The organism is Bradyrhizobium sp. CCBAU 45321, assembly GCF_028128975.1.
GTDB classification, from domain to species: domain Bacteria; phylum Pseudomonadota; class Alphaproteobacteria; order Rhizobiales; family Xanthobacteraceae; genus Bradyrhizobium; species Bradyrhizobium yuanmingense.
The window spans coordinates 56,776-113,068 of the sequence record NZ_LFKZ01000125.1; the positions used below are offsets into that span (position 1 = coordinate 56,776).

The 56,293-nt window shown below is 64.2% G+C and carries 57 protein-coding genes (2 of these 57 running past the window's edge); 31 read left to right on the top strand and 26 right to left on the bottom strand.

Annotated elements, in window-relative coordinates:
* Positions 1-86, bottom strand: partial view of a methylenetetrahydrofolate reductase [NAD(P)H] gene (gene metF / locus ACM43_RS21955; protein ID WP_271542826.1) — the beginning only. The gene continues 835 nt to the left of window position 1, outside the view; the window shows 86 of its 921 coding nt (coding positions 1-86); the start codon lies at positions 84-86; its stop codon lies off the left edge, out of view.
* Positions 87-460: 374 nt separating this feature from the next.
* Between metF and ACM43_RS21960 the strand changes: the two genes are divergently transcribed.
* Positions 461-1,480: an LLM class flavin-dependent oxidoreductase gene (locus ACM43_RS21960; protein ID WP_271542827.1), complete on the top strand. Its 1,020-nt coding sequence runs from the start codon at positions 461-463 to the stop codon at positions 1,478-1,480.
* A gap of 156 nt (positions 1,481-1,636) precedes the next feature.
* Here the strand turns inward: ACM43_RS21960 and ACM43_RS21965 are convergent, their stop codons facing one another.
* The gene (locus ACM43_RS21965; protein WP_157283696.1) at positions 1,637-2,494 is read right to left on the bottom strand and encodes a prephenate dehydratase; all 858 of its coding nucleotides are present in this window, start codon (positions 2,492-2,494) and stop codon (positions 1,637-1,639) included.
* Between the two features lie 21 nt (positions 2,495-2,515).
* Positions 2,516-3,256 carry a 3-deoxy-manno-octulosonate cytidylyltransferase gene (locus tag ACM43_RS21970; protein WP_271542828.1) on the bottom strand — a complete coding sequence of 247 codons (741 nt, stop codon included), beginning with the start codon at positions 3,254-3,256 and terminating at the stop codon, positions 2,516-2,518.
* A 231-nt stretch (positions 3,257-3,487) separates the two neighbouring features.
* On the opposite strand from ACM43_RS21970, the gene ACM43_RS21975 reads away from it, so the two are divergent.
* The 6 genes from ACM43_RS21975 (at position 3,488) to ACM43_RS22000 (ending at position 11,998) form a co-directional block, all read left to right on the top strand.
* On the top strand, positions 3,488-4,042 hold the full coding sequence (locus ACM43_RS21975; RefSeq protein ID WP_109142421.1) for a c-type cytochrome: 555 nt from the start codon (positions 3,488-3,490) through the stop codon (positions 4,040-4,042).
* A gap of 209 nt (positions 4,043-4,251) precedes the next feature.
* Positions 4,252-6,165 carry an extracellular solute-binding protein gene (locus tag ACM43_RS21980; RefSeq protein ID WP_271542829.1) on the top strand — a complete coding sequence of 638 codons (1,914 nt, stop codon included), beginning with the start codon at positions 4,252-4,254 and terminating at the stop codon, positions 6,163-6,165.
* Between the two features lie 14 nt (positions 6,166-6,179).
* Positions 6,180-8,066: an extracellular solute-binding protein gene (locus tag ACM43_RS21985; protein WP_271542830.1), complete on the top strand. Its 1,887-nt coding sequence runs from the start codon at positions 6,180-6,182 to the stop codon at positions 8,064-8,066.
* Between the two features lie 2 nt (positions 8,067-8,068).
* Positions 8,069-9,178: a microcin C ABC transporter permease YejB gene (locus ACM43_RS21990; protein ID WP_035998032.1), complete on the top strand. Its 1,110-nt coding sequence runs from the start codon at positions 8,069-8,071 to the stop codon at positions 9,176-9,178.
* A complete protein-coding gene (locus tag ACM43_RS21995; RefSeq protein WP_271542831.1) occupies positions 9,178-10,356 on the top strand; it encodes an ABC transporter permease in 1,179 nt (392 codons plus the stop codon). The genes ACM43_RS21990 and ACM43_RS21995 overlap by 1 nt, the downstream gene beginning before the upstream one ends.
* 4 nt (positions 10,357-10,360) lie before the next feature.
* The gene (locus ACM43_RS22000; RefSeq protein WP_157283702.1) at positions 10,361-11,998 is read left to right on the top strand and encodes an ABC transporter ATP-binding protein; all 1,638 of its coding nucleotides are present in this window, start codon (positions 10,361-10,363) and stop codon (positions 11,996-11,998) included.
* Positions 11,999-12,005: 7 nt separating this feature from the next.
* Here ACM43_RS22000 and ACM43_RS22005 read toward each other — a convergent pair whose 3' ends face one another.
* Complete coding sequence (locus ACM43_RS22005) at positions 12,006-12,860, bottom strand: C40 family peptidase (protein WP_271542832.1); 855 nt, start codon at positions 12,858-12,860, stop codon at positions 12,006-12,008.
* Entirely contained in the window at positions 12,853-14,226 is a 1,374-nt protein-coding gene (locus ACM43_RS22010) for a leucyl aminopeptidase family protein (protein ID WP_271542833.1), read from the bottom strand. The genes ACM43_RS22005 and ACM43_RS22010 overlap by 8 nt, the downstream gene beginning before the upstream one ends.
* Positions 14,227-14,676: 450 nt before the next feature.
* Between ACM43_RS22010 and ACM43_RS22015 the strand changes: the two genes are divergently transcribed.
* Complete coding sequence (locus ACM43_RS22015) at positions 14,677-16,182, top strand: metallophosphoesterase family protein (RefSeq protein WP_271542834.1); 1,506 nt, start codon at positions 14,677-14,679, stop codon at positions 16,180-16,182.
* A 96-nt stretch (positions 16,183-16,278) separates the two neighbouring features.
* Positions 16,279-17,106: a tetratricopeptide repeat protein gene (locus ACM43_RS22020; protein WP_271542835.1), complete on the top strand. Its 828-nt coding sequence runs from the start codon at positions 16,279-16,281 to the stop codon at positions 17,104-17,106.
* Between the two features lie 48 nt (positions 17,107-17,154).
* On the opposite strand, the gene ACM43_RS22025 is transcribed toward ACM43_RS22020, so the two are convergent.
* The 10 genes from ACM43_RS22025 to ACM43_RS22070 form a co-directional block, all read right to left on the bottom strand.
* Positions 17,155-18,129, bottom strand: a complete 975-nt coding sequence (locus ACM43_RS22025) for a type II secretion system F family protein (protein WP_271542836.1) — start codon at positions 18,127-18,129, stop codon at positions 17,155-17,157.
* 9 nt (positions 18,130-18,138) lie between these two features.
* Positions 18,139-19,116, bottom strand: coding sequence for a type II secretion system F family protein (locus ACM43_RS22030; RefSeq protein ID WP_057028159.1), 978 nt, complete (start codon positions 19,114-19,116; stop codon positions 18,139-18,141).
* Positions 19,117-19,132: 16 nt separating this feature from the next.
* Complete coding sequence (locus ACM43_RS22035) at positions 19,133-20,602, bottom strand: CpaF family protein (protein ID WP_128264290.1); 1,470 nt, start codon at positions 20,600-20,602, stop codon at positions 19,133-19,135.
* Positions 20,603-20,623: 21 nt separating this feature from the next.
* Entirely contained in the window at positions 20,624-21,892 is a 1,269-nt protein-coding gene (locus ACM43_RS22040; RefSeq protein ID WP_036036832.1) for an AAA family ATPase, read from the bottom strand.
* The gene (locus ACM43_RS22045) at positions 21,889-22,623 is read right to left on the bottom strand and encodes a CpaD family pilus assembly protein (RefSeq protein ID WP_035998073.1); all 735 of its coding nucleotides are present in this window, start codon (positions 22,621-22,623) and stop codon (positions 21,889-21,891) included. Before ACM43_RS22045 ends, ACM43_RS22040 begins: the two co-directional genes overlap by 4 nt.
* A gap of 20 nt (positions 22,624-22,643) precedes the next feature.
* On the bottom strand, positions 22,644-24,134 hold the full coding sequence (locus ACM43_RS22050) for a type II and III secretion system protein family protein (RefSeq protein WP_271542837.1): 1,491 nt from the start codon (positions 24,132-24,134) through the stop codon (positions 22,644-22,646).
* Positions 24,131-24,928 carry a Flp pilus assembly protein CpaB gene (gene cpaB, locus ACM43_RS22055; RefSeq protein ID WP_193760478.1) on the bottom strand — a complete coding sequence of 266 codons (798 nt, stop codon included), beginning with the start codon at positions 24,926-24,928 and terminating at the stop codon, positions 24,131-24,133. The genes ACM43_RS22050 and cpaB overlap by 4 nt, the downstream gene beginning before the upstream one ends.
* 129 nt (positions 24,929-25,057) lie before the next feature.
* Positions 25,058-25,582 (bottom strand): A24 family peptidase, encoded by a 525-nt coding sequence (locus ACM43_RS22060; RefSeq protein ID WP_271542838.1) that lies wholly within the window; start codon positions 25,580-25,582, stop codon positions 25,058-25,060.
* Between the two features lie 122 nt (positions 25,583-25,704).
* Positions 25,705-25,845 carry a hypothetical protein gene (locus tag ACM43_RS22065; RefSeq protein ID WP_193760509.1) on the bottom strand — a complete coding sequence of 47 codons (141 nt, stop codon included), beginning with the start codon at positions 25,843-25,845 and terminating at the stop codon, positions 25,705-25,707.
* 77 nt (positions 25,846-25,922) lie between these two features.
* Complete coding sequence (locus ACM43_RS22070) at positions 25,923-26,087, bottom strand: Flp family type IVb pilin (RefSeq protein ID WP_025033956.1); 165 nt, start codon at positions 26,085-26,087, stop codon at positions 25,923-25,925.
* A 272-nt stretch (positions 26,088-26,359) separates the two neighbouring features.
* Here ACM43_RS22070 and ACM43_RS22075 point away from each other — a divergent pair, with 272 nt between their 5' ends.
* The 4 genes from ACM43_RS22075 (at position 26,360) to ACM43_RS22090 (ending at position 29,368) form a co-directional block, all read left to right on the top strand.
* Positions 26,360-27,187 carry a sterol desaturase family protein gene (locus tag ACM43_RS22075; protein ID WP_271542839.1) on the top strand — a complete coding sequence of 276 codons (828 nt, stop codon included), beginning with the start codon at positions 26,360-26,362 and terminating at the stop codon, positions 27,185-27,187.
* A 249-nt stretch (positions 27,188-27,436) separates the two neighbouring features.
* Positions 27,437-27,940, top strand: coding sequence for a pilus assembly protein N-terminal domain-containing protein (locus tag ACM43_RS22080; RefSeq protein WP_036036842.1), 504 nt, complete (start codon positions 27,437-27,439; stop codon positions 27,938-27,940).
* Positions 27,941-28,148: 208 nt separating this feature from the next.
* Positions 28,149-28,730, top strand: coding sequence for a TadE/TadG family type IV pilus assembly protein (locus tag ACM43_RS22085; RefSeq protein ID WP_035998094.1), 582 nt, complete (start codon positions 28,149-28,151; stop codon positions 28,728-28,730).
* Positions 28,731-28,753: 23 nt separating this feature from the next.
* Entirely contained in the window at positions 28,754-29,368 is a 615-nt protein-coding gene (locus ACM43_RS22090) for a TadE/TadG family type IV pilus assembly protein (RefSeq protein ID WP_036036873.1), read from the top strand.
* Between the two features lie 93 nt (positions 29,369-29,461).
* Here the strand turns inward: ACM43_RS22090 and ACM43_RS22095 are convergent, their stop codons facing one another.
* From ACM43_RS22095 to ACM43_RS22105, 3 genes are all read right to left on the bottom strand, one after another.
* Complete coding sequence (locus ACM43_RS22095) at positions 29,462-29,674, bottom strand: cold-shock protein (protein ID WP_027573722.1); 213 nt, start codon at positions 29,672-29,674, stop codon at positions 29,462-29,464.
* 259 nt (positions 29,675-29,933) lie between these two features.
* On the bottom strand, positions 29,934-30,221 hold the full coding sequence (infA, locus tag ACM43_RS22100; RefSeq protein WP_035998101.1) for a translation initiation factor IF-1: 288 nt from the start codon (positions 30,219-30,221) through the stop codon (positions 29,934-29,936).
* Positions 30,222-30,244: 23 nt separating this feature from the next.
* On the bottom strand, positions 30,245-31,828 hold the full coding sequence (locus ACM43_RS22105; RefSeq protein WP_271542840.1) for a DEAD/DEAH box helicase: 1,584 nt from the start codon (positions 31,826-31,828) through the stop codon (positions 30,245-30,247).
* 480 nt (positions 31,829-32,308) lie between these two features.
* On the opposite strand from ACM43_RS22105, the gene urtA reads away from it, so the two are divergent.
* The 15 genes from urtA to ACM43_RS22180 all read left to right on the top strand — a co-directional run bounded on the left by urtA (position 32,309) and on the right by ACM43_RS22180 (position 46,410).
* The gene (urtA, locus tag ACM43_RS22110; protein ID WP_035998103.1) at positions 32,309-33,631 is read left to right on the top strand and encodes an urea ABC transporter substrate-binding protein; all 1,323 of its coding nucleotides are present in this window, start codon (positions 32,309-32,311) and stop codon (positions 33,629-33,631) included.
* Between the two features lie 84 nt (positions 33,632-33,715).
* Positions 33,716-35,323, top strand: coding sequence for an urea ABC transporter permease subunit UrtB (gene urtB, locus ACM43_RS22115; RefSeq protein ID WP_271542841.1), 1,608 nt, complete (start codon positions 33,716-33,718; stop codon positions 35,321-35,323).
* Positions 35,320-36,489, top strand: a complete 1,170-nt coding sequence (gene urtC / locus ACM43_RS22120; protein WP_271542842.1) for an urea ABC transporter permease subunit UrtC — start codon at positions 35,320-35,322, stop codon at positions 36,487-36,489. Before urtB ends, urtC begins: the two co-directional genes overlap by 4 nt.
* A gap of 6 nt (positions 36,490-36,495) precedes the next feature.
* A complete protein-coding gene (gene urtD / locus ACM43_RS22125) occupies positions 36,496-37,257 on the top strand; it encodes an urea ABC transporter ATP-binding protein UrtD (RefSeq protein ID WP_018646608.1) in 762 nt (253 codons plus the stop codon).
* Positions 37,258-37,345: 88 nt separating this feature from the next.
* Positions 37,346-38,041: an urea ABC transporter ATP-binding subunit UrtE gene (urtE, locus tag ACM43_RS22130; protein WP_271542843.1), complete on the top strand. Its 696-nt coding sequence runs from the start codon at positions 37,346-37,348 to the stop codon at positions 38,039-38,041.
* Positions 38,042-38,073: 32 nt separating this feature from the next.
* The gene (locus ACM43_RS22135) at positions 38,074-38,904 is read left to right on the top strand and encodes an urease accessory protein UreD (protein ID WP_271542844.1); all 831 of its coding nucleotides are present in this window, start codon (positions 38,074-38,076) and stop codon (positions 38,902-38,904) included.
* A 38-nt stretch (positions 38,905-38,942) separates the two neighbouring features.
* Positions 38,943-39,245, top strand: a complete 303-nt coding sequence (locus ACM43_RS22140; protein ID WP_007605424.1) for an urease subunit gamma — start codon at positions 38,943-38,945, stop codon at positions 39,243-39,245.
* A gap of 131 nt (positions 39,246-39,376) precedes the next feature.
* Positions 39,377-39,682, top strand: a complete 306-nt coding sequence (locus ACM43_RS22145) for an urease subunit beta (protein ID WP_026202067.1) — start codon at positions 39,377-39,379, stop codon at positions 39,680-39,682.
* A 56-nt stretch (positions 39,683-39,738) separates the two neighbouring features.
* Entirely contained in the window at positions 39,739-40,278 is a 540-nt protein-coding gene (locus tag ACM43_RS22150; protein WP_157283712.1) for an HD domain-containing protein, read from the top strand.
* Positions 40,279-40,312: 34 nt separating this feature from the next.
* Positions 40,313-42,028, top strand: coding sequence for an urease subunit alpha (gene ureC / locus ACM43_RS22155; protein ID WP_271542845.1), 1,716 nt, complete (start codon positions 40,313-40,315; stop codon positions 42,026-42,028).
* Positions 42,029-42,156: 128 nt separating this feature from the next.
* Positions 42,157-42,456, top strand: coding sequence for a putative quinol monooxygenase (locus ACM43_RS22160; protein ID WP_035998129.1), 300 nt, complete (start codon positions 42,157-42,159; stop codon positions 42,454-42,456).
* A gap of 13 nt (positions 42,457-42,469) precedes the next feature.
* Positions 42,470-43,081 carry an urease accessory protein UreE gene (locus tag ACM43_RS22165; protein WP_271542846.1) on the top strand — a complete coding sequence of 204 codons (612 nt, stop codon included), beginning with the start codon at positions 42,470-42,472 and terminating at the stop codon, positions 43,079-43,081.
* Positions 43,062-43,790, top strand: coding sequence for an urease accessory protein UreF (locus ACM43_RS22170; protein ID WP_109142435.1), 729 nt, complete (start codon positions 43,062-43,064; stop codon positions 43,788-43,790). The genes ACM43_RS22165 and ACM43_RS22170 overlap by 20 nt, the downstream gene beginning before the upstream one ends.
* A gap of 39 nt (positions 43,791-43,829) precedes the next feature.
* The gene (ureG, locus tag ACM43_RS22175) at positions 43,830-44,453 is read left to right on the top strand and encodes an urease accessory protein UreG (RefSeq protein ID WP_271542847.1); all 624 of its coding nucleotides are present in this window, start codon (positions 43,830-43,832) and stop codon (positions 44,451-44,453) included.
* Between the two features lie 298 nt (positions 44,454-44,751).
* On the top strand, positions 44,752-46,410 hold the full coding sequence (locus ACM43_RS22180; protein WP_057028151.1) for a CHASE domain-containing protein: 1,659 nt from the start codon (positions 44,752-44,754) through the stop codon (positions 46,408-46,410).
* On the opposite strand, the gene ACM43_RS22185 is transcribed toward ACM43_RS22180, so the two are convergent.
* The 5 genes from ACM43_RS22185 to ACM43_RS22205 all read right to left on the bottom strand — a co-directional run bounded on the left by ACM43_RS22185 (position 46,407) and on the right by ACM43_RS22205 (position 50,531).
* Entirely contained in the window at positions 46,407-47,015 is a 609-nt protein-coding gene (locus ACM43_RS22185; protein ID WP_271543087.1) for a TetR/AcrR family transcriptional regulator, read from the bottom strand. The two genes, ACM43_RS22180 and ACM43_RS22185, sit on opposite strands and share 4 nt — an antisense overlap.
* Before the next feature lie 92 nt (positions 47,016-47,107).
* Positions 47,108-48,256, bottom strand: a complete 1,149-nt coding sequence (locus ACM43_RS22190) for an OpgC domain-containing protein (RefSeq protein ID WP_271542848.1) — start codon at positions 48,254-48,256, stop codon at positions 47,108-47,110.
* Between the two features lie 168 nt (positions 48,257-48,424).
* A complete protein-coding gene (locus tag ACM43_RS22195; RefSeq protein ID WP_057028148.1) occupies positions 48,425-48,880 on the bottom strand; it encodes a hypothetical protein in 456 nt (151 codons plus the stop codon).
* An 88-nt stretch (positions 48,881-48,968) separates the two neighbouring features.
* Positions 48,969-49,340 (bottom strand): DUF883 family protein, encoded by a 372-nt coding sequence (locus ACM43_RS22200; protein WP_035998171.1) that lies wholly within the window; start codon positions 49,338-49,340, stop codon positions 48,969-48,971.
* 78 nt (positions 49,341-49,418) lie between these two features.
* On the bottom strand, positions 49,419-50,531 hold the full coding sequence (locus ACM43_RS22205) for an AI-2E family transporter (protein WP_271542849.1): 1,113 nt from the start codon (positions 50,529-50,531) through the stop codon (positions 49,419-49,421).
* Between the two features lie 208 nt (positions 50,532-50,739).
* On the opposite strand from ACM43_RS22205, the gene ACM43_RS22210 reads away from it, so the two are divergent.
* The 3 genes from ACM43_RS22210 (at position 50,740) to ACM43_RS22220 (ending at position 52,522) form a co-directional block, all read left to right on the top strand.
* Positions 50,740-51,540, top strand: coding sequence for a L,D-transpeptidase (locus ACM43_RS22210; RefSeq protein ID WP_271542850.1), 801 nt, complete (start codon positions 50,740-50,742; stop codon positions 51,538-51,540).
* Between the two features lie 13 nt (positions 51,541-51,553).
* Positions 51,554-52,204 carry a DUF2865 domain-containing protein gene (locus tag ACM43_RS22215; protein WP_271542851.1) on the top strand — a complete coding sequence of 217 codons (651 nt, stop codon included), beginning with the start codon at positions 51,554-51,556 and terminating at the stop codon, positions 52,202-52,204.
* 162 nt (positions 52,205-52,366) lie between these two features.
* Entirely contained in the window at positions 52,367-52,522 is a 156-nt protein-coding gene (locus ACM43_RS22220; protein ID WP_008546817.1) for a Thivi_2564 family membrane protein, read from the top strand.
* Between the two features lie 267 nt (positions 52,523-52,789).
* On the opposite strand, the gene ACM43_RS22225 is transcribed toward ACM43_RS22220, so the two are convergent.
* The 3 genes from ACM43_RS22225 to cysC all read right to left on the bottom strand — a co-directional run.
* Positions 52,790-52,990: a CsbD family protein gene (locus tag ACM43_RS22225; RefSeq protein ID WP_008546815.1), complete on the bottom strand. Its 201-nt coding sequence runs from the start codon at positions 52,988-52,990 to the stop codon at positions 52,790-52,792.
* 176 nt (positions 52,991-53,166) lie between these two features.
* Positions 53,167-55,332 (bottom strand): malate synthase G, encoded by a 2,166-nt coding sequence (locus ACM43_RS22230; RefSeq protein WP_271542852.1) that lies wholly within the window; start codon positions 55,330-55,332, stop codon positions 53,167-53,169.
* Positions 55,333-55,671: 339 nt separating this feature from the next.
* Positions 55,672-56,293: the end of an adenylyl-sulfate kinase gene (cysC, locus tag ACM43_RS22235; protein ID WP_271542853.1), read on the bottom strand. The gene runs 1,295 nt beyond the window's last position; 622 of the gene's 1,917 nt are visible here — the last part of the coding sequence; the start codon falls outside the window, past its right edge; its stop codon occupies positions 55,672-55,674.

A 56,293-nucleotide genomic window follows, 5' to 3' on the forward strand; every position in this document is an offset into this window, starting at 1 on the left:
GGCGGAAAGAACTCGAAGGAGATCGCGGGCCGCTTCAGCTGCCCGTCCTGCCGGTCGGCTCTCGCAGGCGTCGTCAGGTCAGTCATGGCGCCACTCACTCCAATGTCAGGCCGGCAATCGGGATCTAGCCTCGGAGAGCCAAAATACGGCAAAGGCCCTCTGGTCGACAGCCCATCATGCATGGGAAGTTGCCCATTCATGTGCAGTTTGTCGGGTAATTCTTGCGAATCATGTTTTGGGTGGGAAGCGCGCTGCATGGCATAATGCGTTGAATTTTCATATATTATCTCTCGTGAGCCATCTTTTATGGACCATTTTCTTGGTGGGCAGACCAGAATCGTCTGCAAAGTAGCGGCGGTTGTCCCAACTCCATTGGCTGGCGTGCCCGCCCGTCCGTACACGTCAGGCCTGCGCAGCCTGCCCATTGTCGCCGCGACCGCCTCCATTACGTTAAGCCGCCATGATCCCGCTCTCCGTCCTCGACCTCTCCGTCGTCACATCAGGCACCAAGCCCGCCGCGGCGCTGCGCAACAGCATCGATTTGGCGCGTCACGTCGATGGCCTCGGCTATGTCCGCTACTGGCTCGCCGAGCATCACAATCTCGCCTCCGTCGCGAGCCCCGCGCCCGACCTGATGATCGGGCAGATCGCGGCGGTGACGAAGCACCTCCGCGTCGGTTCCGGCGGGGTGATGCTGCCCAACCATGCGCCGCTGGTCGTCGCCGAGCGCTTCAAGATGCTGGAAGCACTGTTTCCCGGCCGGATCGATCTCGGTCTCGGCCGCGCCCCCGGCACCAATGGCGCCACGGCGTATGCGTTGCGGAGTCGGCTCGACCGCCGCGAGGGCGACGATTTCCTGGAACGGCTGCACGAGCTGATCCTGTGGGAGACCCGCGAATTCCCCGCAGGGCACCCCTATAACAACGTCGTCGCCATGCCCGACGACACCAGACTGCCGCCTATCTGGCTGCTCGGCTCCAGCGATTATTCCTCGGAATTGGCCGCCCAGGTCGGCATGGGCTTCGCTTTTGCCCATCATTTCGCGTCCCACGACGCGATCGATGCGATGGTGCATTACCGCAATCGCTTTCAGCCCTCGGCCTGGCGTGCGAGCCCACATGCCATTCTCGCGGTCGCCGTCATCGCGGCCGATACCGACGAGGAGGCCGAAAGGCTCGCCTCGTCCTTCGACCTCAACCGTCTTCGCCGCGACCGCGGTCAATATCTGCCGCTGCCGAGCGTCGAGGAGGCGATGGCCTATCCGTATTCGGACGCCGAGCGCACCTCGATCCTGCGTAACCGTTCGCGCCTGTTCGTCGGCAGTCCCGCGACGGTGCAGAAGAAGCTGCAGCCGCTAATCTACGCAAGCAAGCCGGACGAGCTGATGGTGATCACGGCGGTGTATGACCACGAGGCGCGAAAGAAGTCGTATTCGCTGCTGGCGGAGGCGTTCGGGCTGGCGCGAAGAGAAAACGCGTAACCGCTCTCGTGCCCGGACGCAGCGCAGCACCATGAGCGCGTTTACGCGCGTCTTCGACGCACTACGGTGATGCGCTGCTGAGCCGGGGCCCATCGCAGCCTCGAGTCTTGCCGCTCCTGGGTCCCGGCTCGCGCTTCGCACGTCCGGGACACGCCACTAATCCTGCGCCTCGCTGAACGTTGCGCGGAACGGATGGCCCGGATACACGCCGACGATGCGGAATTCGCGCGAGAAGAACTTCAGCTCCTCGATGGCGAAGGCGAGGCCCTTGTCATCGGGATGGCCGTCGACGTCGGCATAGAACTGCGTGGCGAAGAAATTGCCGTCGACCATGTAGCTCTCGAGCTTGGTCATGTTGACGCCGTTAGTGGCGAAGCCGCCGAGCGCCTTGTAGAGCGCCGCCGGCAAATTGCGCACCCGGAAAACAAAAGTCGTGACGAGCGGCCCGGTGCCTTGGGGCGCCCATTTCGGCTCGCGCGCCAGCACCACGAAGCGCGTGGTGTTGTGGGCCTCGTCCTCGATGTCCTCGGCGAGGATGTCGAGACCGTAGATCTTTGCAGCAAGGCGCGAGGCGATCGCGGCCACCGTCTTGTCCTGGCGCTCCGAGATGTCGCGGGCGCTGCCGGCGGTATCGGCATGCACGATCGGCTTGATGCCGAGCTTGCGGATGATGCGCCGGCACTGGCCGAGCGCATGCACATGGCTCTCGACGCTCTTGATGTCTTCGAGCTTGGTGCCCTTCACGGCCATCAGCTGATGCCGGACCGGCAGGAACCATTCGCCGACGATGAAGAGGCCGGACGCCGGCAGGAGGTGATGGATGTCGGCGACGCGGCCGGCGACCGAATTCTCGATCGGGATCATGCCGAGATCGGCCTCGCCCGACGAGATCGCCGACAGCGCATCTTCGAATGTGGCGCAGGGCATCGGTTCGGCGTCGGGATAGGCCTCGACGATGGCGATGTGGGAATTGGCGCCAGGCTCGCCCTGGAATGCGATCTTCATCTTGCTCATGCTCGGCCTTGTAGCAGCGGCTCAGGATTTGGAAAGGATGCTGCGCGCGGTCTCGAGGTCCGCCGGCGTATCGACCCCGCGGGGCACGGTGTCGACGATGGTGAAATCGATGCGCATTCCGGCCTCAAGCGCCCGGAGCTGCTCGAGCTTCTCCTGCAATTCCAGCGGAGACGGCGGAAGAGAGACGTAGCGCTCCAGCGCGGCGCGGCGAAAGGCATAGAGGCCGATATGGTGATAACGCGGTCCGTCGCCGGTCGGGGCGGTCGCGCGGGTGAAATAAAGTGCGCGCATCCGCCTGCCGCCAACCGAGGTTCCGATCGCCTTCACCACGCTTGGGGCGAGATCCTCTTCCTCGGTGTGGATCCGCGAGGCCAGCGTCGCGATGTCCACGGCCGGGTCTTGCAGCGGCGGCAGCACCTCGCGGATGTTGTCGATCGTGATGGTCGGGAAATCCCCCTGGACATTGACCACGATCTCGGCCTTGCCCTCGGGGTCCAGCTTCTGCATGGCCTCATGGATGCGGTCGGAGCCGGAGGGGTGGTCGCCGCGGGTCATCACGGCCTCGCCGCCATGGGCGGTCACGACCGCGGCGATCTCGTCGGTGTCGGTGGCCACCGCGACCCTGCCGATTGCCGCAGCCTCCGCACGGCGCAGCACATGCACGATCATCGGCAGTCCCGCGATATCGGCGAGCGGCTTGCGGGGCAGGCGGGTGGCGGCCATGCGGGCCGGGATCAGCACCAGGATGCGGGGGTCGATCATCGGGTTCAAAGGTCTGAGGTCAAGAGCCTGAAAACGGAGCGTTTTCCGCACCAGGAAATGGGGTGGGGACGGGCCTGAAGCCGGGTCGCTTATACGGGTTGCCAGACCCCGGGCAAACCGATATCTCAATGGCAAAACTCGGGGAAACAATAAGGAACGTTTGATTCTCTGAGGCTCGTCCTGCGGCCATCCGGGCCGCTGTTTCCTTCTTGCGGTGGGGCCTGGCCGGAAATGGACTCTTTCGAACTCAACAAGATTCTCGGCGCCGTGTTCGGCACCTGTCTCTTCCTGCTGGTGACGAGCTTCACCGCGAGTGCGCTGTTCTCCCCCAAGATGCCGGAAAAGCCGGGCTTCGAGATCGCGGTCAAGCAAGATGCCGGCTCCGGCAAGGAGGGCGCCGCTGCCGCCGCACCGTCCGAACCGATCGAAAAGCTGCTCCAAACCGCCTCCGTCGAGAAGGGCTCCGCGGCCGCCAAGAAGTGTGGCGCCTGCCATACCTTCGAGAAGGGCGGCCCGAACCGGGTCGGTCCGAACCTCTACGGAGTCGTTGGCGAGCCCAAGGGCCAGGGCCGTGGTGGCTTCAACTTCTCGGCTGCCATAAAGGCCAAGGGTGGCAACTGGAGCTTCGACGACCTCAACAAGTTCCTCGCCAATCCGAAGGGCTTCATTCCGGGCACCGCGATGGGCTTTGCCGGTGTTGCCAAGGATTCCGAGCGTGCCGATATCATCGCCTATCTGAATTCGCAGTCGGAGAAACCTCAGCCGCTGCCGACGGCATCAAAATAAGGTCCCAAGAACCGGCGCTCGAATACGGCCAGGCTGGAAAGTCTGGCCGTTTCCTTATCCGGGCCTCGCGGCGACGTTATCGGGGCGTTTGGCCGCATCCGATAGGCCGGCCGGGCTTCCAAGATGAGGAAAAAGCAACATATTCGGTCGAAACCTCGCCTATATTGGGAACTTAAAGGAGTAGCCTCCTTCAAGACAGGGATGTTGATTTGGCCATTACCCGACGCGATCTCCTGCTCACCGGCACTGCAGCCGCAGCGCTTCCAGTCCTTGGCTCCGTTGCGGGCGTTCCCGTCGGCGTGGCGCATGCGCAATCAGCAACTGAACTGACTTCCGGCGGGTTGCCTTGGCGCCACGCGCTGTCGCTGTTCGGAAAGGTCAAGTACCCCGCCGACTTCAAGCGCTTCGACTACGTCAATCCGGACGCCCCCAAAGGCGGTGTCGCGCGCCAGATCGCCGTCGGCACGTTCGACAATTTCAACATCGTCGTCTCGGGCGTGAAGGGCCAGGTCGCCGGCGCCGTCGCATTCATCTATGAATCGCTCCTGACGCAGTCGCTCGATGAGGTCTCGACCGAATACGGCGCGCTGGCCGAAGCGGTCAGCCATCCCGACGACTTTTCCTTCGTCACCTATCGCCTGCGCGCGCAGGCGAAATGGCATGACGGCAAGCCTGTTACGCCCGAGGACGTGATCTTCTCGCTCGATTCCTTCAAGAAGAACCACCCGATGTACTCGGCCTATTACAGCCATGTGGTGAAGGCCGAGAAGGTCGGCGAGCGTGACGTGAAGTTCGTGTTCGACGCACCCGGCAACCGCGAGCTGCCGCTGATCGTGGGACAGCTGATCGTCCTTCCGAAACATTGGTGGGAGGGGACGGACGCGCAGGGCCGCAAGCGCGATATCGCCACCACCACGCTGGAAGTGCCGCTCGGCTCGGGCCCCTACAAGGTCAAGGAATTCGTCGCAGGACGCTCGATCGCGCTGGAGCGCGTCAAGGACTATTGGGGCCGCGATCTTCCCATCAATGTGGGCCGCAACAATTTCGACGAGCTGCGCTACGAATATTTTCGCGATGGCACCGTTGCGATCGAGGCCTTCAAGGCCGACCAGGTCGACTGGCGCACCGAGAACAGCGCGAAGAGCTGGGCGACCGCCTACGATTTCCCGGCCGTGACCGAAAAGCGGGTGATCCTCGAGGAATTCGTCAATCGCAGCTCGGGCGTGATGCAGGCCTTCGTGCCGAACCTGCGCCGCGCCAAGTTCAGCGATCCGCGCGTGCGTCGTGCGCTCAACTACGCGTTCGACTTCGAGGAGATGAACAAGCAGATCTTCTACGGTCAGTACAAGCGCATCAGCAGCTATTTCGACGGCATCGAGGAGCTGATGGCAACGGGATTGCCGCAGGGTAAGGAGCTCGAAATTCTCGAGACCGTCCGCGCCCAGGTACCGCCCGAGGTCTTCACGACGCCCTACACCAATCCGGTCGGGGGTAGTCCGGAGGCGGTGCGCGACAATTTGCGTGAGGCGCTGCGCCTGTTCAAGGAAGCCGGCTACGAGGTGCGAGATCGCAAGCTGGTCGACGTCAAGACCGGTGCGCAGTTCTCGCTGGAATTGCTCAACTCGGATCCCAGCTTCGAACGAATTACGCTGTTCTACAAGCCGTCGCTGGAGCGGCTCGGCATTGCGGTGAGCGTTCGGACGGTCGATCCGACCCAGTATGAGAACAGGACGCGCGAGTGGGACTTCGACATCGTGACGAACTCCTGGGGCGAGTCGCAATCGCCGGGCAACGAGCAGCGCGAGTTCTGGTCCTCCAAATCGGCCGACATCGCCGGCTCGCGCAACATCGCCGGCATCAAGAATCCGGCCATCGACAAGCTGATCGAGCGGGTGATCTACGCCACTGATCGCGACGATCTCGTCGCGGCCACCAAGGCCCTCGACCGCGTGTTGCTGTGGAATCACTACGTCGTGCCGCAATGGACCTACAACAAGGTCCGCACCGCGCGCTGGGATCGCTTCGGCCGGCCGGCGGAATTGCCCAGGTATGGTCTGTCCGGCTTCCCGTTCATCTGGTGGTACGACGCAGACAAGGCGGCACGGATCGCAAAGAAATCGTGAAGGACAATCCCCGCATGACGCAGATGTCACGCCGCCATGTGCTGGTCCTGGGTGTTGGCGGCGCCCTCGGGGCGTCCGTCGGCGCGCCGCTGGCGCGCAGCGCGCGAGCATCGGAAGCGGCGACCGAGGCGCACGGCATGTCGGCATTCGGCGATCTCAAATATCCCGCCGACTTCCGTCATTTCGATTACGTCAATGTCGACGCGCCGAAAGGCGGCACGTTCTCGCTGATCCCGTCGGTGCGGGCCTACAATCAGTCCTACCAGACCTTCAACTCGCTCAACGCCTTCATCCTGAAAGGCGACGGCGCGCAAGGTATGGGTATGACGTTTTCGCCGCTGATGGTCCGGGCAGCTGACGAGCCTGACGCAATGTACGGGCTGGCGGCCAAATCCGTGCAGATATCGCCGGACAAGCTGGTCTACCGCTTCACGATGCGGCCCGAGGCGAAATTCCACGACGGGACCAGGCTCACAGCCCACGATGCGGCTTTTTCGCTGACGACGCTGAAGACCAAGGGGCATCCGTTGATCATCGTGCAGATGCGCGACATGGTCAGTGCGGAAGCCCTCGACGATGCGATGCTCGTCGTCACCTTCGCCAAGGGGCGCGCGCGCGACGTGCCGCTCTATGTCGCCAGCCTGCCGATCTTCTCGAAGGCGTACTACGCCTCCCGCCCGTTCGATGAATCGTCTCTGGACATTCCGCTCGGCTCGGGTCCGTACAAGGTCGGCAGGTTCGAGGTCAATCGCTACATCGAGTTCGAACGTGTGAAGGACTGGTGGGCCGCTGATCTACCGCCCTGCCGCGGCAGCTATAATTTCGATGTCGTCCGCTACGAGTTCTATCGCGACCGCGACGTCGCCTTCGAGGGCTTTACCGGCAAGAGCTATCTCTATCGCGAGGAGTTCACTTCGCGCATCTGGGCGACGCGCTATGACTTCCCCGCGGTGAAGGAAGGTCGGGTCAAGTTGGAGGTCGTGCCCGACGATACGCCCTCCGGCGCGCAAGGCTGGTTCATCAATACGCGGCGCGACAAATTCAAAGACCCCCGCGTGCGCGAGGCCCTGATCAACGCTTTCGATTTCGAATGGACCAACAAGACCATCATGTACGGCGCCTATGCCCGTACGGTGTCGCCGTTCCAGAACTCGGACCTGATGGCCGGCAATGCGCCGCCGTCGCCGGAAGAGCTGAAGCTGCTGGAGCCGTTCCGCGGCCAAATTCCCGACGAGGTGTTCGCGGCGCCGTTCACGCCGCCGGCCTCCGACGGCTCCGGACAGGATCGCAGCCTGCTCCGCAAGGCCCAGCAATTGCTGACGGAGGCCGGCGTGCCCATCAAGGACGGCAAGCGGGTGCTGCCGAACGGCGAATCGTTCAAGATCGAGTTCCTGCTGGATGAGCCCTCATTCCAGCCGCACCACGCGCCTTACATCAAGAATCTCGCGACGCTCGGCATCGAAGCGAGCGTGCGCCTCGTCGATGCCGTACAGCACAAGGCCCGGCAGGAAGATTTCGATTTCGACATGACCATCCAACGCTTCAGCATGTCGGCGACACCAGGCGATGCCATGCGCGCGTTCTTCTCCTCGCAGGTCGCAAACACCAAGGGCTCGTACAATCTCGCTGGGGTCGCCAGTCCGGCGATCGACGCCATGATCGAGAAGATCATGGCGGCCGACAGCCGCGAAGAGCTGACCGTCGCCTGCCGCGCCTTCGATCGCCTGTTCCGCGCCGGTCGCTATTGGGTGCCGCAATGGTACAACAAGACGCACCGGCTGGCCTATTGGGATCAGTTCGGCCATCCACCGAGGCTGCCGCGCTATGCCAACGGCGTCGGGGCGCCGGATATCTGGTGGTATGAACCGGCCAAGGCGGCCAAGCTCGAGCAGGCAAAATAGCCATGAGCGCCTATATCGCCCGCCGCCTGCTCCTGATGATCCCGACCCTGCTCGGGATCCTCTTCGTGTCCTTTGTCGTCGTGCAGTTCGCGCCGGGCGGCCCAGTCGAGCGCGTGATCGCGCAGCTCTCGGGCGCCGACACCGGCGGCACCTCGCGCATATCGGGCGGCAGCGATTTTGCGCAGCGCGCCCCGGGGCAGGTCGGTGCGGGCGGCGATTCCGTCAACTCGAAATATCGCGGCGCGCAGGGCCTCGACCCCGATTTCATCAAGAAGCTGGAAGTGCAGTTCGGATTCGACAAGCCGGCGCCGGAACGCTTCCTGCTGATGGTGTGGAATTTCGCCCGCTTCGATTTCGGCAAGAGCTATTTTCGCGACGTCAGCGTGCTGCAGCTGATCAAGGAAAAGCTGCCGGTCTCGATCTCGCTTGGCCTCTGGCTGACGCTTCTGACCTACCTGATCTCGATCCCGCTCGGCATTCGCAAGGCCGTGAATGACGGTGCGCGGTTCGACACCTGGACCTCGACGGTGCTCGTGCTCGGCTATGCCATCCCCGGCTTCCTGTTCGCGATCCTGCTGATCATCCTGTTTGCCGGCGGCTCCTTCTTCAACTGGTTCCCGCTGCGCGGACTGACCTCGGATGGCTGGTCGCAATTTCCTTGGTACTGGAAGATCATCGATTATTTCTGGCACCTGACGCTGCCGCTGATCGCCATGGGGTTGGGCGCGTTCACCACGATGACGTTTCTGACCAAGAACTCGTTTCTGGACGAGATTCGCAAGCAATACGTCATGACCGCGCGCGCCAAGGGCTGCAGCGAGAACCGGGTGCTCTATGGCCACGTCTTCCGGAACGCGATGCTGATCGTGATCGCCGGCTTCCCCGGCACTTTCATCCACGCCTTCTTTTCCGGCTCGCTGCTGATCGAGACCATCTTCTCGCTGGACGGGCTCGGACTGCTCAGCTTCGAGAGCGTGCTCAATCGCGACTATCCCGTGGTGTTCGGCACGCTCTACATCTTTTCGCTGGTCGGACTCGTGATCAACTTGATCTCCGACCTGACCTATATGTGGATCGACCCCCGGATCGATTTCGAGGCACGGGAGGTCTGATGACGATCACCGCGCCGACGCCGATCGAGACTACCGCGAAGTCGCCGCTTGGCGATGCCGTTCCTATCACGCGCAAAGCCTTCGTGCCTTCACCGCTCAACAAGCGGCGGTGGCAGAATTTCAAGGCTAACCGCCGCGGCTACTGGTCGTTCTGGATCTTCATCGGCCTGTTCGTGATTTCGCTGTTCGCCGAGCTGATTGCCAATGATCGGCCCTTCCTGATCAAATTCGATGGCCGTCTCTATTGGCCGGCTTTCGTCACCTATTCGGAGACGACCTTCGGCGGGGATTTCGAGACGGCGGCCGACTATCGTGACCCCTACTTGCAGAAGCTGATCAAGGAGAAGGGCGGCAGCATCGTCTGGCCGCTGATCCGTTACTCCTACGATACCCACAATCTCGATCTGCCGACGCCGGCGCCGTCGCCGCCGACCTGGATGCTGACGGAGAAGCAGTGCAAGCCGGTGGTGGAGAAGAAGGGACTGAAGAGCTGCCGCGATCTCGAATACAATTGGCTCGGTACCGACGATCAGGGGCGCGACGTGGTGGCGCGGCTGATCTACGGCTTCCGCATCTCGGTGCTGTTCGGTCTTTGCCTCACCATCGTTTCGTCCGTCATCGGCATCGCGGCGGGAGCGGTGCAGGGCTATTTCGGGGGCCGGGTCGATCTGATCTTCCAGCGCTTTATCGAGATCTGGACGGCGATTCCCTCGCTCTATCTTCTCCTGATCCTGTCCTCGGTGCTCGTGCCGGGCTTCTTCGTGCTGCTCGGAATCCTTCTGCTGTTCTCCTGGGTGTCGCTGGTCGGCCTCGTGCGCGCCGAGTTCCTGCGCGGGCGTAATTTCGAATACGTCCAGGCGGCACGTGCGCTCGGCGTCTCCAATCCCCTGATCATGTTCCGCCACCTGCTGCCGAACGCGATGGTCGCGACCATGACGTTCCTGCCGTTCATCGTTTCGAGCTCGGTGATGACGCTGACGGCGCTCGATTTCCTCGGCTTCGGCCTGCCACCGGGATCGCCCTCGCTCGGCGAATTGCTCTCGCAGGCCAAGGCCAATGTGCAGGCACCGTGGCTCGGCTTCTCCGGCTTCTTCTCGGTCGCGATCATGCTCTCGCTGTTGATCTTCATCGGTGAAGCCGTGCGCGACGCCTTCGATCCGCGCAAGACGTTCAGGTAAGGCCATGGATGCGATCAACCAGCCCCTGCTCGCCGTTCGCGACCTCTCGGTGGCCTTTCACCAGGGCGGCGCCACCACGCTCGCGGTCGACAAGGTCTCGTTCCAGATCAAGCGCGGCGAATGCGTGGCGCTGGTCGGCGAGTCCGGCTCCGGCAAGTCGGTCAGCGCACTCTCGATCCTGAAGCTGCTGCCGTATCCGAATGCCTCCCATCCGTCCGGCAGCATTCGCTTCAAGGGCCAGGAGTTGATCGACCAGTCCGAGCAGCAGATGCGGGAGATCAGGGGCAGCGACATCTCCATCATCTTCCAGGAGCCGATGACCTCGCTCAATCCGCTGCACACGATCGAGGCGCAGATCGGCGAGATCATCCAGCTGCACAATCCGACCAGCAATGCGCAGGCGCGCAAGCGGACGCTGGAGCTCTTGACCCAGGTCGGCATCCCCGATCCCGAGACGCGGTTGAACAGCTATCCGCACCAGCTCTCCGGCGGCCAGCGCCAGCGCGTAATGATCGCGATGGCGCTCGCCAACGAGCCGGACCTTCTGATCGCGGACGAGCCGACCACGGCGCTCGACGTCACGGTGCAGGCGCAGATCCTGGCGCTGCTCGCCGAGATCCGCGCGCGGCTCGGCATGAGCCTGCTGTTCATCACCCACGATCTCGGAATCGTGCGCCGCATCGCCGACATCGTCTGTGTCATGAAGGGCGGCCTGATCGTCGAGCAGGGTCCGGTCGAGCAGGTCTTCAAGGCCCCGAAACATCCCTATACACGTGACCTGCTCGCGGCGGAGCCCAAGCCCGATCCGGCGCCGCCGCAGCCGAATGCGCCGGTGGTGATGTCGGCCAATGATCTCAAGGTCTGGTTCCCGATCAAGCGCGGCCTGATGCGCAAGACGGTCGGTCACATCAAGGCGGTGGACGGTGTCAGCGTCGCCGTGCGCAAGGGCGAGACGCTCGGCGTCGTCGGCGAATCCGGCTCGGGCAAGACCACGCTGGGGCTGGCGCTGCTGCGGCTGATCTCCTCGAACGGGCGCATCGTGTTCTTAGGCAACGACATCCAGGGGCTGCGCTTCAAGGAGATGCGTCCCTTCCGGCGCGACATGCAGATCGTGTTTCAGGATCCGTTCGGCTCGCTCTCACCGCGCATGTCGGTCGCCGACATCATCGCCGAGGGCCTGTCCGTGCATCAGCCGGCGCTCTCGCGCGAGGAACGCGAGGCGCGCGTCGTTAAGGCACTCGAGGATGTCGGACTCAATCCGGAGACGCGCTTCCGCTATCCGCACGAATTCTCCGGCGGCCAGCGACAGCGCATCTCCATCGCGCGCGCGATCGTGCTGGAGCCTGATTTCGTCGTGCTGGACGAACCGACTAGCGCGCTCGACATGCTGTTCCAGGCGCAGATGGTCGATCTGTTGCGCGAGCTTCAGCGCAAGCGCGAGCTGACCTACATGTTCATTTCGCACGATTTGCGTGTCGTCGCCTCGCTCGCCAGCCACCTCATCGTGATGCGCGGCGGCAAGGTGGTCGAGGAAGGCCAGGCGGCCGAATTGTTCAGGAATCCGAAAACGGATTATACTCGAGCGCTGTTCGCGGCCGCGTTCCGGTTGGAGACGGCTGGGAACGGGGCGGTGGCGACGTAGCGCTCCGTCAGAGCCGCTTGATCGCGACGACCTCGCTGCCAGCCGCCTTGATCCGCGCGATCGCCGGCTCAATCGGCTCGATCACCGTTGCCATGTCATGCGCATTGGCGTGAACCATGGTGGTGGCGTCGCGCACGATGGCGACATGACCTTTCCAGAAGATCAGATCGCCCCGCTGCAAGCTGCTCCATTCATGCGGCTCCAGTGTGCGGCCGAGACCGGCGAGCTGCATGTCGCTGTCGCGCGGGCAGCCGATCCCGGCTGATGTCAGCGAGACCTGGACGAGGCCGGAGCAATCGATGCCAAAGCTGCTCTTGCCGCCCCACAGATAGGGCGTGCCGACGAAGCGCTCGGCCACCGCGACGAAATCCGGTTCGCGACGATCGAGCGGGATGAGATGCGTTCTCGGCAGATATCTGCCGTCGTGCGTCACGGCGAAGCTGCCGTCCTCGCGCGCCACGGCGAGCTTCGATCCCATCACGAGCGTGTCGGCCGGCGGCAGCTTGATCGAGGGGCCGGGGAACGCAAACGTCCGCAGTGCGCCGACCAAGTGCGTTGCGGCAGCCGACGGCTTTGCGAGCGCCGCATCCGGCAGCCAGCCGACATAGCCATCGTCATTGAGCTGGCCCCAGGCCCAACCCTCGCCGTTGCGGTCGTAGATGGTGACGCGTTCGCCGCGCAGCGCTTCGGTCATCAACGTCGCGTTCGAGGACGGCTGCTCGCGCATGGGCGCGATCGGCTCGACGACCTCGAACTCGTCACCCTCGACGAAGCGCTGCGCCTCGACCTTGCCTTCGAGATATTTGGCGGCAAGGTCGCCCCGCGCCGGCGTCAGCCTCGGGTCGTGTCCTGGATCAGGCATAGCGCTCGCTCAGCAGTGCGTAGATGGCGCGTGCGGCCTGGCATTCGCCGCCCTCGGGCCGCGCCGGCTTCGCCGACGGCGTCCAGCCATAGATGTCGACATGGAGCCAGCTCTTGGCGTGCTCGACGAAGCGTTGCAGGAACAGCGCGCAGGTGATCGAGCCGGCGAAACCGCCCGACGGTGCATTGGTGATGGTGGCGGTCTTGGAGTCCAGCCAGGCATCGTAAGGCGGCCACAGCGGCATGCGCCACAACGGATCGTTCTCCTTCATCGCGCAGCGCGCGACGTCGGCGGCCAGCGTCTCATCATGGGTGTAGAAGGGCGGCAGATCCGGCCCCAGCGCGACGCGGGCCGCACCGGTCAGCGTGCCCAGGTCGATCAGCAGATCAGGCTTCTCCTCGTCGGCCAGGGCCAGCGCGTCGGCGAGCACGAGGCGGCCCTCGGCGTCGGTGTTGCCGATCTCGACGGTGATCCCTTTGCGCGAGGTGAAGATGTCGAGCGGGCGGAAGGCATTGCCCGCGACAGCGTTCTCCACCGCCGGGATCAGCACGCGCAGCCGCACCTTCAGCTTTGCATCCATCACCATGCGCGCCAGCGCCAGCACGTTGGCGGCGCCGCCCATGTCCTTCTTCATGATCAGCATGCCGCTCGACGGCTTGAGGTCGAGGCCGCCGGTGTCGAAACACACGCCCTTGCCGACCAGCGTCACCTTGGGATGATCGGGATTGCCCCAGACGATGTCGATCAGCCGCGGCGCGCGGCTGGAGGCCATGCCGACGGCGTGGATCAGCGGAAAGTTCTTCGCCAGCTCTTCGCCGATGGTGCAGGAAAAGCTCGCGCCGAACTCGGCGGCGAGCGCTTGCGCGGCTGCGGCGAGCTCATCCGGGCCCATGTCGTTGGACGGCGTGTTGATGAGGTCGCGCGCGAGCATTGCCGCATCGGCAATCCGCTCGATCTCGGCCGCGTCGACACTGTCAGGCGGCACCAGCCGGATCTCGGGGCGATCTGCCTTGCGGTAGCGGGCAAACCGGTAGCAACCCAGTGCGAAGGCGAGCGCGGCGAGCCGCGCATCGTGCGGTGCATTGGCAAACCGATAGGTGCCGGGCGGCAAGAGGCCGGGCAGGGCGCCGGGCCGAAACAGGTCGCGCGATCTTGCATCCTCTTCCTCCAGCCCGAACAGTACCTGAGCAATGGTGCCGTCGGTCGCGGGCAGCGCCAGATAGCTGCCCGGCTTGGCGGCGAAGGCGCTGGCACGCGCGAACTGGCGTTGCGCCGGCGGCAGCGTCTCGGCGACCTGATCCCAGCTCGATTTGGTGACGAAGGTGATCGGGGTGGCGGCGGATGACGTCTCGAAGACAGAAGGCATTGGCGGGTCCGGATCGTCAGTTCAGGCGAGTCATGCGAACGGACGAGACTTCGCAGAGTTTGGCCGCCGCTGCAATCGGCTTTGCCGTCACCGTTCAGCGAGCCGCTACGCGCCGCAAGGTGGGCATGCGGTCCGATGCGCTCGACGAGATCTGCAAGCGGCTTACGATCGAGTATCGACCGGGCGCGACGAAACCGTCCGCGGACAAATCTCGTATCTCACGCCGAGAGCTGCCGTTCGCAACGCCACGGCCGCAGGGCTTTACTAGCGCTTCGGTTGTGGCATTATCGACGAACATTTTAGATTGTGTCGCTTGCTCTGCATGAACCCGAACGCAGACACGCGGCGGCATGGTGCCCGCCCAGGTTGGGTCGATACGGCTGAATCTGTTCGTCGAAGCATTTTTCTCATTGTTTAGGCGGCGCAGCATGTGCAGATGAGCGGCGCAAAATGGATAGATCGTTCGTTGTTGCGCAGATTTCCGACCTGCATCTGGATGGGTCGGGCCGGCTGCTTCCGGCCATCGAGACGCTCAGGGCCGCGATTTGCGAGAAGATGGCGGCTGCCGCGAATGTTCCCGATCGCATCCTGCTGATCACGGGCGATCTGGTGGACGACCCCACGCCGCGCGCGCTCGACGAGGCGCTCGCCGTCATCGCATCCTTCCGGCAGACAGGGCTGTTCACCGATATCCAGGCCGTGGCAGGCAATCACGACGTCAAGCGGCCGAGCCAGCGTGCGGGCCGTCACGACGCCTACGACTACCTGCACCTGCCGCGGACCGCGAAGAATGTCTATTACCGTCAGGCAGGCCTCGACCTGGTGCTGCTCGATTCCAATCGCGCCAACTTGAAGGCGCTCGCGAGCGGCAAGATCGACGAGAGCGCTTACAAGGCGATGGTCGCCGATTCCGCCCGGCTGAGCGCCGAGGTCGCGGGAAGCATCGGTTTGGCCGGGCGCGCCGACTACGCCGAGCCGGCGGAAAATCTGGTGCGTGTGCTGGCCCTGCACCATCACCCACTGCCGCAGGCCACCGGCGAAGGAAAGCGCTTTCTAGGCATGCCGGACGAGCCGCTGATGTATCTCGCCGCACCTGCGACCTTCCTCGAGGCCGCCACCTCGCTCAACGTCGATCTGGTTCTGCACGGTCATCGCCATGTCGAGGGGCTGACCCGCTATTCCATCCCCGATCCGCGTGCGACGTCGAGCGAGAGCGGTGAGGCGTTCTGGCGCACGATCTACGTGCTCTCCTGTCCGTCCTCGACCGGGCAAGCCGGCGACGATGCCGGTTTCAACCTCGTCCATTTCGGCCCCGCGTCCCATGCCGGCCGCAACGAGCACCGCTTCGCGATCAACCGCTATACGAGGCTCCGCAACGATGCGGCCTTCAGGCCGCTCGATTCCAACCTGCCGGGCGGCGTCATCAGGCTGCCGGCGGGGCGGGATTTTTCCCGCGATCCGGCCGTCCAGTCGGCGATCGAGGCGGCCTCGTCCCGCACACTGAAACGCGACCAGGTCGCGGCGATCGTCCGCCGGCTGTTCATGCGTGGCAGCTTTTACGATGAGGCGGAGCCGAACTGGGCGATAGCGCTCTACACCTACATGGTCTCGGCCCATGCCTGGGCGGAGCTCGAGCGTAAGGCCGCGAGATCCCGGCCGGGATTCGACAGCGACGCGCTCGCCGCGGTGAAAACGCTGCTCAACCGATTGATCGAGCAATCCGCTGACGTGCTCGGCATTGATCGCGCTCGGCTCGATGAGCTCTACGGGAAAGGCCTGATCAATTGTAACGACTTCCTGCGTCAGGTGCCGCGGCTGCCTTGTGATAGTGTCGACGTTCAGCGGCGGGGGCGGCAGCGGCTGCAATTGCTGCGGGAGCTGGATCAGCAGGTGCAGGCGCTCGGCCTCGATCTCGGCCTCGGCGGCAAAGCGCCGCCGCAACCATCGCCGGCGTGAGAGAAGCGCGTCTGAGCGCTGTTAACCGGCCGTTAGGGTTAACATTCTACTGCTGACACGTTCGGCTCGATCGAGCAGCTCGAGAGTCAAAGCGTCATGCGTCAACGGATCAGGCTTACCCGGCTACTTGCTTCGACGTCGCTGGTCGCGACGGTGGCGATGAGCCTCGGCGGCTGCACGGCGATGTCGAAACTCTCGGAGGTGACGGGCTCGGTCGGCCCCCGGGCGGACGCGGCCTCCGCCGATCGCGCGCCCACCGATCCGGCGCGTGCGGTCGAAGCCTATGGCGAGCGCTACCGCGCCAATCCCAAAGATGCCGACGCCGCGCTCGCCTATGGACAGGCCTTGCGCGCCAACGGCCAGCGCGCCCAGGCCGCCGCCGTGCTCGAGCAGGCGACCATCGCCAACCCCGGCAACAAGGCGCTGCTTGCCCAGTACGGCCGCGCACTCGCCGACAACGGCAATTTCCAGCAGGCCTTCGACGTGCTGTCGAAGGCGCATTCGCCCGACAATCCGGACTGGCGCCTGCTCTCGGTGCAGGGCACCGCGCTCGACCAGATGGGCCGTCATGAGGAGGCGCGATCCTATTACGCGAGCGCGCTCAAGATCGCACCGGGTGATCCCGGCGTGCTCTCCAACCTCGGCCTGTCCTACATGCTGTCGAAAGAGCTGCCGAAGGCGGAAGAGGCGCTGCGGCAGGCGCATGCCTCGCCGCGTGCCAGCGCCCGGGTCCGGCAGAATCTCGGCCTGGTCGTCGGCCTGCAGGGCCGCTTCGCGGAGGCGGAGACCATCGTCAAGGCGGACCTGCCGCCGGACCAGGCTGCGGCCAATGTCGCCTATCTCAAGGAGATGCTGAGCCGTAGCGAGGTCCCGCGCGGCGCGCCGAAGCGGATGCCGGTCGCTTCGCTGAGCCAGCCCGGCTGATCATCTGACTTCCTGGCCTTGGTGGCGGACCGTATGGTCCAGCCCGGCTCATTGCATCTCGGTGACCTTGATGGCGGTGGGTCCGAGAATGACCACGAACAGCACAGGCAGGAAGAACAGGATCATCGGCACCGTGAGCTTCGGCGGCAGCGCGGCCGCCTTCTTCTCGGCCTCGTTCATGCGCATGTCGCGATTTTCCTGCGCCATGACGCGCAGAGAATGGCCGAGCGGGGTGCCGTATCGTTCCGCCTGTTGCAGCGCCAGACACACCGACTTGACGCCCTCCAGCCCGGTGCGCCGTGCCAGGTTCTCATAGGCGACCTTACGATCCTGCAGGTAGGACAGCTCGGCCGTGGTCAGGGTGAACTCCTCCGACAGCGCGATTGACTGGCCCACGATTTCGGTCGCAACTTTCCGGAATGCCATCTCGACCGACATGCCGGATTCGATGCAGATCAGGAGCAAATCGAGTGCGTCGGGAAACGCACGCTTGATCGAGAGCTGGCGCTTGGAGATCGCATTTCTGAGGAACAGCATCGGCGCCTGGAGGCCGAGATAGGCGGCGCCGATACAGATGCCGATCTTGATCGGCAACGCCTGTTGCATGTTTCCAATCACGAACACGTAGAGGGCCGAGCCGATCAAGAACACGATCGGGGCGACCATGCGGGCAAACAGGAAGGTGATGTAGGGCGCCTGTCCGCGGTAACCTGCCATGATGAGCTTGTCCCGCGCAGCCTCCTGCGCGAGCCATTTGGTCAGGTTGAAGTCCTCGACCACCTTGGAGACGAGTTGCTTGGGCGTCTGGCGCAGCGAAACCTTCTCGCTCTTGTTGAGACGCTCACGCTCGCGCTGCCGGATGCGTTCACGCTCGCTCGCCACCGCCTTCATGCGCTTGGAGAGGCCCTCGCCGGCGAACAACGGCATCACCAGCGTATAGACGGTGGCGCTCGCGGCGATGGCCGCGAGCAGCATGGTCATGAAACGGACGTCGTGCAGTTTCGAGACGAGGAATTCGACCATGCGACACCGTCAGAAATCGAAGTTGATCATCTTCTTCATCACCAGGATGCCGATCGACATCCAGACGACGCAGCCGACCAGCATCAGCTGGCCGGTGGGATGAGTCCAAAGCACCGAGATGTATTGCGGCGTCGTGAGATAGACCAGGAACATCACGATCGGCGGCAGCGAGCCGATGATGCCGGCCGAGGCCTTGGCTTCCATCGACATCGCCTGGATCTTTTCCTTCATCTTCTTGCGGTCGCGCAGCACCTTGGAGAGGTTACCGAGCGCTTCGGAGAGGTTGCCGCCCGATTTCTGCTGGATCGACACCACGATGCCGAAGAAATTGGCTTCCGGCAGCGGCATGCGCTCGTAGAGCCGCGCGCAGGCCTCGCCCAGCGGCATGCCGATCGCCTGCGTCTCGATGATGGCCAGAAACTCGCTGCGCAGCGGCTCGGGCGAATCGGCGGCTACGACCTTGATCGATTCGAACAAGGGCAGGCCTGCCTTGATGCCGCGGACGATCACGTCGACCGCGTCGGGCAGTGCAGCCAGGAACTTGGTTTCGCGACGCTTCTTGAGGAAGCCGAGTGCCCAGCGCGGCAGGCCGAAGCCGCCGGCAAAGGCAAGACCGGCGGCGCCGATCAGGCCGCCGCCCGCGAACATGGCGGCCGCGAAAAAAACGCCGGCCACCACGGCGGACACGGTCCAGAACTTCTGCGGCGTCCAGTCGAGCCCGGCCTGCGACAGGCGGACGCTGAGCGGGGCGCTCTTCTCCTGGGCGCGCCGCGCCTCGAGGTCCTTCAGCGTGGACTCGACCTGCTCGCGGCGCGAGCGCTGGGTTTTCTCGGCTTGCCGGGCCGTGGGCGCTTCGGCGCGTGCGACCGAGGCACGGCGGCTTTCCGCCTTTCGCTCCCCAGACAGCACCGGATAGAGGAATACCCAGGCGATGCCACCGACTGCTGCGGTGGCGAGGAAGGCGAGGGCGAGGACCTGCATGTTCATGGCGCTGCCGATCTGCTCACGTCTTCGGCGCGACTTCCGCCGCGTCGAGTGCCGCGGCGAGGCGCTTCTCCTCGCCGTAATAACGGGCGCGTTCCCAGAACTTCGGACGGCCGATGCCGGTTGAGCGGTGCCGGCCGATGATCTTGCCGTTGGCGTCCTCGCCGACCATGTCGTAGAGGAAGATGTCCTGGGTGATGATGGTGTCGCCTTCCATGCCCATCACCTCCGTGATGTGGGTGATGCGGCGGGAGCCGTCGCGCAGGCGCGCGGCCTGGATTATGACGTCGATCGAGGCGCAGATCATCTCGCGAATTGTTCGCGACGGAAGGGAAAAGCCGCCCATCGTGATCATGGATTCGCAGCGCGACAGCGCCTCGCGCGGGTTGTTGGCGTGCAGCGTGCCCATCGAGCCGTCATGGCCGGTGTTCATGGCCTGCAGCAGGTCGAAGGCTTCGGGTCCGCGGACCTCGCCGACGATGATGCGTTCGGGACGCATACGCAGGCAGTTGCGCACCAGTTCGCGCATCGTGACCTGGCCCTCGCCCTCGATGTTGGGCGGGCGGGTTTCCAGCCGCACCACGTGAGGCTGTTGCAACTGGAGCTCGGCGGCGTCCTCGCAGGTGATGACGCGCTCGTCGTGCTCGATGTAGTTGGTGAGGCAGTTGAGCAGGGTGGTCTTGCCCGAGCCGGTACCGCCGGAAATCAGCACGTTGCAGCGGACGCGGCCGATGATCTGAAGGATCTCGGCGCCTTCCGGCGTGATCGCGCCGAACTTGACGAGCTGATCCAGCGTCAGCTTGTCTTTCTTGAATTTGCGGATGGTGAGCGCGGGGCCGTCGATCGACAGCGGCGGCACGATGGCGTTGACGCGAGAGCCGTCGGCGAGGCGCGCGTCGCAGATCGGCGACGATTCGTCGACGCGCCGGCCGACCTGGCTGACGATGCGCTGGCAGATGTTGAGAAGCTGCTGGTTGTCGCGGAAGCGGATGCCGGTACGCTGGATCTTGCCGCCGACCTCGATGTAGACGGTGTTGGCGCCATTGACCATGATGTCGGCGATGTCGTCGCGCGACAATAGCGGCTCGAGCGGGCCGTAACCGAGCACGTCGTTGCAGATGTCGTCGAGCAGCTCCTCCTGCTCGGCGATCGACATCACGATGTTCTTGATCGCGATGATCTCGTTGACGATGTCGCGGATTTCCTCGCGCGCGGACTCCGAATCGAGCTTGGCGAGCTGGGCGAGGTCGATGGCCTCGATCAGCGCGCCGAAGATGGTCGCCTTGACCTCGTAGTAATTGTCCGAACGCCGGCTCTCCATGGCCGGAGGCGGCGGAGCCTTGGCGGGCGCAAGCGGCGGCGAGGCGACGGCCGGCGGAGGCGGAGCGCGCGACACCGTCGACGCCTGAGCCGGGGCAGGCTCGAGCGACACGGCGCCGGGCTTGGGCGCCCGAAGGTCGGTGTCTGTTCCGCTACGCTTACCGAACACTTAACAACTCCATGCGGCGGCTTATCTTCCCCGCAACTTCTCAATCAGAGGTGAAAGCAGGGACGACTTTTGCTTCTTGGTCTCGCTACGGCCGGTCAGGCGCTGGGCGATCTGCAGGAACATCTCGATCGACCTGTGGTTGGCGGAGATCTCCGCAATCATCTGGCCGTTGTTGGCCGCCGAGCCGAAGATCTGCGGCTCGAACGGGATCGAGACGACCGGTTGGCTCTCGATCGCCTTGGCGAACTCCGCGGCGGCGATTTCGGGCCGTTTCGGCACGCCGACCTGGTTCAGGCAGTAGAGCGGCGGCCGGTCGTTGGGGCGGGCGGCCTTCAATAGATCGAACAGGTTCTTGGTATTGCGCAGATTGGCGAGGTCCGGGGCGGCCACGATCAGGATGTCGTCCGCCCCGATCAAGGCGCGCTTGGTCCAGCCCGACCATTGATGCGGAACGTCGAGCACGATGCAGGGCATGGTGGAGCGTAGCGTGTCGAATACGGCATCGAAAGCGTCAGTGCCGAAATCATAGACCCGGTCGAGCGTCGCAGGCGCCGCCAGCAGGCTGAGATGGTCGGTGCACTTCGACAGCAGGCGGTCGATGAAGGCGGTGTCGACGCGGTCGGGCGAGAACACCGCGTCGGCGATACCCTGCGGCGGATCCTGGTTGTAGTCGAGGCCGGCGGTGCCGAAGGCAAGGTCGAGATCGGCGACGACGGCGTCCATCGCGAGGTCGCGCGCGATCGCCCAGGCGACGTTGTGCGAGATGGTCGAAGCTCCGACGCCGCCCTTGGCTCCGACCACTGCGATGATGCGGCCGACTGCCTTGGCTTCGGGGGCCGAGAACAGGTTGCAGATCGAGCGTACGACGTCGATCGCGCCAACCGGCGCGAGCACGTAATCGCTGACGCCGCGGCGCACCAGCTCGCGATAGAGCGTGACGTCGTTGATGCGGCCGATCACCACCACGCGGGTCCCGGCATCGCAGACGGTGGCGAGCTGGTCGAGTCCGCCCAGCAGGTCGTTGCGGCCGTCGCTCTCGAGCACGATCACGTTCGGCGTGGGAGCCGAGCGGTAGGCTTCGATCGCGGCCGCCATGCCGCCCATCTGGATCTTCAGGTGAGCCTTGCCGAGACGGCGATCCTCGCCGGCCGACTGCACCGCGGCGGCCGTCTCCACGGTTTCGCAGAAGGCCTGAACCGAGACGCGCGGCGCAGGCGCAATATGCTCCTCGACCGGCGGAGGAGCTGCTGCCGGCTGCTCTTCGTGTGTCTGGCGCGCGTAACTGATCATTTGCCGGTGTCGCTGAGTTTGGCCCTGTCGGCCTCGGGATAGGTGGTCGCCGTCGTCGTTCCCTTGCGATACTTCTCGAACCCGGTGATGCGCCGCGGCGTGTATGACGGAGTTTCGGGCCGCGGCTGCTCAAGATCCGACGGATTGTCGACCATGGCCGCGAGGTTGCGCTGATAAGCGCAGCCGTAATTGTAATAGTCTTTGTTCTCGAACCAGCGCTTGTTCTTCATCGAGGGTCCGATGTCTTCCGGCCACAGGCCGCAGGGACCGGCGACTGCGGCAATCCTGGAATAGGTGAGCCGGATCGGGGGGAGGAAGCGCTTGTCTTGCGGCTGGTAGGGGTGAAGGCTGACGCCGCGCGGCGGAACGCCTGCCGCCGCCAGCATCGCCTGGATCTCACGCATCGTATCGGCGACCGGGCGAGCATTGGGCGTATTGGAAGGCACGTCGATGCGAATCGCGCCGGTGCCTTCTTGCAACCACGCCGATGCCACGCCCATCACGTCAGCGCGCTGGGCAGCGGTCAATCCCCCGCGGGCATGACCCACGAAGACGACGATCGAGCGATTCTGCTCCTCGACCGCGATCGGATGGCGCTGCTTGTAGTCGTCGGGAATGGACGCCGTGAGGACTTCGTCGTGCTGGCAGCCCCCGACCGCGAGCGCGAGGCCGATGAGCGCGCCACCGAGGCTGATGGCGCGCTTGCGAAGCTGGGGTGGTCTCGTGATCATCGTGAAATCCCCGTTCCGCCTCAGTCGGTAATGAAGCCGTAGGTGCCGCGGTAGTTCTTGGCCGGTTCGGTCCGGCCCGGCACGCCATAGATCCGATTGATATTACCGATCAGCTGCGCCTGCGGATCCGCAGGCGGGGCGAAGCCGTCATCCGGCCGCGACAGGTCCTTCGGCGCCACCGCGCGGACCACATAGGGCGTCACGATCACGACCAACTCGGTTGCATTGTTGACGAAGTCGCGGCTGCGGAACAGCGTGCCGAGGATCGGGAGCTGCATCAGCCCCGGCATTCCGTTGACAGCTTGCTTGGTCTGCTGCTGGATCAGGCCGGCCATCGCCATCGCGCCGCCGGACGGAATTTCCAGCGAAGTCTCTGCGCGGCGTGTTTTGATTGAGGGGACCGTCAGCGAGTTGACCGTGTTCGAGGTCACCGCCTGCGACAGCGTGATCGCATTCTCATTGGACAGTTCGGAGACCTCGGTCATCACCCGCAAGCTGATCTTGCCTTCGCTCAGGACCACAGGCGTAAAGTTGAGTGAGATGCCGAACTTCTTGAAGCTGATCTGAGTGGTACAGACGCGCGTGACGGGATCGCACGAATAACCTGCAGGCACCGGAAATTCGCCGCCGGCGAGGAAGGTGGCGGACTCTCCGGAGATCGCGGTCAGGTTCGGCTCGGCAAGCGTCCTGATCACGCCCGCGCTCTCCATCGCACGCAGGGTCGCCTGCACCGAAGGCGTCGCGCCGAAACTCGCAGTGAGATTGTTGCCATCCACCAGATTACGGCCGAGGGCCGTGAACGGGTTGGAGTTGCTGAAGCTCACCACCGAGGTGCCGTAGTTGAGGTTGGCGGTGAGGTCGATACCGAGCTGCTTGACGATCGTGCGCGCGACTTCGGCAACGGTCACCTTGAGCATGACTTGGTCGCGGCCGCGGACCACGATCGAGTTCACCACCTTGTCGACGCCGCCGGCCAGGCGCGCAGCGAGCTCGTTGGCCTGCTGCGCCTCCATAGGGTTGGCGGCCGTGCCGGACAGGACGATACCGTCGCCCAGGCCGTCGATCTGGATGTCCGAATTGGGCAGAACCTGCTTCAGCGCAGCCCGCACGCCGTTGAGGTCGCGCTTGACCGCGATGTCGTAGGCCGCAATCTGCTGCCCGGCGGAATCGAAGAACACGATATTGGTCTGGCCGACCGCGGCGCCGATGATATAGGCGCGCTGTGCGGAGCGGACCACCGCATTGGCGATCTTGGGATCGGCGACCAGCACGTCCTTGATGTCGCGCGGCAGGTCGATCACGACCGACTTGCCGATGCCGAGCGATAGGAAACGCGCGTTGATCTGGCCGTCCGCCGCGGCCTGCGGCACGGGGCGGTAATCGGCGGCGACCGCCGGGGCGATCGTCGGGCTGAGCGCCAGCGTGAGGGCGGCCGAAAACGACAGGGCGCGGACCAGTGAGGTCCGCATCGTCGCCGAATCTGCCCTGTATTTGATGTCGACTGTCTTCATCGTGCCTTAGCCGTCTGACTTGGAATGCCGTAGCGAATGATCGAGACACCCTCGCGCTTCTGCGCGGAGTCATCGAGCGTGATCTCGCTCATCTTGACGTCGACGATGCTGCGCAGCGCCAGCGACAGCGTGCCGCTCTGACGCGCCGCGGAGAGCGTTGCGGTCTGCGCGGGATTGAGCTCGAGGGTAACGGTCTTGCCGATCACCGCGTTCTGCCCGTCCTTCTCCTTGGGTGCCTGGTCGATGGCCAAGACCCGGATATTGGCCAGGATGATCTCGGAGGTGACGATGTCGGGAGCGCCGCTGCTCTGATCCGGGTTCTTCAGCCGGCGGGTGAGCAGGACGTCGACGCGGTCGTTGGGCAGGATGAAGCCGCCCGCGCCGGTCTCCGGCGAGATCTCGGTCGAGATCGCCCGCATGCCGGTGGGCAGGATTGCCGCCATGAAGCCGGAACCTTCGGCCTTGACCAGCTTCTGGTCGCGGATCGGCTCACCCTGGATGAAGGGCGCGCGCGCGATCGAGCCGGTCACCTGGGTCGCACCGTCGGGGCGCTCGTTGCGTCGGATGAAGGTGGCGCTGGCGGTCGCGGTCGGCCAGGTCTGCCATTGCACGTCTTCGGGCTTCACGGTCTGACCGAGGCCGATGTCGTTCTTGGCCACGAGGACGTCGACGGTCGGAAGCTGCGCGACCGGAACCGGAGGCGGCGCAGAATTGTCGGAGCCGCTCGCCAGGTACGCGGCGACGCCGCCGGCGCAGATGGCGACCGTCAGGACGACAATGCGTGCCCTATTCATACGCTTCAACTTTCCAACAATACGCCGCGACGCTGCCGCCGCCGTGATCGGCAGTTGACCAGCTATTCGTCAAAGCATGGTTAATGAGGCGTATCTAAATCGCCTTAACGCCGGGTTTACCCGGAGCGTTCAGCGCAGCGCGAGGCGAGCGAGGTCGATCGCCTTCACCCATTCGGTCTCCGGGTAGACCATCAGCGCGCTCAGCGCGAGCGCGATGCCGTAGGGAATGCCGGTCTCCTTGGCGTGCAGCCGTGCGAGCCAGGCCTGTCCTGCCAGCCCGTAAGGCAGCGGCCACTGCCGGAACTGCAGCAGGAGCAGCGTCAGCGCGCCGCCGAACAGCGAGGCGTAGAGCAGGAAGTTCATCAGATGGGGGAAGCCGAACCAGAGCGCGACGGAGGCCGCGACCTTGGCGTCGCCGCCGCCCACCCAGCCCATGGCGAAGCAGGTGAAGGCCACGACCAGAACGAGCGCACCGGCGCCGACATGACTCAGCATCTCGTAAGGTGCCATGCCCCCGGCGAGGGCGAGCGCGAAGAAGCCCGCCACCAGCGCCAGCGATACGCGGTTCGAGATCGTCATCGTGAAGAGATCGCTCGCGGCGGCGAACGCCATCAGGGCCGGGAAGAGCAGAAGGCGCGCAAGGTCGAGAATCATGGGCTGCGTCTTGAGGCCTGGGTTTGTCGCGGGAGCTGCTTCGGGCGATGCTAGCGCGCGATGCTAAACAAACCGACAACGGCGGCACGGGCGCGCCCGGGCCTCGGCCGACGAACGCGCTTTCACCAGAAGCTGGCAATACGTGCGGCGAGCGCGACCGTCGCAACCAGCAGCGCAAGGCAGATCCAATAGACCGGCGAGCCGGCCTGCGCCGCTTCCGCCTCGTGCGCCGCGACTGCGGCATCGGTTCTGAACTCGTGCAACGCCACTGGAACTCGCCGTCTTCAGAAAAACAAACGCCCCGGAGGTCCGGGGCTTTTGCCGTCGTTCGTGGACCCGCTTACTTCAGCGAGGTGCTGATCGAGCTGAACTTGGCGTTCAGCGTGGTGCCGAGATTGTTGACGACGGTGATGATGGCCAGCGCGATGCCGGCGGCGATCAGGCCGTATTCGATGGCGGTGGCGCCGGATTCATCCTTCGCGAAACGCGCAATCAAGTTCTTCATGAACAAAACTCCGTCTGGGTGGGGACCGCCTCGTTCGGCGCTGTCGTTGACGCGACGACCATGAGAGCCGAGCTCTTTCGGGAGAGTTAATTCGATCGGGTAATCCCACGTCCGGCGCGATGCTTTTGCCCAGAGTGAATTTCACCTTAAGACGGCACCTGCAAATTCGCTTCTGTTCCGGATGCGCCGACAACGCGACGCGCGCTTCACCCTCCCTTAAATTTCGCGGAGTAGGCCTTAAGCTACAGCGGAATTCGCGGAGAGAGGCGACGATGTCGAGCCTGCCCATGCAAGTTGCCTTGATGCTCGGCGAGACCATCGTCAAGGTGATCCCGGTCACCTTGGTGCTCGCGGCGGTCTTCACCGTGCTGGAGCATTTCTGGGCCTGCAATCCCGGCGCGCCGTGGTGGCGCAAGCGGGAGATCGTCACCGACATCTGCTACTGGTTCTTCGTTCCGGTGTTCGCCCGCACCATGCGGATCGGGCTGCTGGTCGTCGGCGCCAGCGTCGTCTTCAACATCCACGACGCCGACGAGCTCATCGCCTTTTACGACAATGGCCACGGTCCGCTGGCGCAGCTGCCGCTGTGGCTGCAGGCCCTGCTGTTCCTGGTGCTGTCCGATTTCATGCTGTACTGGCTGCACCGGCTTTTCCACGACGGCGGCTTCTGGAAATATCACGCCATCCATCATTCGTCGGAGGAGATCGGCTGGATCTCCGCGGCGCGCTTCCATCCGGTCAATCTCTTGCTCGGGACGATCAGCGTCGACGTCGTGCTGCTGATGGCAGGCATCTCCCCGAACGTCATGGTCTGGGTCGGCCCCTTCACCACCTTCCACTCGGCCTTCGTGCACGCCAACCTGAACTGGACTTTCGGACCGTTCAAATACGTCCTGGCGACGCCGGTCTTCCATCGCTGGCACCACACCTCGCTCGAAGAGGGCGGCGACACCAATTTCGCCGGAACGTTCCCGATCTGGGACGTGCTGTTCGGCACCTTCCGCATGCCGGAGGGCAGGCTGCCGCAGGATTACGGCAAGGACGAAGCGGCCATGCCCAAGGAGATCGGGGGCCAGCTCGCCTATCCGTTCCGGCACTAAAGCATGATCCGGAAAAGTGCGAAGCGGTTTTCCGGAAAGATCATGCGTAAACAACAACCTAAATCGCGATGACGATTCATCCAAAACTCATCGCGCTTTAGGGGCGAGCCCGCAAATGTCCGTCCGTTCAAACAATACTCGGCGAGTTTGCGGAACGTTCACGAATTAAAGGCAGGTTAGCCGGGTCGGGCACCGGCTCCGCTGTATTCGGTCGCTTCTGCCGGTCTGTGACGTCCCGGGGGTAAGAGTATGCGTAAAGAAATGCTGCGCCGTCATGTGCGCGTCTGTGTACTGGTTGCCGCTGCGGTGCTGGCCTCGCCGGCCGCCGGCCTCGCCGAGCCTGCCGCCGATACCATCGCCGTCAATGTCGACCAGGCCAAGCTGGTGCGGCTGCCCGGCAAGGTGGCGACCATCGTGGTCGGCAATCCCCTGATCGCCGACGTCACGCTCCAGCCCGGCGGCATGATCGTCGTGACCGGAAAGGGCTACGGGGCCACCAACTTCATCGCGCTCGACCGCGGCGGCGAGATTCTGGTGGACCGCCAGATCCAGGTCGAAGGTCCGAGCGACCGGCTCGTCACCGTCTATCGCGGGGTCGAGCGGGAGTCCTACAGCTGCGTGCCGCTTTGCCAGCGCCGCGTGACGCTCGGCGACAGCGACACCTATTTCAACAACGCGATGAGCCAGGCCGGTACGCTGAGCAGCAGCGCCAGCGGAGGTGCGGGTGCCGGCGCGGCTGCCAAGCCAAACTAGCCGACCGGCGGGCCTCGATCCTGCCAAGCCGCTCTATTCGAGGGCGGCACCTCGTTGCATGCCGTGCTTCCTCCCGCTTGCGGGCGCGCCTGGTTAACACGGTGTTAACGGCGCGGACCGCCGGAAGCGGATCGTCTGAAACACTTAGACAATCAGTTTCCGCTATTGAACGGGCAGATGATCGCCAGTCGCTGGGGAATTTGACGAGATGCCATCGCCTGCACCTACGAGGTTCACGCTCCGGAAAGCGCTGCTCCGGTTTCGCGGCAACCGCCGCGGCTCCGCAGCCGTCGAATTTGCGCTGGTCGCACCGATGTTCTTCGCGCTGCTGTTCGCGATCCTCGAGACGGCTCTCATGTTCTTCTCCAGCCAGGTGCTCGAGACCATCGCGCAGGACTCCGCGCGTGCGATTCTAACCGGCCAGGCTCAGGCACAGGGCGGCTCGGTGGCGGCCTGCCAGTCCGCGCCCAACACCGTCGCTGCATGCGATCAGACGACGTTCAAGACCTTCGTCTGCAGCAAGATTCCGGCGCTGTTCGATTGCAGCAAGCTGTACGTCGACGTCGTCAGCACCAGCTCGTTCGGGACGCTCAGCCTCACCAATTTCGGCAATTCCTGCACCTTCAATCCCTCCGGGATGCAGTACAGTGCCGGAACCTCCGGCCAGGTCGTCGTGGTGCGCCTGTTCTATCAATGGCCGCTCATCGTCACGGGCCTCGGCTACAACGCGGGATGCAGCAACAAGCGGCTGATGGTGGCGACGGTGGCTTTCAAGAACGAACCCTTCTGAGGCAGATGGATCTGGGCGGACCGATGCGGGCGATTGCGAACATCTGGAGGAATGCACGCGGCTCCGTGCGCGGCTTCGTCGCCGACAAGCGCGCGCTGGCGGCGACCGAATTCGCGATCATCGTCCCGCTGATGCTGGTGATGTTCTTCGGCACCGTCGAATTTTCGTCCGCCGTGGCGATCGACCGCAAAATCACGTTGATCGCGCGGACATTATCCGATTTGACCTCGCAGTCGACGACGCTCAACGATGCCGGCATGAAGGATACGTTCACGGCAAGCATCTCCGTCGTCATGCCTTACGACGCTGCGCTCGTGAAGGGCACGATCTCCCAGATCTACATCGACGCCAACAGCATCGCCAAGGTCCAGTGGAGCAGGGCCGGCACGATTGCGAGCGGCGCGACGCAAGCCACGCTTGCGACCTCGGCTCGGAACGCCGGCGACACGGTCACGACGATGATTCCCCCGGCACTCTTGATTCCGTCGAGCTATCTCATCCTGAGCGAAGCCAACTACACTTACACGCCGACTATCGGCTACGTGTTGAAGTCGAGCGTAACCCTGAGCGATCTCTCCTACACGCGGCCGCGTCAGGTCACCTGCGTGCCCTACAACAACGTGCCATCGACGTGTTGAGATTCGTCAGCCGTCGGTGACATGAAAAAAAGGCCGTGCGTCTCGCACGGCCTTTTTGCTTTGGCTCGCTGATCGGGCCGGCGCCCGGCGGGCTCAGCTCGCAGCGCGCAGGTTGTCCGCCGCCGACTTGCCGGAACGGCGGTCGGCCACGATCTCATAGGAGATCTTCTGGCCCTCGCGGAGCGAGCCGAGGCCGGCGCGCTCCACGGCGCTGATGTGAACGAACACGTCCTGGCCGCCATCGTCGGGCTGAATGAAGCCATAGCCCTTGGTTGCGTTAAACCACTTCACGGTTCCCATGCTCACGGGGGTAGTCCCTCTCAGATAACACTATGTCGGAGCCCGCTCGCGCGGGCAGGGTTAGATCGAATTTCTGGAAGGGTCGTCAGCGTGTCTGAACCGGCTGTACCGGTGGATGCCAATGTCGTCCGGCCGAAAATCGATTAATTCATTTTATCGGAAGCAACGGTTCGAAACAATCCGGACACGCACGATTTTTTGATCCGCCGTGATGTCAACGGCGGATCAATCTACAGATCGGAATTCGAACCCGCGCCGCAGCCGACTAGCGGCGGCGGAATTGGCCGCCGCGCTGTCCGGGACGGGGCGGTCCGCCCGGCGTGCTGGGACGTTCGTCCTTGTGGCGGAAAATCAGCCGGCCCTTCTCGAGGTCATAGGGCGACATCTCCACCGTCACACGGTCGCCCGCGAGCGTCTTGATGCGGTTCTTCTTCATCTTGCCGGCGGTATAGGCAACGATCTCGTGTCCGGCGTCGAGCTGCACGCGGTAGCGGGCATCGGGGAGGATTTCGGTGACCAGTCCTTCGAACTGGATCAGCTCTTCCTTAGCCATTGATATCTCCAGGTCGTGGACGGCTAGTGCGAATAGGGTTTGCGGTTCGGTTGGCTGTTTGGCCGACTCTGGCGGCGCAAAAAGGCAACGCCTTGTATCCCATCAGGGGTCCCGGCGCTATGCGCGGAACGCTGTTCCGGACGGTCGACAGGCGCTGAATGCATCTTACCACCGGAGCGGCGGCGGCGAGAACCCTTGGAGGCATTCGGGCCACTGCCGGGCCGTCCGTCGGCATGCCTTGCCTCGGCGTGGCGTCCCTCACCGTGCCTGCCGTCGCCTTGCTTGCCCGCACTATGGTGGCGCCCGTCGGCATGCCGTTCGTCGGCGCGACGTCCGTCACCGTGCCGTGCGCCTTGCGGGCGCTGGCCCGGACGACCGCCCGGCCGGCCCTGTCGTTGCTGCGACGGGCCGGGACCGGGATCGCGGCGGCCGGCGTCGGTGCGGTGGTCCTCCCGCGGCAGGGCGACGCGAATCAGCCGCTCGATGTCGCGCAGATAGCCGAGCTCCTCGCCGCCCGCGACCAGCGAGATTGCGGTGCCGTCGGCTCCGGCGCGCGCGGTGCGGCCGATGCGGTGGACGTAGGTCTCCGGCACGTTCGGCAGGTCGAAATTGATGACGTGGCTGATGCCGTCGACGTCGATGCCGCGGGCGGCGATGTCGGTGGCGACCAGGGTGCGGATCTCGCCCGAGCGGAACTGGGCGAGCGTGCGCTCGCGATGATTCTGCGACTTGTTGCCGTGGATGGCGTTGGCGGCGATGCCGGCCTTGGCCAGCGTCTTCACCACCTTGTCGGCGCCGTGCTTGGTGCGGGTGAAGACCAGCGCGCGGTTGATCGCCTCGTCCTGCAGCAGCTTGGTCAGGAAGGCGGGCTTGGCCGCGAAGTCGACCTGCAGGATGCGCTGGTTGATCCGCTCGGCGGTCGAGGACACCGGGGTTACCGCGACACGGGCGGGGTCGCGCAACATGGAATCGGCGAGTTCGGCGATGTCCTTCGGCATGGTGGCCGAGAAGAACAGCGTCTGCCGCTTGATCGGCAGCTTGGCGACGATTTTGCGGATGTCGTTGATGAAGCCCATGTCGAGCATGCGATCGGCTTCGTCGAGCACGAGGAACTCGACGTTTGAAAGCTTCAAGCCGTTGCTCTGCACGAGGTCGAGCAGGCGGCCGGGGGTGGCGACCAGCACGTCGACGCCCTGCATCAGCGCACGGACCTGGCGGCCCATCGGCACGCCGCCGATCGCGAGCGTCGAGGACAGGCGGATGTGGCGGCCGTAGGCGTTGAAGCTGTCAAGGATCTGGCCGGACAGCTCGCGGGTCGGCGACAGCACCAGCACGCGGGCGGTCTTGGGCTGCGGCTTGATGCGGTTCTCAAGCAGACGATGCAGGATCGGCAGCGCGAAGGACGCGGTCTTGCCTGTACCGGTCTGGGCAATGCCGACGACGTCGCGGCCGGTCAGTGCCAGCGGGATGGTTTGGGCCTGGATCGGGGTTGGGGTGACGTAATTCTCTTCACGAAGAGCGCGCGCGATGGGTTCGGCGAGGCCGAAGTCCTGAAACGAAGTCAAAAGAGGGGTTCTTTCCATGTCAAAAGCGAACGCCCGGCGCATCAGCGCGGCGCGCGCAAAAGGGTGTCGAGAAGACACCTGCGTGTTTGGGGTGTCGGATGGCTTGGATGATATGGGGCAAGCCAGAGGCCCGTAGAGGGCTTAAGAACACGCGGCTCGCTACGACCCCTTGATTCGCAAGAGGTCTCGGACGCTCATATGGAACATCGAGGGGGCGCTTTCAAGGCACTTGCCTCCGAAACAGCGGGTGCGGTGCAAAAATACTGCTGCCAGAAATTTAGCCAACATTGGCGATTTGCTTAGAAAGTAGTCTGACTGCCGCTTTCGCATACATTTATGTTGCCTATGATTTAGGCTGCAAGACTGCGGAGAAACTTCGATTTCTGCCAATTAGCTTTGCAAATTCAATCAGTTGATGGGTGCCCAGCCCATGGCATGGTTCTTGCGATTCCATTAACCGCAGGCGGCCGTGGGGCCGTTTCGCAGCGTTTTTCACGTCTGCGTCAGGGAGATGAGGCACTCATGTTTAACAAATCCACTCACGATATAGCGGCGTCATTTAGCCGCCGCGGCGTGCTCGCTGCGACCGCCGGACTGATGCTCGGTCTGGCTTCATTGACTGGCGCAAAGGCCGCCGACGACACCATCAAGGTGGGTGTACTCCACTCCCTGTCCGGCACCATGGCAATCAGCGAAACCACGCTGAAAGACACCATCCTCTTCCTGATCGACGAACAGAACAAGAAGGGCGGCGTGCTCGGCAAGAAGCTGGAAGCCGTCGTCGTCGATCCCGCATCGAACTGGCCGCTGTTCGCCGAAAAGGCGCGCGAGCTGATCACCAAGAACAAGGTCTCGGTCGTGTTCGGCTGCTGGACCTCGGTGTCGCGTAAGTCGGTGCTCCCGGTGTTCAAGGAGCTCAACAGCATCCTGTTCTACCCCGTGCAATACGAGGGTGAGGAGAGCGAGCGTAACGTGTTCTACACGGGGGCTGCGCCGAACCAGCAGGCGATCCCTGCCGTCGACTACCTCATGAAGGACGAGAAGGTGAAGCGCTGGGTGCTCGCGGGCACCGACTACGTCTATCCGCGCACCACCAACAAGATCCTCGAGGCCTATCTGAAGTCCAAGGGCGTCGCCCAGGAAGACATCATGATCAACTACACGCCGTTCGGTCATTCCGACTGGCAGACGATCGTGGCAGACATCAAGAAGTTCGGCTCGGCCGGCAAGAAGACCGCGGTGGTCTCGACCATCAACGGCGACGCCAACGTTCCCTTCTACAAGGAGCTCGGCAACCAGGGCATCAAGGCCAAGGACATCCCGGTGGTGGCGTTCTCGGTGGGTGAGGAAGAGCTCGCCGGCATCGACACCAAGCCGCTGGTCGGCCACCTCGCCGCCTGGAACTACTTCCAGTCGATCAAGTCGCCGGAGAACGAGAAGTTCATCAAGGCGTGGCAGGCCTACACCAAGAATCCGAAGCGCGTGACCAACGATCCGATGGAAGCGCACGTGATCGGCTTCGACATGTGGGTCAAGGCGGTCGAGAAGGTGAAGTCGACCGATCCCGACAAGGTCATCGACGCTCTCCCGGGCATCGAAGCCAAGAACCTGACCGGCGGCACCTCCAAGATGCTCCCGAACCACCATATCACCAAGCCGGTGTTCATCGGCGAGATCAAGGGCAACGGCCAGTTCGACGTGGTCTGGAAGACCCCGAGCCTCGTCCCCGGCGACGCCTGGTCGAAGGAGCTCGACGGCTCCAAGGACCTGATCGGCGACTGGGTCGGCAAGAAGTGCGGCAACTTCAACACCAAGTCCAACAAGTGCCTCGGCTCGGGCTCCTGATCCCGATCTGACGCTCCATTGCAAGACCGGAGAGGGCGGCGATCCCGCCGCCTTCTCCACTCATTTCTGCCGGGGTCATTCACAGTGCCAGCCCATTTGTCTGCTCGTCTCTGTTCGCTTGCACTCTCGTTGTTTCTGATTGCGTTCGCGCTGCCGGCCTTCGCCGGTCCTTTCGAGGATGCGGTCGCCAAATTCGCCAACGATGATTTTTCCGACACGGAAGAGGCGATCGGTGTGATCGCGGGCAGCGGCAGCAAGCTGGCTTTTCCGATCATCAATGCGCTTCAGGACGGTCGCCTCATGGCCGATCCCGACAGCAAGAAGGTGTACGTCACTGATGGAGACGGCAAGTCGATCGACGCTGCGACCGGCGAGGCCGTTGCCAGCGTTCCCGACAGTGCGAGCGCGGTTCGCCTCAACAACCGCCTGCGCCGCAGCGTCGATGCCGCGCTCGGCAGCCTGACGCTGCAGTCTCCGGACGTCGGCACGCGCCTGCAGGCCGCGCAGTCCGTCTTCAAGTCGCACGAGGAGACCGCGCTCGAGGCGGTCGATGCCGCGCTTGCCAAGGAAGCCAACAAATCCGTCAAGGTGGCGCTCGCTGAGGCCCGCGCCGCGATCCTACTGTTCAAGTCCGACGCCACCGAGGTCGAGAAGCTCGAAGCGGTCGCGACCCTCAAGGCGCGGGGCGACCAGGATGCGCTGGCGCTGCTCACCGGCATGGGCGACCAGCCGGCCTCGGTCACCAAGGCCGCCGCGAGCGCGATCGGCTCGATCCAGAATTCGCTCGCGGTCTGGTCGATGGTGCAGAATGCCTGGTACGGCCTCTCGCTCGGCTCGGTGCTGCTGCTCGCCGCGATCGGGCTCGCCATCACATTCGGCGTGATGGGCGTCATCAACATGGCGCACGGCGAGATGGTGATGATCGGAGCCTACACCACCTTCGTGGTGCAGGAGGTGATCCGCACCCGCTATCCCGGCCTGTTCGACTATTCGCTCTTGATCGCCGTGCCGCTTGCCTTCCTCGTCGCCGGCGCGATCGGGGTGCTGATCGAGCGCAGCATCATCCGCTTCCTCTACGGCCGCCCGCTCGAGACGCTGCTCGCGACCTGGGGCCTCTCGCTGGTGCTGCAGCAGGCGGTGCGCACCATGTTCGGCCCGACCAACCGCGAGGTCGGCAACCCCTCCTGGATGAGCGGCGCGTTCGAGCTCGGCCAGATCACCATCACCTATAACCGGCTCTGGATCCTTCTCTTCACGCTCGCCGTGTTCGCGATCCTGCTCGCGATGCTGCGCTACACCGCGCTGGGCCTCGAAATGCGCGCGGTGACGCAGAACCGCCGCATGGCGGCTTCCATGGGCATCGCCACCTCGCGCGTCGACGCGCTGACCTTCGGCCTCGGTTCGGGCATTGCCGGCATCGCCGGCGTGGCGCTGTCGCAGATCGACAATGTCAGCCCCAATCTCGGCCAGAGCTACATCATCGACAGCTTCATGGTCGTGGTGTTCGGCGGGGTCGGCAATCTCTGGGGCACGCTGGTCGGCGCCTTCACGCTCGGCATCGCCAACAAGTTCCTGGAGCCGGTCGCCGGTGCCGTGCTCGGCAAGATCGCGATCCTGGTTCTCATCATCCTGTTCATTCAAAAGCGGCCGCGCGGCCTGTTCGCGCTCAAGGGCCGTGCGGTGGAAGCATGACCCCTCACATGCTGACGCGATCGCTGGACCGCAGCGCGGCGATCTTTCTCGCAATCGTCGCCGCCTGCGGCATCCTCATCCCGCTCTCCAACCTGCTGCTGCCCGCGGGCTCGTTCCTGCAGGTGCCGACCTATCTCGTCGCGCTCTGGGGCAAGTATGTCTGCTACGCCATCCTGGCGCTGTCGATCGACCTGATCTGGGGCTATTGCGGCATCCTCTCGCTCGGCCACGGCGCCTTCTTCGCGCTCGGCGGCTACGCCATGGGCATGTACCTGATGCGGCAGATCGGCACCCGCGGCGTCTACGGCAATCCGATCCTGCCGGATTTCATGGTGTTCCTGAACTGGGAGAAGCTGCCCTGGTACTGGTACGGCTTCGACATGTTCTGGTTCGCCGCGCTGATGGTGCTGGTCGTGCCCGGCTTGCTCGCCTTCTGCTTCGGCTGGCTCGCCTTCCGCTCCCGTGTCACCGGCGTTTATCTGTCGATCATCACGCAGGCGATGACCTACGCGCTGCTGCTCGCCTTCTTCCGCAACGACTTTGGTTTTGGCGGCAATAACGGCCTGACCGACTTCAAGGATATCCTGGGCTTCAACGTGCAGGCGGAGGGGACGCGCGCCGCGCTGTTCGCGCTGAGCTGCCTGGCGCTGATCATCGGCTTCCTGATCTGCCGCGCCATCGTCTCCTCCAAGCTCGGCATGGTCTTGATTGCCGTGCGCGACGCGGAATCGCGCACGCGCTTCCTTGGCTACCGCGTCGAATCCTACAAGCTGTTCGTGTTCACGGTGTCGGCCTGCATGGCCGGCGTCGCCGGCGCGCTCTACGTGCCGCAGGTCGGCATCATCAATCCGAGCGAATTCGCACCGGGCAATTCGATCGAGGCGGTGATCTGGGTCGCGGTCGGCGGCCGCGGCACGCTGGTCGGCGCGGCGCTCGGCGCCGTCGTCGTCAACTACGCCAAGACGTTCTTCACCTCGGGCGTGCTCGCGCCGTACTGGCTGTTCATGCTGGGCGCATTGTTCATCCTGGTGACGCTGCTGCTGCCCAAGGGCATCGTCGGCACCTTCAATGCCTGGTGGTATCAGTCGAAGGAAAAACGCACCCCCGCGACCTCCGTGAGCGCTGCGGCCGAAGACGGCGTCACCGAACCCAAGATGGCGGAGTAAGCGGTCATGAACGTCATGGACACCCGCGCGACCTCCGCGATGCTCTATCTGGACGGCGTGCACGTCTCCTTCGACGGTTTCCACGCCATCAACAATCTATCGCTGACGCTCGAGCCCGGCGAGATGCGCGCCATCATCGGCCCGAACGGCGCCGGCAAGACCACGATGATGGACATCATCACCGGCAAGACCAAGCCGGATGAAGGCACCGTGCTGTTCGACGGCGTCACCGACCTGACGCGGCTCGACGAGACCCGCATCGCCGAGCTCGGCATCGGCCGCAAATTCCAGAAGCCGACCGTGTTCGAGAGCCAGACCGTGCAGGACAACCTCCTGCTGGCGCTCAATGTCGACCATTCGGTCCGCGGCACGCTGTTCTGGCGCGGCAGCAAGGCGGAGTCCGAGCGTATCGACAAGGTGCTGGAGACGATCCGCCTCACCGAGGCTCGCAATCGTCTCGCCGGCAGCCTCAGCCACGGCCAGAAGCAATGGCTGGAGATCGGCATGCTGCTGGCGCAGGATCCGAAACTGCTGCTGGTCGACGAGCCCGTCGCGGGAATGACCGACGTCGAGACGCATCTCACCGCCGAGCTGCTGAAGGAAATCAACAAGACCCACACCGTCATGGTGGTCGAGCACGACATGACCTTCGTGCGCGAGCTCGGCGTCAAAGTCACCTGCCTGCACGAAGGCACGGTGCTCGCGGAAGGGACCATCGACCAGGTCTCGTCCAACGAGAGGGTCATCGAAGTGTATTTGGGAAGGTAGCGAATGGCGAATAGGGAATGGCGAATGGACTGGCCGCTTCTCCTATTCGCTACTCGCCATTCGCTATTCGCCCGCAAAGGTGTTTCCGATGCTTGAAGTGAAAGACATCAACCTGTTTTACGGTGCTGCCCAGGCGCTGCGCGGCGTCTCGATCTCGGCCAAGCCCGGCAAGGTCACCTGCGTGCTCGGGCGCAACGGCGTCGGCAAGACCTCGCTGCTGCGCGCGATGGTCGGGCAATATCCGATCTCCTCGGGCGCAATCGTGTTCGACGGCAGCGATATCACCGGCCTCAGGCCGTACGAGCGGGCGCGCAAGGGCATCGGCTTCGTACCGCAGGGCCGCGAGATCTTCCCGCTGCTGACAGTCGAGGAGAACCTCAAGACCGGCTTCGGCCCGCTCAAGCGCGAGGACAAGCACATTCCGGACGACGTGTTCTCGCTGTTTCCGGTGCTGCAATCCATGCTCGGCCGGCGCGGCGGCGACCTCTCCGGCGGCCAGCAGCAGCAGCTCGCGATCGGCCGCGCGCTGGTGATGCGGCCAAAACTGCTTTTGCTCGACGAGCCCACCGAAGGCATCCAACCCTCGATCATCAAGGATATCGGCCGCGCCATTTCCTATTTGCGCAATCTCGGCAACATCGCCATCGTGCTGGTCGAACAATATCTCGACTTTGCCTGCGAACTCGGCGACAGTTTCGCGGTGATGGATCGCGGCGCGGTGAAGTTCACCTGCGACCGCTCCAATCTCGATCCGGCCGAGATCAGCCGCCAGATGGCGCTGTAGGCCATTCTGCCGCGACCGGCTGGGGGAGGCGGATGCGCAGCGAATTGTCGGCCACGTCCACGCTGTTCGAGGCCAACCGCGCCCGTGGCGCGGTGCGCTTCGACGTGCATGCGCGCGACGGCGTGACGCGTCGCGGCGCCTTGCATGAATCCGGTTCGCTCCGCGTCCGCTTTCCCTCGCCGGAAGATCAGGGTCTGTCCGGCGTGTTCGTCAACACGGCCGGTGGGGTCGCCGGCGGGGACAGTTTTGATATCAACATCGCGGCGGCGGATGGCGCGCGGCTGACACTGACCACAGCGGCCGCCGAAAAGGTCTATCGCACACCCGGAGCGGCAGCGCAGCTCAACATCGCCCTGAAGGTCGGCGCGGGCGCGCATCTTGCCTGGCTGCCCCAGGAGACGATTTTGTTCGACCGTGCCCGCGTCCAGCGCCGCTTCGATATCGATCTCGACGAGGCGGCCTCGCTCCTGCTGTGCGAGATCGTCGTGTTCGGCCGCACCGCCATGGGCGAGCGGATGCAGCAGGGCGAGTTCGTCGACCGCTGGCGGCTACGCCGCGGCGGGCGGCTGGTGTTCGCCGAGACGGTCCGGCTCGACGGCGATATCGGTGCCAAGCTTGCACGGCCCGCGGTCGCTAAAGGTGGCTCGGCGATCGGCACAGCCCTGATCGTGCCCGGCGACGAGGCTCTGGTCGAGCGTATCCGGGAGGCGTCGGAATCGTTCTCCGGCGAGGTCGGAATCTCGGCCTGGAATGGCTTTGCAATGGCGCGGTTCTGTGCCCAAGATGCGGCGCGCTTGCGCGCCGACATGATGACGGTGCTGGCGCGCACCGGTGCGGCCCTGCCGCGGCTCTGGCTGAACTAGACTGGTTGAATTGACGTGTTGAACGGAAGAGATGTCGCATGAATCTGTCTCCCCGCGAAAAGGACAAGCTTCTGATCTCGATGGCCGCGATCGTGGCCCGCCGCCGGCTGGACCGCGGCGTCAAGCTCAACCATCCCGAGGCGATCGCGATCATCTCCGATTTCATTCTGGAAGGCGCGCGCGACGGCCGCACCGTCGCCGAACTGATGCAGTCAGGCGCGCAGGTGCTGACCCGCGACCAGGTGATGCCGGGCATTCCCGAGATGATCCACGACATCCAGGTCGAGGCAACTTTTCCTGACGGCACCAAGCTCGTCACCGTGCACGAGCCGATCCGTTGAAGCGCGAGATTGTATCAACATCGTCATGCCCGGGCTTGTCCCGGGCATCCACGACTATCAAACCAGACGCCAACACGTGGATGGCCGGGACAAGCCCGGCCATGACGCAGCGGAGCAAGACGAGGTAGCACATGATCCCCGGCGAACTCTTCATCCAGGACGGCGAGATCGAGCTCAACGCCGGCCGCAAGACCGTGACGCTGACGGTCGCCAATACCGGCGACCGCCCGATCCAGGTTGGCTCGCACTACCATTTCTTCGAGACCAACCCCGCGCTGAAGTTCGACCGCAAGAAGGCGCGCGGCATGCGCCTCGACATCGCCGCCGGCACCGCCGTCCGCTTCGAACCCGGCCAGACCCGCGACGTCCAGCTCGTCGCCATGGCCGGCAAGAAGACGATCTACGGCTTCCGCGGCGATGTGATGGGGAAGCTGTGACCTCCGCAGGAACGAGCACGCCGCGGCATGGTTGAGGCGGAAACGGAGGTATTTCCATGCTCTCACCAATCCGCCTCGTCTCGGAAGCTGCCGAGCTCGCCGCGCAGCGCCATAACGGCATGGCGCGCAAGGGCCGCGGCAATGAGCCCTATATTAATCATCTCGCAGAGGTCGCGAATCTGCTCGCGACTGCGACCGACGGCGCCGATGCCGAGCTGGTCGCGGCCGGCTGGCTGCACGACACGATCGAGGACACCGACACCACGCGCGAGGAACTCGCGCAGAGATTTTCCGATCGGGTCGCGTCCCTCGTTGCCGAGTGCACCGATGACATGAGCTTGCCGAAAGCGAAGCGGCGGCAGAAGCAGATCGAGGACGCGCCCCACAAGTCGCCGGGCGCCAAGCTGATCAAGATCGCCGACAAGATCAGCAATACGGGCGCGCGCATTCAAACCGATCCGAGTGCTGGGGAGCGCGAAGATCTCGCCGACTATATCGCCTGGGCCACGAAGGTCGTGGCTGGGTGCCGCGGCGGCAATGCGTGGCTCGACGAAAAATTCGATGATGCCGTGAAAGCAGCAAAGGCCTTGCTGTGACCAACCAGACATTCAATCGCAAACGGGGCTTGTGATGTCCGTCAAGATGAAGCGTTCCGTCTATGCCGACATGTTCGGTCCGACCACCGGCGACAAGGTGCGGCTGGCCGACACCGACCTCATCATCGAGGTCGAGAAGGATTTCACCACCTATGGCGAGGAGGTGAAGTTCGGCGGCGGCAAGGTGATCCGCGACGGCATGGGCCAGTCGCAGGTCACGAACAGGCAGGGCGCGGCCGATACGGTCATCACCAATGCGTTGATCGTGGACCATTGGGGCATCGTGAAGGCCGACGTCGCCATCAAGGACGGCATGATCGCTGGCATCGGCAAGGCCGGCAATCCCGATATCCAGCCGGGCGTCACCATCATCATCGGTCCCGGCACCGACGTGATCGCGGGTGAGGGCAAGATCCTCACCGCCGGCGGCTTCGACAGCCACATCCATTTCATCTGCCCGCAGCAGATCGAGCACGCGCTGATGTCAGGTGTCACCTCGATGCTGGGCGGCGGCACCGGTCCCTCGCATGGCACCTTCGCCACCACCTGCACGCCCGGTCCCTGGCACATCGCGCGGATGATCCAGTCGTTCGACGCCTTCCCGGTCAATCTCGGCATTTCCGGCAAGGGCAACGCGTCGCGCCCCGCCGCGCTGGTCGAGATGATCAGGGCCGGCGCCTGTGCGCTGAAGCTGCACGAGGACTGGGGCACCACGCCGGCCGCGATCGACAATTGCCTGTCGGTGGCCGACGATCACGACATCCAGGTGATGATCCACACCGACACGCTGAACGAATCCGGCTTCGTTGAGGACACGATCAAGGCCTTCAAGGGCCGCACCATCCACGCCTTCCACACCGAAGGCGCCGGCGGCGGCCATGCCCCTGATATCATCAAGGTGGCCGGGCTGAAGAACGTGCTGCCGTCGTCGACCAACCCGACGCGGCCCTTCACCCGCAACACCATCGACGAGCATCTGGACATGCTGATGGTGTGCCACCATCTCGATCCCTCCATCGCCGAAGATCTGGCGTTCGCCGAGAGCCGCATCCGCAAGGAGACGATCGCGGCCGAAGACATCCTGCACGACCTCGGCGCGCTCTCGATGATGTCCTCGGACTCGCAGGCCATGGGCCGCCTCGGCGAGGTCATCATCCGGACCTGGCAGACCGCCGACAAGATGAAGAAGCAGCGCGGCTCGCTGCCGCAGGACAAGGGCAAGGACAACGACAATTTCCGCGTCAAGCGCTACATCGCCAAGTACACGATCAATCCGGCGATCGCGCATGGCGTGTCGAAGCTGATCGGCTCAGTCGAGAAGGGCAAGCTTGCCGATCTCGTGCTGTGGTCGCCGGCCTTCTTCGGCGTCAAGCCGGATTGCATCGTCAAGGGCGGCACGATCGTCGCGGCGCCCATGGGCGATCCCAACGCCTCGATCCCGACGCCGCAGCCGGTGCATTACCAGCCGATGTTCGGCGCGTTCGGCAAGGCGCGTACGGCATCCTCGGTGGTGTTCACCTCCAAGGCCGCGGTCACCGGTGGCCTCGCGCGAAAGCTCGGCATCGAGAAGAAGCTCTATGCGGTCCAGAACACCCGCGGCAAGATCTCCAAGAAGAGCATGATCCACAACGACGCGACGCCCAATATCGAGGTCGATCCGGAGACCTATGAAGTGCGCGCCGATGGCGAGTTGCTCACCTGTGCGCCGGCCGAAGTGCTCCCGATGGCGCAGCGATATTTCATGTACTGAAATAGCGCCTCGACGCATGTCCCCGGCGGTGTCCGGGGACGGCTTTTGCGGTTTTGCGTTCGGTCCCGCCTGGTCTAATGTCCCGCCCGGTATCGTAACCCTCAGAAGAAAAGCCGGGAGGATTTCTCGTGATCTACGTCGTTGCCACCCTGACCATCAAGCCCGAGACGCGCGCCGAATTCATTGCAGCCGCCACCGCCTGCATCAAGGAGACGCGGAAAGAGCCCGGCAATATCGCCTATGACCTGCATGAGAGCGTCACCGACCCTGCCAAGATGGTGTTCGTCGAGCAGTGGGAGAATATGGAAGCGCTGGGGCCGCATCGCGCTGCCGAGCACATGAAGACGTTCGGCCGCGTTGCGGTGAAATGCTTCACGGCGCCGCCGAAGATCGAATACATCACGCCCGAGAAGGTCGAGACACGGTAAAGAGGTAAGACGCATGATCCGGGCGACGCAGGTCAGGGGACAGCACCGTTTCACGGAAGCACCAGTGGACACGGTTGTGCTCGATTTCGACGACCGGCACCGCCGCCGCATGACGATGACCGGAACGCGTGGTCTCGAATTCCTGCTCGACCTGGAACATGCCGTCGCGCTGCGCGGCGGCGATGCGCTGGTGCTGGAGGACGGAAGGCTGATCGAGGTGGTCGCGGCGCCCGAGCCGCTGCTCGAAATCCGCGGCCGCGATCCGCACCACCTCGTGCGCGTCGGCTGGCATCTCGGCAACCGTCATCTGCCGACCCAGATCATGGCCAAGGCCCTGCGCATTCGCCGCGATCACGTCATCGAGGCGATGGTGAAGGGCCTTGGCGCGCGTGTGATCGAGATCGAGGCGCCGTTCGATCCCGAAGGCGGCGCCTACGCCGATGCCGGCCACGCGCATGGACACGACCATGCGCATCACGATCACGGCCATCATCACCATGACCATGGTCACCACCATGATCATGGCTCGCATGACCATGGCCACGAGCACCACCATCACCACGACGAGCATTGCGATCATCCCGATCATCACCACGGCCACAAGCATGCTCATGACCACAAATGAGCCGGTCGGCGCCGGTGATCTTGCCGAGGGCGAGGCGGCGGCGCTGTACCGGCTGATGACCTGGCTGTCGCCGGCGTTCCCGGTCGGCGGCTTCTCCTATTCCAGCGGCATCGAATGGGCGGTCGAGGCGGGCGACGTCACCGACACGACGACGCTGGCGGATTGGCTCGATGCGATGCTCGGCGACGGCTCCGGCTTCTGTGACGCCACGTTTCTGGTCCACGCCTATCGCGCCACGGAATCGGGCGAGACGGCCGCATTGAACGAGATCGCCGAGCTCGCGAGCGCCTTCGTGCCGTCGCGCGAGCGGCAGCTGGAGACGACCTCGCAGGGTCGCGCCTTCATCGACATCTCGCGCGCCGCGTGGGATGCCGACGGACTGGACGCGACGGTCGCGGCATGCAGCGCGCCATTGGTCTATCCAGTCGCGGTCGGTGTGGTTGCCGCGATGCACGCCGTGCCGTTGGCGCCGACGCTGCACGCCTTCCTGCATGCGCTGGTCTCGAACTGGATTTCCGCCGCCAGCCGGCTCATTCCGCTCGGCCAGACCGATAGCCAGCGTGTGCTGGTGAAGCTGGAAGCCGCCGTCGCCGCCACCGCCAATCGCGCGCTGAATGCAACCCTGGACGATCTCGGCAGCGCGACGTTCCGCGCCGATCTCGCCAGCCTGCGGCACGAGACGCAGTATACCCGCTTGTTTCGGTCGTGAGCGGTGCGGCCGTCAAGTCATCAGGAGAGAACAAGTCACATGGCGAAATCTCACGGTCCCCTGCGTGTCGGTGTCGGCGGTCCGGTCGGATCGGGCAAGACCGCGCTGATGGACCTGCTCTGCAAGACCATGCGCGAGCGCTATGACATTGCGGCGATCACCAACGACATCTACACCAAATGGGATGCGGAGTTCCTGGTGCGTTCGGGATCGCTGACGCCGGATCGCATCGCCGGCGTCGAGACCGGCGGCTGTCCGCATACGGCGATCCGCGAGGATGCCTCGATGAATCTCGCTGCGGTCGCGGACATGCGCGCCAAGTTTCCCGGACTTGACCTCGTGCTGATCGAATCCGGCGGCGACAATCTCGCTGCCACTTTTTCCCCGGAGCTGGCCGACCTCACCATCTACGTCATCGACGTCGCCGCCGGCGACAAGATCCCGTCCAAGGGCGGCCCGGGCATCACCCGGTCCGACCTCCTGGTCATCAACAAGACCGACCTTGCGCCCCATGTCGGGGCGTCCCTGGAGAAGATGGAGACGGACGCCAGGCGCATGCGCGGCGAGCGTCCCTTCGTCATGACCAACCTCAAGAAGAGCGAGGGGCTCGACCGAATCGTCGGCTTCATTGAGGCCAAAGGCGGCCTGAAACGGACGGGCTGACCGGACGCGACCAGTTGGCGCAGGCGTTTTTCGCCGTTAACGCCTGGGCCGTGCCGCAACCGCGGAACAAATTTCGGACACGGCGATTAACTACCTCCGGCGCCCGGGGCGAATTCATCCCGGCCAGACCATCGGCCGGACGGATTAAGCTTTCCAGGCGACCCAAGTTGCGTACTGATGCCTCCTCCTTCATTATCTCCGCCACTGGGATTTACCCTGCTTCGGCCTCTGGCCGTTCGAGCGGCGTTCATGTGCTCCGTGTTCATTGCCGACTTCCTGCTTTCGCCTGAGTAATCGCGTGGTCAGGCTGGGTTTCATCATCGGCTTCATCGCTCTGCTCGGGGCCTTGCTCTCCGGGCTTGCGGCTTATCGCGTCCACGACCAGGAGCTGGCGCTGGACCGGATCGCGCTGGCGCGTGCGATCGACGTGCATGCGAGCCTGGTTCAGGACCGCCTGACCGAGCGGGAGCTGCTCGCGCGTGTCGCCTCGGGCCTGTTCCGCGCGCCGTCGGTGATCAAGCCGAACATGCTGGAGCCGCTGCGCTCGGCGATCTACGCCTTCAAGACCGACTTTGTGGTGGCCGGCTGGATCGCCCGGCTGAAGCCGAACGAGCTTGCGGCCGCGCAAGCCGCCATCGCCAGCGCCGGCTTCCCGAATCCGCAGATCCGCTCGTTTGACGACAAGCCGATCAATCCTGCCGATGTCACCCAGCCGATCGACGTGCTGTTGGATCTCGAGCCGCGCAGCAACGAGACCACGGCCTTGCCCGGCCGCAGCTACGATCAGGATCCGGTTCGCAGCGCGATGCTCACGCGGGCGCGCGCCCAAAAGAGGTCAGTTGCCTCCGACCCGGTGCCGTTGATCCGCGGAAACGGTCCGATCGGCATCATCGTGGCCGCGCCAGTCGTTCCCGAGGGTGCGACGGAGCCGGCCGGCTTCGTCACATTTTCCTACGAGCTCGCCTCGCTGATGCTGGCCAATGACGACATGTCGCTGTTCGCGGTGGCGCTCAGGGATCCGCGCAAGGATGGCGGCGAGCTGATCGCCAATGATCAGGGCGTGGTCTCGACGCGGATCGCGGCGGCGGACGGGGCGCCGTCGGCGACGCGCACGGTGAGCTTCGGTGGCCGCGATTGGCAGCTCGGCTATTACGCGAAGACCAATTCGGTGCGCCGCGCCGAGCAGACCGCCATCATCGTAGCGGCGATCGGTTTTGCCATCACCGCAATGGTGTGCGGCCTGTTCGGTTACGTCGCCTACAACAATCTGCGGCTCAGCCGGGAGATCCAGGTCAGGATCGGCTTCGAGCGGCGGTTGACCGCGGTGATCGACGAGCTCAACCACCGCGTCAAGAACATCCTGGCGGTGATCCAGTCGATCGTGACGCGCACCTTGCGTCACGGCTCGGACATCGACATCGCGCGCGAGCTCCTGATCGGGCGCATCCACGCCATGTCCAATGTGGTGTCGCTGCTCAGCGAGAGCCAGTGGCAGGGTGTCAAGTTGAAGGGCCTGTTCGAGGCGCGCGCGATTCCGCATGCCGATCGCATCGCCGTCACCGGCCCCGACATCGCGGTCAGCGCGCGTGCCGCACAAAGCCTGTCGCTGCTGTTCTTCGAGCTCGCCTCGCATTCCGACGAGGGCCTGTCGCTGGTCGGCAAGCATCCGCACATCACCGCGAACTGGACGGTGACCGGCGAGGAGGGCGATGAGGTCTTCCATTTCCGCTGGGAGGAGTTCAACACCAGCGAGGCGACGCGCCGGCCCGATTCCGATTTCGGCCTGATCTTGCTCGACCGTGTCGCGCCCGAGGCGCTGGGGGGGACCGCCAAGCGCTTCTTCACCGACGTCTCCTACGTCTATGAATTGACCGCGCCGATGGAGACGGTGGTCGACATGACCGAGCGCGACCGCACGGATAAAATCTCGGCGCCGGTCAGGCCGGTGCGAAGCTAGCCCTTCGGCCGTAACACCAGATCGACGAGGCTGCGCGCGTAGCCGGGTGTGATCGGCGCGATGCCGAAGATATAGCGGTAGAACAGGCTGCCATAGATCGCGTCGTATAGATTCTCGGGGGGACCCTCGGCCTGAATGCTGCCGTCCTTCTGGCCGGCGGCGATCATGTCCACCAGCGCGTCGCGGCGGAATTGCAGGTACCGGGCGTAGAACAGCTCGGCCGACCCGGTCTTGGAGATGCATTCGGAGACGACGGCGAGCTGGACCTTGCCGAACTTGCCCTGCAGCGCCTCGGCATAGGCAGCGGCGTGGCGCCGCGCGCGCGCCGCGGGCGTGCCGGCGCTCGCGGGCGGCAGCGGCAGCATCTGCGACGCATGGTGGAGGAAGGCGTCGATCAATAGCGCTTCCCGCGACGGCCACCATTTGTAGATCGTCATCTTGGACACGCTGGAGTGCCGTGCGATCGCATCGATGGTGGTGGCGGCAAGGCCGGTGGCCGCCATCAGCGCATAGGCACTTTCGAGGATGGCGTTGGTGGTCTCGATCGACCTTGGCCGGCCGCGCCGGGGCGCGCGCTCCGCCTCTTCACGCCCGTCTTTCGCCATCGCCACGCCCGGTCTCCTCACGCAGGGTCCCGGCATAGCGCAGGGGCGGCATTCGGCCTAGCAGAATCGCACGATTTCGTCGCGAGAAGCGATCAGCTCCGAGCCTGCTGCCGCAGGGCTGCCGGCAGATCCTGCCGTTTCGACCAGGCGATGTAGTAGGCGAGCCCGGTCATCGCCGCGAAGCCGGTGATGCTCACCGCCACCTGCATCACCACCAGGTTCGGCCCGGTGATTAGGATGAGGTGGCCAGCGAAGGATAGGAACACGGCGACGCAGAATACCGCGAGCCATTCCTCACCACATGCGATCACCGCTTGCAGCGGTTTCCATCTCAGGCCGGGGTGATCCGCCGGAATGAGATGGGTGGCAATGAACGCGAGGGCGAGGAAGTGGACCACCCGATAGGGAGCGAGGTTTTCCTTGTCGGTCGGAGCGATGCTGTTGAGGAGTAGATCGGGCAGGTAAGCGGACAGCGCCGGCGAATGGCGCATCAAGGTGACGGCCATCGCGAAGACCAGGTAGGCGCCGGCGAGGATCCGCAGCCAGGACATGCCATGCAGCGCACGGCCCGGCGCCCCCGTCACGGCGAACCAGCCGCCCAGCACCATCAGCATCTGCCAGCACAGCGGATTGAAGGTCCATTCTCCGTCGGGATAGATCCGAAAATTCCAGTCGAACCAGCGTGCGGCGAGATACAGCGCGACCGATGCTGCCAGCGTCAGGTTCGGTCCTCGCAGCAGGCCCCACAGCACCAACGGAAACAACGCCATCAGCGGGACCATCAGCTGCAGCAGGTCGAGGTTCAGCGGCTCTTCCTGGAGCACGAGACCGCGGACAAGGATGCGCAGCGGGTGCTCGAGAATTCCGGAGATGTTGTATTGGTGGATGATCTCCGGCGCCATCGATTGCCTGGCGACATAGGCGATGGCATCGATATAGATCACGAACAGCACGACATAGGCGGCATAGAGCCGCCAGACCCGGCGAAAGATGCGCGTCGCCGCGACCAGGTAGCCGCGTTCCAGCGCCATCCTGCCATGGATGATGGCAACCCCATACCCTACCACGAACACGAACAGGTCCGCCGCGCCGCTGAAGCCGAAATTGCGCAGCGTCAGCAGGTTGACGACGTTGTTGGGAATATGGTCGACGAATATGGACCAATTGGCGATGCCGAGCGTCAGATAGAGCCTGGCATCATGCTGGAATGCGGCGAGGTTCGCCTTGACGGACGGTTTCATTGAGCAAAATAGCTTTGGGAATCAGGATGATGCTTTTAACGGCAACCGCCTGCTCGTCCGAGTAGCGTTTGCGTGAGCGGGGAAGAACCGCGCCAAACGGCGTCAAATGTGCCGCTTGCTCGATGAAATGCAGATAGATGCGCTCGCAGTAATTATAATGCCGGACCTTTACTCGGCAGGTTCGGCCGACACCTCGTCGGACACGCCGGCGCGGCTCGCCAGGATGCCAAGGGCGACGCCCCCGATCGCCAGAATCGGCAGCAGCCGCTTGACGCCGATGGCACGAACGATTTGGAGCCCGGTGGCGAGGAGCATCGGGTCTGCAAGCATGCTCTGCGCGGCCGATTTCGCGGCGCGCTCGGCCGCGATCTGGGCGCGCTTCTGCACCTCGCGCTTGTAGCTCCAATAGGAGCCTGCCGCGGCCAAGGTCAACAGAAAGAAGATGCCGGCGCCGGCAAGACAAGCCTGCACCGGGCCATATTTCTGCAGCACCCAAATGAAGACGGCGGCACAGAGGAAGCCTGTGGTCACGAGCAGCGCGAAGGCAGCGCCCGCGGCAAGGGAGGTCAGCCGAACCGTCGTGCCGGTTGATGCGCTGATGCCGTCGATGATGCGCTGAAACATGGCGTTGCTCCTCAATCCCCGCCAGCCGAATGGTCACGAGCCGGCAGCGGCGGCGTGCCGCCGCCGTATCAAATGGGCGTCGACATCCTTAGCGACGCCAGGCGACGCCGATCAGGAAGCCGATGCCGAGCGCCAGCCCGACGGTCGCCAGCGGCCGCTGCGTGATCGCCTCTTCCAGCGTCTCCTCGATCGAGCCGTAGGCGTCATGTGCAGCTTCCATCATCGCGCTGCCGCGCTCGGACATGTCGTCCATCGCGGAGTCCATGTTCTCGCGCGCCTGGCGATAGCCGCGGCGAGCCTGCTTGCTGGTGGAGTTTGCGAAAGTATTGAGCGCGTCGGTGATCTGGTCGGTGAGGGCGGCGATATCGCTTTTCACGGCTGCTACATCCTTTTCGAGGCGGTCTCGGGTGGCTTTGTCGGTCCAGTCTCTCATCCCGGCTTCGGCATTGGGCGTGGACATCGGGAGCTCCGAACTGTTGACGGCTGAGATGGGCGGAGAACGTTTCGTCGCCGGGTAAGTTCCGTTCGCTGAAACCGGTCAGGCTTGCGGCAGCTGCGGCGAATTCTCCGGCAGCAGGTGGTCCTTCAGGATCAGCGCGACGATCAGGAGCGGCGACGACAGGAACGCGCCCATCGGCCCCCACAGCCAGGTCCAGAACGCGAGCGCGAGCAGCACGGCGAGCGCGTTCAGGGCGAGCCGCCGCCCGATGATCGTCGGCGTGATGAAGTGACCCTCGAGAAAGGTGAGGCCACCGAAGGCGAGCGCGGCCATCAGGCCGCCGCCGAGGGTCGGGAAGGCGATCAGCCCGACCACGACCAGCACCACGAACATCGCCACGGGCCCGATGATCGGGATGAAGTTGAGCGTGGCCGCCAGTGCGCCGAGCCCGGCCGGATTGGGCATTCCGGTGAGCGCGCAGATCAGGCCGGTGGCGACGCCGACGCCGACATTGATGAGGGTGACGGTCAGCAGATAATTGCCGAGATGGACCTCGATCTCGTTGAGGATCCGGAGCGTGCGCAGCCGCGCGTCGTGATCGCTGAAGGTCATGATCATGGCCCGCCGCAGGTCGCGCCAGCTTGCGATGAACAGGATCAGGGTGACGAAAAACAGCAGGAATTCGGTAAAGGTCGGTGACAGGAATTCCAGCGTCGGCTGCACCCACTCGATCTTGGGCATGTGGAGGCTCGGCAATCCCTCCGAGCCGCCGAGCATGGCTTGCAGCTCCCGCCAGAGCGCAAGCGGCCGGTCGAATACGTGCAGCTTGTCCTTCAATTGCGCGCCGAACTCCGGCAGGCGCGTGCTCCACGCCATGACTGGCGAAGCGATCAACGCGACGGCGAAAGCGACCACCGCGCTCACCGCGACCACGATCAGCACGGCGCCGACGCTGCGTGGGACCTTGCTTCGCTCCAGGAAGGTGGCCGCCGGAGACAGCATGGTCCCGATGACGAACGCCATAACGACCGGCAGGAAGAACGCCCGGCCGACATAGAGCACGGCGACGATGGCGATCAGCAACAGGCCGGCCAGCGCGAACGCGACGAATTCAGTGCGGCGGATAACCGGCGGCAGCTCGACATGGCTCTCGGGAAGCGGATCGCCTTCGCTGTTGCCGGAAATCAAACGTTCACTGGGTAGGACGCGCACAATCTCTCTCCCGCACGGAATCCGTGATCCGCGCGCCCATTGATGACCTGACTAATGCTTGGGCGGCGGGCTGGTTCCATCGCGGCCTCGTGAACAGGTGCTCGCTTGACTGTGACGTCGCTGCCGCACGCTGCGCCGGAACTTCGATCGACCCGGCGGAGTTTGTTGAGGCAGCGCATCACCTGATGCACATCCAACGGGGCAGCTCATGACAAAGTTGTTTGCAGTCCGTCGCAGCTTCTCGCCGCGCGCCGTCGGCGCGTTCGCCTTCGCAACCGCTCTTCTCGCAGTGCCGGTGGGCACCGCGAGCGCGCAAACCTTCGGCTATGCGCCGATGCAGCGGGTGTACCCGCAGGACCTTTACTCGCAGGGCCAATACTTGCAGGATCAAGGCTATTCGCAGGCTGACATCAACGAGGCGCCGCAGGTCGCCGATGAGGATGCCCAATTGCCCGACCGGCTGCGCAGGCAGATCGTCGGCTTCGACCGGAGCGAGCCGGCCGGTACCATCGTCATCGATACCAACAGCACCTATCTCTATTACGTGCTCGGAGGCGGCCGCGCGATCCGCTACGGCGTCGGCGTCGGCCGCGAGGGCTTTACCTGGTCGGGCGTGCAAAGCGTCAGCCGCAAGGCCGAGTGGCCGGACTGGCATCCGCCGGCCGAGATGATCGCGCGCCAGCCCTATCTGCCGCGCTTCGTCGCCGGCGGGCCCGGCAACCCGCTCGGTGCGCGCGCGATGTATCTCGGCTCGAGCCAATACCGCATCCACGGCACCAACGATCCCTCCACCATCGGCAAGTTCGTCTCGTCCGGCTGCATCCGCATGACCAACGAGGACGTCATGGATCTGTACAGCCGCGTCAATGTCGGAGCCAAGGTCGTGGTGCTGCCGAAGAACGTGCCGCTAATGGCGAAGGGAGGTGATCCCGTGCGCAAGCGTCCGGCCGTGACGACGCTGCCTTCGGGTCGGCAGGCGCTGAACATGACCACGTCGGCCGTGAATTAGTCTGCGAGGTCCTATGGCGAGACGGCTGATTGACAAACTGGCGGGCGGAGCGGCGATTGTCGTCGTCGTCTCCAGCGGGCTGGCGATGGCGCCGTCGGCGCATGCGCAGGATTTCTTCTCGGGCCTGTTCGGCGGCTTTCGGATGCGGCCGCCGCCGGAAATCCGGATGCCTTTCCCCACCGGCGATATGCCGCGCTATGAGGCGCCACGCCAGCGCGCGTCCTACGGCGGCGGCACCGCCTATTGCGTGCGCAGCTGCGACGGTCGCTACTTCCCGGCACAAGGCAATGATGCGGAGAGCAAGGCGCAATCTTGCAAGAGTTTCTGCCCTGCCTCGGAAACCTCGCTGGTCTACGGCGGCAACATCGACGATGCCACGACGGAGAAGGGAAAATCCTATTCGGATCTGCCCAACGCATACCGCTATCGCAATGAGATCGTCGCGGGTTGCACCTGCAACGGCAAGGACCCGGTGGGGCTCGCATCCGTCAAGGTCGAGGACGATCCGACCCTGCGCAAGGGGGATATCGTCGCCGGCGCCAATGGTTTAGTGGTCGCCAGCCGCAATGCCAACGACCGCCGCGGCGTTGCGATGAATTTCTCGCCGCTGCCGGATTCAGTGCGCGCGAGATTCCGCCAGGTCCCCGTGGTGGCGAAAGAGTAGGGAGCGCCGCATCTGTCGGCCTCCGAACCTTGTCGGACGGCAAATGCCGGATTGGCCTGCCGCGGAGGCCTCATGAGATCGCGCGGCAGGGTTTCCGAGATGGAACCGGCTTGGGTGCAGCGCGTTAGAACAGCGTAGCAATTGCCTGAAGGGGGCCTCGCGATGCTGGTCGGCGTACTCGTCACCTTTCTCGTCGTCATTCTTGTACTTTATCTCATCAACATGCTGCCAATGGACGGCCGCGCCAAGCAGATCGCGCGCGTCATCGTCATCATCATCGGCATTGTTTCGCTGCTGAAATACCTGGCGGTGTTCTAGCAATCGCAGCCCGGACAAGCGAAGCGGTATCCGGGCCGCAACGAAGGTCCCGGATCGCACTTCACGCCATCCGGGGCTACACCTCAAATCAAAATCATCGGCATTGTTTCGCTGCTGAAATACCTGGCGGTGTTCTAGCAATCGCAGCCCGGACAAGCGAAGCGGTATCCGGGCCGCAACGAAGGTCCCGGATCGCACTTCACGCCATCCGGGGCTACACCTCAAATCAAAAGCCCCGGCTTTCGCCGGGGCTTCGTTCGTGCTGCTTCAGTGCAGCGACTTCAGCCAGTCGTCGACATCCTGACGGACCTGGTCCTTGGCCTTGCCGTAACGCTCCTGCAACCGGCCCTCAAGCTGCTCGCGGCGGCCCTCGATCAGTTGGAGGTCGTCGTCAGTGAGCTTGCCCCATTTCTCCTTGGCCGATCCCTTGAACTGCTTCCAGTTTCCTTCGATCCGATTCCAGTCCATGACCATCTCCCGTTGGTTGATGGCCCGACAACGCAAGGCGCACGCAGCCTGTTCCGTGACACAGCGGGACGTTTCGCCCAACAAAAAGCCCCGGGTTCGGCCGGGGCTTTCGATGTTCCCGTGACTTTGCTCAGCCGAGCGCGCTTATCCAAGCGCCTCTCTATCCAAGAGCCTCTTTATGCAAGAGCCTTGGCCTCGCGGCGGCGCGCGGTGAGGATATATTCGGTGTAGCCGTTCGGCTGCTCGCGCCCCTTGAAGATGAGGTCGCAGGCGGCCTTGAAGGCGACGCCGTCAAAGGCGGGTGCCATCGGCTTATAGATGGGATCACCCGCGTTCTGCTTGTCGACGACGACGGCCATGCGCTTGAGCGATTCCATCACCTGCGCCTCGGTGATGACGCCCTGATGCAGCCAGTTGGCAAGGTGCTGGCTGGAAATGCGCAAGGTGGCGCGGTCTTCCATCAGGCCGACATCGTGAATGTCGGGCACCTTGGAGCAGCCGACGCCCTGGTCGATCCAGCGCACGACATAGCCCAGAATGCCCTGGCAATTGTTGTCGATCTCCTGCCTGACGTCATCGGGCGCCCAGTTCGACTTCGACACCGGAATGGTGAGGATGTCGGACAGTTTTGAGCGCGGTCCGCCCTTGGCGAGCTCCTCTTGGCGCGCGATCACGTTGACCTGGTGGTAGTGCAGCGCGTGCAGCGTCGCCGCGGTCGGCGAGGGCACCCAGGCGGTGGTGGCGCCGGCCTGCGGATGGCCGAGCTTCTGCACTAGCATGTCCGCCATCTTGTCGGGGGCGGCCCACATGCCCTTGCCGATCTGGGCGTGGCCGGGCAGGCCACAGGTCAGGCCCATGTCGACGTTCCAGTCCTCATAGGCCTTGATCCAGGCCTGCGCCTTCATCTCATTCTTGCGGATCATCGGGCCCGCTTCCATCGAGGTGTGGATCTCGTCGCCGGTGCGGTCGAGGAAGCCGGTGTTGATGAACATGATGCGCTTGGAGGCGCGCTGGATGCAGGCCTTGAGGTTGACGGTGGTGCGTCGCTCCTCGTCCATGATGCCGACCTTGAGCGTGTTCTCGGGCAGGCCGAGCATCTTCTCGACGCGGTCGAAGATCTCGCAGGTCAGCGACACCTCGTCCGGGCCGTGCATCTTCGGCTTGACGATGTAGGCAGAACCGGTGCGGCTGTTCTTGACCTTGGAATGGCCCTTGAGGTCGTGGATCGCGAGCAGGCCCGAGACGGCGGCGTCCAACAGGCCTTCCGGAACCTCTTCGCCCTTCTCGTCGAGCACGGCGTCGGTGAACATGTGGTGACCGCAATTGCGCATCAACAGCAGGCTGCGGCCGTGCAACTTGAGCTCGCCCTTGCCGTCCGGCGTCTTGTAGAGGCGGTCGGAATTGAGCGAACGCGTCAGCGTCTTGCCGCCCTTCTCGAAATCGGCCGACAACGTGCCGTTCATCAGGCCGAGCGTGTTGCGGTAGACCAGCACCTTGTCCTCGGCATCGACCGCGGCGACCGAGTCTTCCATGTCCAGAATGGTGGAGACCGCGGCCTCCATGATCATGTCGGCGACGCCGGCCGGATCGTCCTTGCCGATCGCGCTGCTGCGGTCGATCTTGACCTCGATATGCAGGCCGTTGTTGACGAGCAGCACGGCGCTCGGCGCGGCTGGATCACCCTGGAAGCCCGCGAACTGCGCGGCATTCTTCAGCGCGGTGGCGTTGCCGCTCTTCAGCTTCACCGCGAGCTGGCTCGCGACGACGCTATAGCCGGTCACGTCGGTGTGGCTGCCGGTCGCGAGCGGCACGGCGTTATCGAGGAACGCCTTGGCCTTGGCGATCACCTTGTCGCCGCGCGCCTTGTTGTAGCCCTTGCCGCTCTCGGACGGATCATGCGGAATCGCATCGGTACCGTAGAAGGCGTCATAGAGCGAACCCCAGCGCGCATTCGCCGCGTTCAGCGCGTAGCGCGCATTGGTGAGCGGCACGACGAGCTGCGGGCCGCAGATCTTGCCGATCTCCTCGTCGACATTGGCGGTCTCGACCTTCTGCGTCGCCGGCTCCGGGACGAGATAGCCGATCTCCTTTAGGAAGGCGGTATAGGCATCGAGGTCGAACGCCTTGCCTTTATTGGCGCGGTGCCAGTCGTCGATCTTGGCCTGCAGATTGTCGCGGAATGCGAGCAGCTCACGGTTCTTCGGCCCGAGCTCCTTAATGATGGCGGCGAGCCCAGCCCAGAACGCATCCGGCGCGATCCCGGTTTTCGGGGCCGCTTCCTTGGCGATGAAGTCAAACAGAACAGGGGCGATCTTCAATCCGTGGGCGTCGACGCGTTTCATGATGGGCTTTCTTGTTGGAAATGGCTGTTTTTGGCTGCTTTTGACCCGACAGCAGCAAAATGCGCCCGCGCGGGGCAGCTTTCCGGACCTATTAGCCCCAAAAAAGAGGCCGTGAGAAGACCCCCGGGGGCTTGTCAAAATGTCAAGGAGAGGGGAAGGCCCCACGCACCGGTGTCATTCCCCGCGACCCGGCTACGCTAAGGCTTCGCCGAGGTTGAGGTCTAGGGGCGCCGAAGCTTTAGCGAAGGCGGCAAGCGGGGAATCCAGTACGCTGCGGCTTCTACGCTGTCTCTGGAATACTGGGTCGCCCGGCCGAGCCGGGCGACGACTAGGGCGGCCTCAAATATTCGCAGCGAGGTCCACGAGCTCGTCGAACAGCACGCCTGATGCCTTCAGCATCTGCTCGATCTCGTCGGCCGCTTCCGCAACCGTTCGCTTCGACGTATCGATCACGAGCTCGGCGGCCTCAGGCTTCTCGTAGTCGTTGCCAATGCCGGTGAACGAGGCGAGTGCGCCGGCGCGGGCTTTCTTGTAATGGCCCTTGGGATCGCGCTCCTCGCACACCTCGGCGGGCGTCGCGACATGGATCTCGCGAAACACGGTGTCGGCGATGCGACGCGCGGCGGCGCGATCTTCGCGCGCGGGCGAGACCGCCGCGACGATGGCGATGTGGCCGTTGCGGGCGAGATGCGTCGCGACCTCGGCGAGGCGGCGGATGTTCTCGCTGCGATCAGTGGCGGAGAAGCCGAGATCGCTGTTGAGCCCGGCGCGCAGCGTGTCGCCATCGAGCAGGATCGGCGAGCCGCCATTGGTGAACAGGCGCCGCTCCAGCGCCCGCGCCAGCGTCGACTTGCCGGAGGCCGGCAGGCCGGTGAGCCAGACCACGGCGCCATTGTGGCGGTAGCGGGCCGAGCGCTCATCGCTACGCAGCGCCGATTCCACCGGCACGATGTCGACAGGC

Bases quoted from the DNA above. Each gene is read 5' to 3' on its own strand.
- ACM43_RS21985 (WP_271542830.1), top strand. From the start codon at position 6,180: ATGACGCAGATGTCACGCCGCCATGTGCTGGTCCTGGGTGTTGGCGGC.
- ACM43_RS22070 (WP_025033956.1), bottom strand. From the start codon at position 26,087: ATGAAGAACTTGATTGCGCGTTTCGCGAAGGATGAATCCGGCGCCACC.
- urtA (WP_035998103.1), top strand. From the start codon at position 32,309: ATGTTTAACAAATCCACTCACGATATAGCGGCGTCATTTAGCCGCCGC.
- ACM43_RS21965 (WP_157283696.1), bottom strand. From the start codon at position 2,494: ATGAGCAAGATGAAGATCGCATTCCAGGGCGAGCCTGGCGCCAATTCC.
- ACM43_RS22140 (WP_007605424.1), top strand. From the start codon at position 38,943: ATGAATCTGTCTCCCCGCGAAAAGGACAAGCTTCTGATCTCGATGGCC.
- ACM43_RS22200 (WP_035998171.1), bottom strand. From the start codon at position 49,340: ATGTCCACGCCCAATGCCGAAGCCGGGATGAGAGACTGGACCGACAAA.
- ACM43_RS21995 (WP_271542831.1), top strand. From the start codon at position 9,178: ATGACGATCACCGCGCCGACGCCGATCGAGACTACCGCGAAGTCGCCG.
- ACM43_RS22195 (WP_057028148.1), bottom strand. From the start codon at position 48,880: ATGTTTCAGCGCATCATCGACGGCATCAGCGCATCAACCGGCACGACG.
- ACM43_RS21970 (WP_271542828.1), bottom strand. From the start codon at position 3,256: ATGATCGACCCCCGCATCCTGGTGCTGATCCCGGCCCGCATGGCCGCC.
- ureC (WP_271542845.1), top strand. From the start codon at position 40,313: ATGTCCGTCAAGATGAAGCGTTCCGTCTATGCCGACATGTTCGGTCCG.
- urtE (WP_271542843.1), top strand. From the start codon at position 37,346: ATGCTTGAAGTGAAAGACATCAACCTGTTTTACGGTGCTGCCCAGGCG.
- ACM43_RS21960 (WP_271542827.1), top strand. From the start codon at position 461: ATGATCCCGCTCTCCGTCCTCGACCTCTCCGTCGTCACATCAGGCACC.
- cpaB (WP_193760478.1), bottom strand. From the start codon at position 24,928: ATGAATAGGGCACGCATTGTCGTCCTGACGGTCGCCATCTGCGCCGGC.
- ACM43_RS22000 (WP_157283702.1), top strand. From the start codon at position 10,361: ATGGATGCGATCAACCAGCCCCTGCTCGCCGTTCGCGACCTCTCGGTG.
- ACM43_RS21975 (WP_109142421.1), top strand. From the start codon at position 3,488: ATGGACTCTTTCGAACTCAACAAGATTCTCGGCGCCGTGTTCGGCACC.
- ACM43_RS22230 (WP_271542852.1), bottom strand. From the start codon at position 55,332: ATGAAACGCGTCGACGCCCACGGATTGAAGATCGCCCCTGTTCTGTTT.
- ACM43_RS22105 (WP_271542840.1), bottom strand. From the start codon at position 31,828: ATGCGCCGGGCGTTCGCTTTTGACATGGAAAGAACCCCTCTTTTGACT.
- ACM43_RS22040 (WP_036036832.1), bottom strand. From the start codon at position 21,892: ATGATCAGTTACGCGCGCCAGACACACGAAGAGCAGCCGGCAGCAGCT.
- urtC (WP_271542842.1), top strand. From the start codon at position 35,320: ATGACCCCTCACATGCTGACGCGATCGCTGGACCGCAGCGCGGCGATC.
- ACM43_RS22030 (WP_057028159.1), bottom strand. From the start codon at position 19,116: ATGAACATGCAGGTCCTCGCCCTCGCCTTCCTCGCCACCGCAGCAGTC.
- ACM43_RS22005 (WP_271542832.1), bottom strand. From the start codon at position 12,860: ATGCCTGATCCAGGACACGACCCGAGGCTGACGCCGGCGCGGGGCGAC.
- ACM43_RS22150 (WP_157283712.1), top strand. From the start codon at position 39,739: ATGCTCTCACCAATCCGCCTCGTCTCGGAAGCTGCCGAGCTCGCCGCG.
- ACM43_RS22215 (WP_271542851.1), top strand. From the start codon at position 51,554: ATGGCGAGACGGCTGATTGACAAACTGGCGGGCGGAGCGGCGATTGTC.
- ACM43_RS22085 (WP_035998094.1), top strand. From the start codon at position 28,149: ATGCCATCGCCTGCACCTACGAGGTTCACGCTCCGGAAAGCGCTGCTC.
- ureG (WP_271542847.1), top strand. From the start codon at position 43,830: ATGGCGAAATCTCACGGTCCCCTGCGTGTCGGTGTCGGCGGTCCGGTC.
- ACM43_RS22165 (WP_271542846.1), top strand. From the start codon at position 42,470: ATGATCCGGGCGACGCAGGTCAGGGGACAGCACCGTTTCACGGAAGCA.
- ACM43_RS22025 (WP_271542836.1), bottom strand. From the start codon at position 18,129: ATGGTCGAATTCCTCGTCTCGAAACTGCACGACGTCCGTTTCATGACC.
- ACM43_RS22190 (WP_271542848.1), bottom strand. From the start codon at position 48,256: ATGAAACCGTCCGTCAAGGCGAACCTCGCCGCATTCCAGCATGATGCC.
- infA (WP_035998101.1), bottom strand. From the start codon at position 30,221: ATGGCTAAGGAAGAGCTGATCCAGTTCGAAGGACTGGTCACCGAAATC.
- ACM43_RS22015 (WP_271542834.1), top strand. From the start codon at position 14,677: ATGGATAGATCGTTCGTTGTTGCGCAGATTTCCGACCTGCATCTGGAT.
- ACM43_RS22135 (WP_271542844.1), top strand. From the start codon at position 38,074: ATGCGCAGCGAATTGTCGGCCACGTCCACGCTGTTCGAGGCCAACCGC.
- ACM43_RS22220 (WP_008546817.1), top strand. From the start codon at position 52,367: ATGCTGGTCGGCGTACTCGTCACCTTTCTCGTCGTCATTCTTGTACTT.
- ACM43_RS22210 (WP_271542850.1), top strand. From the start codon at position 50,740: ATGACAAAGTTGTTTGCAGTCCGTCGCAGCTTCTCGCCGCGCGCCGTC.
- ACM43_RS22225 (WP_008546815.1), bottom strand. From the start codon at position 52,990: ATGGACTGGAATCGGATCGAAGGAAACTGGAAGCAGTTCAAGGGATCG.
- ACM43_RS22020 (WP_271542835.1), top strand. From the start codon at position 16,279: ATGCGTCAACGGATCAGGCTTACCCGGCTACTTGCTTCGACGTCGCTG.
- ACM43_RS22185 (WP_271543087.1), bottom strand. From the start codon at position 47,015: ATGGCGAAAGACGGGCGTGAAGAGGCGGAGCGCGCGCCCCGGCGCGGC.
- ACM43_RS22090 (WP_036036873.1), top strand. From the start codon at position 28,754: ATGCGGGCGATTGCGAACATCTGGAGGAATGCACGCGGCTCCGTGCGC.
- ACM43_RS21990 (WP_035998032.1), top strand. From the start codon at position 8,069: ATGAGCGCCTATATCGCCCGCCGCCTGCTCCTGATGATCCCGACCCTG.
- ACM43_RS22075 (WP_271542839.1), top strand. From the start codon at position 26,360: ATGTCGAGCCTGCCCATGCAAGTTGCCTTGATGCTCGGCGAGACCATC.
- ACM43_RS22060 (WP_271542838.1), bottom strand. From the start codon at position 25,582: ATGATTCTCGACCTTGCGCGCCTTCTGCTCTTCCCGGCCCTGATGGCG.
- urtD (WP_018646608.1), top strand. From the start codon at position 36,496: ATGAACGTCATGGACACCCGCGCGACCTCCGCGATGCTCTATCTGGAC.
- ACM43_RS22145 (WP_026202067.1), top strand. From the start codon at position 39,377: ATGATCCCCGGCGAACTCTTCATCCAGGACGGCGAGATCGAGCTCAAC.
- ACM43_RS22010 (WP_271542833.1), bottom strand. From the start codon at position 14,226: ATGCCTTCTGTCTTCGAGACGTCATCCGCCGCCACCCCGATCACCTTC.
- ACM43_RS22050 (WP_271542837.1), bottom strand. From the start codon at position 24,134: ATGAAGACAGTCGACATCAAATACAGGGCAGATTCGGCGACGATGCGG.
- ACM43_RS22045 (WP_035998073.1), bottom strand. From the start codon at position 22,623: ATGATCACGAGACCACCCCAGCTTCGCAAGCGCGCCATCAGCCTCGGT.
- ACM43_RS22170 (WP_109142435.1), top strand. From the start codon at position 43,062: ATGCTCATGACCACAAATGAGCCGGTCGGCGCCGGTGATCTTGCCGAG.
- ACM43_RS22080 (WP_036036842.1), top strand. From the start codon at position 27,437: ATGCGTAAAGAAATGCTGCGCCGTCATGTGCGCGTCTGTGTACTGGTT.